The organism is Mesorhizobium sp. M4B.F.Ca.ET.143.01.1.1 (assembly GCF_004792275.1).
GTDB classification, from domain to species: Bacteria; Pseudomonadota; Alphaproteobacteria; order Rhizobiales; family Rhizobiaceae; genus Mesorhizobium; species Mesorhizobium abyssinicae.
Genome location: NZ_SRSR01000009.1, coordinates 134,356 through 191,469, shown reverse-complemented (window position 1 = coordinate 191,469; position 57,114 = coordinate 134,356). Strand labels below are relative to the sequence as shown.

The window sequence follows — 57,114 nt, the reverse complement described above, 5'->3', positions numbered from 1 at the left end:
TGCGCGGAAAGCGCTTCGGCGCGATCGGGGTGGCGCGGCACGATGATGGTGAGCAAGCCGTGGTGGCGCCGGTGCAGGGTCGCATGCACCTCAGCCGCCACCACCTCCTCGCCGTCATGGGTCGAGATCGCCGCCCAGGTCGGCCGTTCGCCGATCTGCCGCTTCAGCGAGGCGAGCGCGCGCTCGTCGACCGGCGGCGGCGCGGTATCGACCTTGAGGTTGCCAGACACCGTCACAGGCCGGGCGCCGAGCGTGCGGAAGCGCTCGCCATCCACATCCGACTGGGCAACTACGTGGGCAAGGTTCTCGAACAGCGCCTCGGCGATGTTGGCGCGTTTCTTCCACGACGAGAAGGAGCGGTCGGACAGCCTGCCGTTGACCAGCACCTGCGGCACGCGGCGGGCGCCGAGTTCCAGCATGGTCATCGGCCAGATCTCCGATTCGGCGATGATCGCCAGGTCCGGCCGCCAATGGTCGAGGAAGCGGCTGACGGCGGGCTTCAGGTCAAGCGGCACGTATTGATGGATGATGCGGTCACCCAACCGCTCGTCGGCAACCTGGGCGGAGGTGACCGTGCCGGTGGTGAGCACGATGTTGACGCCATAGTCGAGGATGCTCTTGACCAGCGGCACGACGGCGATGGTCTCGCCGACGCTGGCCGCATGGATCCAGATCACCGGTCCTTCCGGACGCGGCCGGCCGGCGACACCGTAGCGCTCGCGCCGGCGCACGCGATCTTCCTTGCCCCTGGAGGTGCGCCAGGCGACATAGGGGCCGATCAGCGGATAGGCGGCGGCGCCCGCGTAGCGGTAGGCCGACAGCATGGCGCGCGCCCAGCGCTCGCTCATTTCGAACCGTCCACGAGGCGATAGGCCTCGGCAGTTGCGGCGTTGATCGCGTCGGTGACTTCCTGGCGCTTGCGTTCCATCTCGGCGTCGTCTGCATCGGCCGGCACGAATACCGGCGGCCCGACGATAACCGCTGAGCGGCCGAAAGGCAGGTTTATGGTGGTTTTATCCCAGCTTTTTTCAAGCACCTTGCGGCGGCTGGTGGCGATCGCCGAAGGCAGGATCGGCCGGCCGGACAGCCGCGCCAGAAGCACGACGCCCATCCCGGCGTCGCGCGGCGTGCCGTGCGGAATGTCGGCGATCATGGCCACGTTCTTATCGGCGGCGAGCGATTTCTTCAGGGCAATCAAAGCCTTGGCGCCACCCTTGTCGAGATGCCTCGTACTGTCGCGGCCACCGGAGCCGCGCACCGCCTCGATGCCGAACTTCTCAAGCATCAACGCGTTGAGCTCGGCATCCGCGCTGCGCGAGACCATGGCGACCAGCTTCCGGCCTTTCGGGTAATAGGCGGGCGTCAGCAGGTGCTGGCCGTGCCAGAGCGCGATGATACCGGGCTCCAGATGCGCGTAGGCGCCGCCGGCGACCTGAGTCGACCCCTTGACCAGCGGGCTCGTCAGGCGAACCAGACGGACAAAATTGGCGAACAGGCCGGCGATGAAGCTTTTGACGAACCGCGACTGCGCCAGCGGCTCGCGAATCCTGCGCCAGAGCGTCTTGCCGCCACGCCTGACCGTATGGGCGGGCTGCCCCTTCACCGCTTCATGCTCCAACGGTGTCAACCGGCGGCCTTCACGTCTGGGTCGAGCAGCCGGTGCAGGTGAACGACGAAATAGCGCATATGGGCATTGTCGACGCTGGCCTGCGCCTTGGCTTTCCATGCCGAGTGCGCGGACTGGTAGTCGGGATAGATGCCGACGATGTCGAGTCCGTCGAGGTCGCGGAATTCGGTTCCGCCGAGCTTCTTCAACTCGCCACCAAATACCAGGTGCAAAAGCTGTTTCTTTCCGTCTTCCACGGCCATGTCGGTCCTTCACATATCGTGAGTTTGCAAAGGTCTAGACCAAAGCCGCCGACTTTGGAACCTTTGATGATGGTTCAACTTTCCAGCCCGGCGATGACGCCGGCAAGCACGTCGAGCAGCTCGCCGCTGCCGGCGGCCAGCGCGCCGTGGTGGATCACCGCGCCGGCATAGCGCGGCGGCCGGCCTTGTCTGTCGAGCAAGGCGCCGCCCGCCTCGCGCAGGATGAGGTCGGCGGCGGCGATGTCCCAGTCATGCGCGTTGGGCTTGACGAAGGTGGCGTCGAGCTTGCCGGCGGCGATCATCGCCAGCCGGTAGGCAAGCGATGGAATATAGGGCATGCGGTGCAACCGGCCCTGCCACGCCTCCGGCAGCAGGTCGACCAGCGGCTTCGGGCCGCCGATATCCACATTGTCCGGCAGCGCGCGCACGCGAATCCGCTCGCCGTTGAGGAAGGCGCCTTCGCCGGGCAGCGCCCAGTAGGTCTCATGCTTGGCCGGGCATTCGAGGACGCCGGCAAGCGTCACCCCGTTTTCCACCACCGCGACGCTCACGCACCAGGAGTGCAGGCCATCGAGAAAACCACGCGTGCCGTCGATCGGGTCGACGACGAAGGTGCGGTGCGCGGCAAGCCTGGCATGGTCGTCGGCGGTTTCCTCCGATAGCCAGCCGTAACCCGGCCGCGCCTTGAGCAAGGTCTGGCGAAGATAGGCGTCGGCCGCGTGGTCGGCCTCGCTGACCGGCGAAGTGCCACCCTTCATCCAGACTTGCGGGTTGTTGCCGAAATAGCGCATGGCGATCGCGCCCGCCTCGCGGGCGGCGTCGCGCAGCAGAGCGAGGTCCTCGCGGGCCCCGGTCAGGACGGTCGGATCAGGCGCCGGCAAGGGTCATGCCTTCGATGAGCAGCGTCGGCGCCGCGGTGCCGAAATTGCGGTCGAGGTCGCTCGCCGGCACCATATTGAGGAACATGGTCTTCAGATTGGAGGCAATTGTCACTTCGGCGACCGGATAGGTGAGCTCGCCATTCTCGATCCAGAATCCGGAGGCGCCGCGGCTGTATTCGCCGGTCACCATGTCGACGCCCTGGCCAAAGACTTCAGTGACATAGAAGCCGCGCTTCAGCGACTTGATGAGGTCTTCCGGCGTCCGCTCGCCCGGCTCGATGGCGAGATTGGTCGAGGACGGCGAGACCGAGGAGCCGCTGCGCGAGCCGCGTCCGTTGGTGACAAGGCCGAGCTCACGCGCGGCCGAGGTCGACAGGAACCAGTGGTTGAGCACGCCCTTGTCCACCATCAGCAGTTTCTCGCCCTCGACGCCTTCGCCGTCAAAGGGGCGCGAGGCCTGGCCGCGGCGCCTCAGCGGCTCGTCGGTGACGGTGATCGCCGCGGCGACGACCTGCTTGCCCATCATCTCGCGCAGGAAACTGGTCTTGCGCGCCACCGCGGCGCCATTGATGGCGCCGGCGAGATGGCCAGCGATGCCGCGCGCGACGCGCGGATCGAACACGACGTCGACCGGTCCGGTCGCCGCCTTGCGAGCGCCGAGGCGGCGCACGGCGCGCTCGCCGGCCTTGCGGCCGATCTCTTCGGGCGCATCGAGATCGGCGAAATGCTGGCGCGACGAGAACTCATAGTCGCGCTCCATGCCGGTGCCCTCGCCGGCAATGACACTGGTCGAGCGCGAGAAGCGCGAGGCGACATACTGGCCGACGAAACCGTGCGAGGTGGCAAGCACCAGGCCGCCCAGCCCGGCGCTGGCGCCGCTGCCGGCCGAATTGGTGACGCCCTTGACGGCGAGTGCGGCCGCTTCCGCCGCAAGTGCCGCCTCCTTCAACGCATCGGCCGAAACCTCGGTGGCGTCGAAGAGGTCGAGGTCGCGGGGCTTGCCGGCCAGAAGGGCAGGATCGGCAAGGCCCTGATAGGGATCCTCGGGCGATACCCTGGCCATGGCGACGGCGCGTTCAGCCAGCGCCCTGGGGTCCGAGGCCGAGGTCGCCGAAACGCTCGCCACCCGCTGGCCGACGAAGACGCGCAGCGAGACATCCTCGCTTTCCGACGATTCGGTGCCCTCGACCTTGCCCAGCCGCACCGAAACGCCCGCCGAGCGACCACGCACCGCGACAGCGTCGGCGGCATCGGCGCCGGCGCGCCTTGCAGCCTCGACCAGGGCCGCGACGCGGTCGGTCAGTTTTGCTGCGTCGAGCTTGTCGGTCATGCACTTGATCCTGTTTCTTCGCCGTGGTTGGGAAGCTGCCGCACCATCTATTGTTCCCCTGCCGCTTGTGCAATGGCGGAAGGACAATCAGAGTGCCGCGACCAAATCGCGCCCGGACCGGCCGAAACCACCGCCCAATGCATCGCCAAACTGCCAGGAGCCTTCGCCATGACCCCTTTCCATCTCGCCTTTCCGGTGCGTGATCTCGATGAAACCCGCGCTTTCTATGGCGAGGTGCTGGGCTGTGCCATCGGTCGCTCCTCGGCGAGTTGGGTGGATTTCGATCTCTTCGGCCACCAAATGTCGGCGCATTTGCGGCCGCAGGCCTCAGTGGCGGCGCACGACGGCAAGGTCGACGGTGTCGCGGTGCCGATTCCGCATTTCGGCGCGGTGCTGCTGATGGACGAATGGGAGCGGCTGGCAGCCAGGCTGGAAGCGCGATCTGACATAGACTGGCTGGAGCGCCCGATGGTGCGCTTCAAGGGCGAGCCCGGCGAGCAAGCGACGCTGTTCATCCGCGACCCCTCCGGCAATGCCCTGGAATTCAAGGGCTTCCGTTCGCTGGAGCAGATCTTCGCGCATTGAGCCGATCGGGCCACGCCACAAGCTGAGCCGCGCTGCTACTTCGCGCCCGTCTCGTACTGGCCGGCGATGAAGATTTCGAGGAAGCGCCGCCCGTCGCGGCGCGAAGCCTCCTGGCCGGCGTCGTAATTGGCCATCGCCGTTTGCCTTTGCCTGAAGATGTCGTAGGCGCGGCGGGCGAGCGGCATGGCGGCTTCATAGCCGTTGGTCTTGGTGACAATCATGCGAACCGCCGTGGCCAGGACATATTCGGTCACCTGCGGATCGTCCCGCGCGACGTCCGCCGCGGCGGTGGCGGCTTGCAGCAGATCGCGCACCGCGGGCCCGTCGGGGGCACCGTCGCCGCGCGCCAGCACCGCGATCGCGACATAGAAGCGCGACAGCGCCGCGTTGACCGCATCGCCCGACAGGGCCGCATCCGCCTCGCTCTTCCTGAAGGTCTCCTCGGCGCGCTGGTAATCGCCGCTGCTGAAGGCAAGTCCGGCCTGCTGCGAAAGCAGCGCAAAGCGCTGTTCCGGCGTCGCCGCGAAATCGCCGGCTATGTCGATGGCGGCCGCGGCCGCCTGCCGGTCGCCGGTCGCCACGGCTGCAGCGGCGAGGCGGCTGAAGACGCTCCAGGTCAAACGACGCCAGCCAGCGTCGGTCAGCGCGAGATCGCGCAGCTTCGGCTTCGACTGGCCATCCCATGGCGAGGCGACCAGCAGATCGGCGGCGCGGCGCAGCGCCGCCACAGCCAGGGCATTGCGCCCCTCGAAAGCATAGGCGGTGCCGGAGATCGACTGGCAGTGGGCGTTCTGGAAATCGACATCATCCTCGGCAAGACCGGTACCGCCCGGCAGCATGGCCCGCGATGCAAGGGTCAGAGCGAGTTCGGTATTGCCGACAGCCAGCGCCTGGTCGGCCTTCCCGGCAAGATCGAGCGCCAGTTCGGCAGCCGACGGCAGAGCCCGCCCGGCATCGGCGCCGGTGGCGCTCTTCGCCCACGACCGGGCTTGGTCCTCCAGTTGCTTGCGCTGCGCCTCGCCGAAGCGCTCGCCCATCCACAGCGCGGTGATGGTCACGGTCTCGATCGCTTCCTTGTAGCGGCCGAGATCGGCCAGCGCATAGGCGCGCGACACCAGCAGCGAATTCTTCATGTCTGCGTCGGGCTGCTGCGCGCCGAGCAGCAGCGACAGGCCTTCGTCCGCCAGTTGCAGCGCAAACGCCGGGTTGCCGTCGAAGCGGGTGGTGTCGGCATACATGGCGTAGATGATCGCAAAGTCGGGCGTGAGCTCGCCCCTGCGGCGGGCGTCGCGCAGCGCCTCGCTGAACATGCCGCGCACTTCGGGGTAGCTGTCGTTCTTGCGGTAGGCCTCGGCGGCCTTCTCGGCCACGGCGAACGGATCGATGCGGTCGGCCAGGGCGACACCTGCCTGGAGAGACAGCAGCGACGCAGCGATGAAGCGCAGAACCGTCTTCAATAGCCGCCCTCCCCGACAAGGACGAAGGGCGCCCAGGCGGACGGGTGCGCAAGCGAGGGATCATCCTTGTCCTGCATGATGTCGAGCATGGCGAGGCGGAGCGCCTCGGCTCGGCGGAGCCTTGAGCCGCTGCCCAGCGCCGCAAGCGTCTGCGTGGTCAGACGTGCGGCGGCATCGTCGCGGACCGGCCAGTGGGAGACAAGGATCGCCCGCGCGCCGGCGTAGAGGAAGGCGCGCGCCAGGCCGGACAGGCCCTCGGCGTCAGGCCGGCCGTCACCGCCGGCGGTGTTGCAGGCCGAGAGGATGACCCATTGCGCCGACAGTTTGAGCTCCGCCACTTCGGAGGCGGTCAGCAGGCCGTCATCGCGCGCGGTGGCGACTTGCGGCGGGGTCAGCACCAGGGCTGGCTCGGCCAGACCGCGCAGGTCGCCGGAGAGCAGGCCATGAGTGGCGAAAGCCAGGACGTCCGTCGTCGACAGGTCCGTCTGCTTGACGATGGTTTCGCTCGCCCTCGCGCCGACAAAGAGGTCCGTTTCCGGCGCGCCGAGAATGGCGGCGAGCTTGCGCAACTCCGGGCCGGTCTCAGGCAGCGGCGGCAGGTCGCGCACTGCGTCGACATTGGCGAGGCTGCCGCGAAAGAAACTTGCGGGAGGGGCGGAAGCGACCTCGACCGTCTCGCCGCCCAGCACAGGCGCGCCGAAGCCGCGAAAGGCAATGCGCTTTTTGCCGCCGCGCGGCGGCGGGTATTTGCGGATGACGGCCAGGCTGTCGACGGACGGCAAGGTGGTGAAGGCATAGTGCCTCGCCAGCCAGTCGGTCCGGCGCAGCGCCTCCGGGTCGGTGTCTTCACCGGTGGGAGCCGAGGCGACGAGTACCGACAAGGGAAGGCCGGCCAGCGGACCGTCACTGACGACGAAGACGTGGCGCGCGGCCTTCAGCGCCGGCTCGACCGGTCGGATCAGCTCGCCATAGAGGATGCTGGCCGTCGTGCGATCGAAGGGCGCGACACGCGGCTTGTCCATGCCGGGGACCAGTGTCCTGGCGCCGCGCGCGGCCGCCGCCGGATCGAGCTCGGCCCGCAACCTGGCGATGTCGCCGCCAAGGATCTCCGCACCATAGCCGGTTTCGGTCCAGGCGGTGTCATGCTTGCCGATCGCCCAGACGAAGATGTGATCGTGCCCGGCAAGCATCAGCAGCAGGCCCTCGTCCTCATCGAGCAGGGCCTGCACGTCGGCCACCGACAGCGGTTTGGGATGGGCAAGGTCGGCATAGCGCGGGAAGGACCGCGCCAGCGTGGCGTCGACGCCAACCAGTTCGGCGCGCAGAGAATCGATCTCGCCGCGCAGGCGCACCAGCGCGTCGGCGCCGCTCGCACCGGCAGAAGTCGCCTGCCCCAGCGCCTTTTCCTTCCCGCTGATCATGGCCACGATATCCTGGCGCTGGCGCACAATGCCCGCCAGCTCCGGCGAGCCGGCAGCGGCGCGCAGGCCAAGCTGCTGCAAGGCATTGCCCGCGGAGGACAGCAGCGCCCATTGCGCGGCCTCGAACGCATCCTCAAGGTGGCGGTCGGCCGCCGGCGCGACTGCCGGGGCGCCGACGGACGCCAGCCCGGCCACCAGAAGACAGATGCGCGCCAGGCGCCAAGGCGCCCGCGGCGATTTCAATTCAGCCAGCCCCAACGACAACCCCTGCCCGCCGATCGCCACGCCGGAATACGCGGCGATCGCGCCATCATTGTGATGGGGAGGATTGGATGCAAGAGGGCGGAGCGTTGGCCTCTATCAGGCGCTGAAGCGATCGGCGGCAAAAGGACCCAGCCGAGAGGCATCCACCGTGCCGCCGATCAGTGCCGCAACCAAACGTGCCGTGATCGGCGCCAAGGTCAGGCCGAGATGACCGTGGCCGAAGGCGTGGATCACCCTGGAACTGCCGCGCGAACGGCCGATGACCGGCCGGGAATCGGGCAGTGACGGACGAAAACCCATCCATTCGGACGAGTTTTGGCCAAGGTTGGGGAAGAACTGCCTGACGCCGCGATCGAGCAGCGCCAGCCGGCGCGGATTTGGCGGCGCGGCAAGCCCGCCGAGCTCGACCGTGCCGGCGACCCGCAGCCGGCCAGCCATCGGCGTCATGTAGAAACCGAGATCGACAGGACAGACCGGGCGATTGAGCAGGGGAACATCTGTCGGGAATTCGAGATGGTAGCCACGCTCGGTGTCGAGAGGGATTTTGTCGCCGGCCTGCGCTGCCAGGGCCCGTGACCGCGCGCCGGCGGCGATCACCACCGCGCCCGCCTTGATATCCATATCGGGACCGCTCAGCCTGACACTGCTCCCCTCGATTTGCAGCCCGGTCACCTCAGCCTTGACCAGCAACGTCCCGCACACGGTTGCGGCATCGAGCAGCCGCTGCATCAGCGTCCCGGGATCGGTGACGTTCATCGAGTCCGGGAAATAGAGGCCGCGCGCTCCCGTCGCCGGAAGGCCGGGCTCCAGCGCGGCCACCTCTTCCGCATCCAGCACCTGCTGGTGAACGCCAAACCCGGCGCGCAGCGCCCTGCCCCCGGCACCAGCGGCGAAATCGCTTTCGCGTCGATAGAGATAGAGGCAGCCTTTGCGGCGTAAGAGGTCCTGCAGGCCCGCCTCCTGCACCATCTCCTCCCAGGCCGGCAAGGCTTCCGCCAGCAGCCCGGCGAGCGCCACTGCATTGGCGCGGGTGGCCGCCGGAAGCGATTGCCTGACAAAGCGCACCAGCCATGGCGCCAACTGGAAAAGTGCTGCCCAGCGCATCGAAAACGGACTGTCCGGATCGAGCAGCAGTTTCGGCAAGGCGCGCAGGACGGCCGGATTGCCCACCGGCATGCAGGCGTATTCGGCGAGCGTCCCGGCATTGCCGAACGAGGCGCCCGAGCCCGGCTCGTTGGGATCGATCAGCAGGACCTCACGGCCTTCGCCAGCAAGCCGCAACGCTGTCGCCAGCCCGACGACACCGGCGCCAATGATGGCGATCTCGACTGTCCTGGACGCTGCCACCGGTGACCTACACAAAACCCGGCAGTTGCAGATGACCGGCCGCGAGCAACTCGGCCATCGTGCTGAGCGCCGTGCGCAGATCCTCCTGCGAACGTGCCGCGCCGACATTGATGCGCACGCCGTGCTGGACCGGTTCGCGGCCGACCGCGAAGGCATCGCCGGGCAGCACGGCAACGCCGCGTTCCAGGCAAGTGCGGGCAAAGCCCGCGCCGCGCCAGGGTTCAGACAGGCGCAGCCAGGCATGGGTCGACGTCGGATGCGCCTGGATATCGAAGCGGCCGAGGATTTCGCTGAGGATGGCCTGGCGCTGGCGCAGCTCCTGTTTCTGGATCTCGATGATGCGGGCGGCCGAGCCTTCCTCGATCAGCCTTGCGCCGATCAGCGCCGTCAGCGGGCTGATGCTCCAGCAGTTGATGCGCAGCGCCGCCGCGACCTGGCCAGCGATGGGGCGCGGGGCGATGACGAAGCCCAGGCGCAGGCCTGGCGCCAGGCATTTCGACAGCGCGCCGAGATGGATCGTCAGCTCCGGCTCGAGACTGGCGAAGGATGGCGGCGGATCGTCGGCAAGCGGCCGATAGACGTCGTCCTCGATGATCAGCACGTTGTGGCGCCTGGCGACCGCGGCGAGATCGCGCCGGCGTTCCTCGCTCAGCGTGATCGTCGTCGGATTGTGCAGCGTCGGCACCAGGAAGACGGCGCGCGGGCGCAGTTGCGCGCAGGCGGCGTCGAAAGCGTCGGGACGCATGCCGCCGCGGTCCATGGCGATGCCCCTGAGGTCCAGCCCGTGCACGCGGCACAGCGCATTGATGCCCTGGTAGGTCACCTCGTCGGCCAACACCACCTCGCCTTGCCGGGTGACGGCGCCGAGCAGGCAGTCCAGGCCATGCTGGGCCCCGGCAGCCAGCACGACGCGGCCGGGGTCGCCATCGCCGGCAACGGATTTGAACCAGTCGGCCACCGCCACTCGCGCCCAGAGCGGTCCTTCCGGCGGATGGTAATCCTGCAGCGCGGTGTAGTGTCGGTCCTTGGACAGGCGCGGCAAGAGTGCTGCTACCGCATCGAGATAGGCCGATGTGGCGGGCCGGTTTACGGAAAGGTCGATGATGCCGCTCTGGTCGCTCGGCGCCGACACGAAGCCCGGTTTTTCGCCGGCGTCACGGGCGGCGACCGTCGTGCCGCGCCCGGGCCGCGCTTCGAGCAGGCCCTGCTCCTGAAGGGTCGACAAGGCCCGCGTGACGGTCGTGACATTGATGCCCAGCGCCCGCGCGATCTCGCGCTGCGGCGGCAACCGGTCACCGACAGCGAGCGTGCCGGCGGCGATGCGTTCGGCGATCGCATCGGCAAGACGGCGGTAGACCGGACTTTCGTCGTCGGCGAGGCGAAGATCTTGGAGCATACGGGATTCGACTACGGCTGATGTCTCACTGTGGCGCATCTAGCATAAGACAATACTCCGTACAATAGAGCTTGTCTGACGCACAATCGCAAGACGCCCTGCCAGAAATCTCACACAATTCGTTAAAAATCGGCTTGACGGACAAAGTTGTCTGCATCTATGGTCGATTTCAGGTTAATTGTGTGACCATACAAGTCGCACGACCTGCCGGGCAGCAGGCCGGTTTCCGGGAGGACGAGGCATGGATCGCAAGCCGCATCTCAGCCGCATCAAGGATTGCGGACTATGAGCGCCCGCCAGGCCGCATTGCCGGCCGCGGCGGCCACGATCGCGCCCGCCACGCAAGCAGATCCCGTCGGCAAGGGTTTCGTCGAATTCGCCGATGTCGAAAAATCCTACGACGGACGGACCTTCGCGGTGACGCGGATGAACCTCACCGTTGCGCGCGGCGAATTCCTGACGCTGCTTGGTCCTTCCGGCTCCGGCAAGACAACGACACTCAACATGCTTGCCGGCTTCGAGCGGCCGACGCATGGCACGATCACGCTTGAAGGCCAGCCGGTCGACCGCTTGCCGCCCTATCAGCGCAACATCGGCATGGTGTTCCAGAACTACGCGCTGTTCCCGCATATGACGGTCGAGGAGAACGTCGGCTTCCCGCTCTCGGTCCGGCAGGTCGACAAGGCCGATATCGCGTCCAGGGTAGCGAGCGCACTCGACATGGTGCGGCTCAGGCAATTTGGCGACCGCAGGCCGACCCAGCTTTCCGGCGGCCAGCAGCAGCGCGTGGCGCTTGCCCGCGCCCTGGTGTTCAAGCCGAGCCTGGTGCTCATGGACGAGCCGCTCGGCGCGCTCGACAAGAAGCTGCGCGAACACATGCAGCTCGAGATCAAACAAATCCACACCATGCTCGGCGTCACCATTGTCTACGTCACGCATGACCAGAGCGAGGCACTGACGATGTCGGACCGCGTCGCTGTCTTCAACAATGGCGGCATCGTCCAGCTCGGTTCGCCCGACGATCTCTACAACGCGCCGCAGAGCTCTTTCGTGGCGAGCTTCATCGGCGAGAACAACACGCTCGAAGGCGTGGTCGATCGCGTCTCCGGCGCAGAATGCCGCGTCAGGCTGAATGGCGGCGGCGAGCTTACCGCACTCGCCATCGGCGTCGCGCAGGGCGCTCCCTGCCACGTCGCCATCCGCCCGGAGCGGCTGACCCTGACGCCGACGGCGGCCGGCGGCAATGCCCTGCCCGCCACTGTGGACGGGCGTATCTATCTCGGCGACCACCTGCGCCTTTTGGCCAGGCTCGCCAGCGACCAGGTGCTGACCGTCAAGGTCGGCCCCGAATCGACGATGGCAAACGGCGAGACCGTGACGGTCTCCTGCGCGTCCAATGATTGCCGCGCCTTTCCGGCCGATGCCGGATCGGGCGGTGCCATTCCAAAACAGGGGAAAACGAAATGACACTCATGAGGAAGACTCTTCTCGCGCTCGCGGCCGCCACGGCCTCGATGACCATCGCCGGCGCCGCCTTCACCGACGAGCTGTCGATCATGGCGAGCGGCGGCGCCTGGCAGGACGCGCAACGCAAGGCCTGGTTCGAACCTTTCAGCAAGGAGACAGGCGCCAAGATCCTCGAGCAGGAGTATCTCGGCGATCTCGGCAAGGTCAAAGCGATGGTCGAGACCGGCAACGTGCCGATCGACCTGGTGACGGTCGAGACGGCGACCGTGCTGCAGGGTTGCGACGCCGGTATCCTCGAACGCCTCGACTATTCCAAGATCGGGCCGCGCGACAAGTTCATCGAAGGCTCGGCGCTCGATTGCGGTGTCGGTCTCGACGCTTACGGCGACATCCTCGCCTACGATCCGACCGTGCTGAAAGAAGCGCCAACCTCGGTTCTCGACCTGTTCGACACGACCAAATTCCCCGGCAAGCGCGCCATGCGCAAGTTCCCGGCGCAGAACCTCGAATGGGCGCTGATGGCAGACGGCGTGGCGCCGGCAGACGTCTACAAGGTGCTGGCCACGCCGGAGGGCGTCGACCGTGCCTTCAAGAAGCTCGACACGATCAAGAAGGACATCGTCTGGTGGGATGCCGGCGCGCAGCCGGCGCAGCTTCTGGCTTCCCAGGAAGTGGTGATGACCACCGCCTGGAACGGCCGCATCCAGAACGCCATCGACAACGACAAGAAGCCATTCAAGATCGTCTGGAACAACCAGATCCTCGAATACGACATGATCTCCATTCCAAAGGGCGCCAGGAATCCGGAGCTGGCCTACAAATACCTCGCCTATATCAGCCAGCCGGAAAACAACGCCAAGCTCGCCAGCTACATCACCTATGGGCCGGTGCGCACCGACGCGGCGTCCTTCGTCGCTCCCGACGCGCTGCCGAAACTGCCGAACGCTCCGGATCACTTGAGCGGCGCCTATCTGGTTGCCGACACCGAGTTCTGGGGCGACTATGGCGAGGACCTCGTCAAGCGCTTCAACGCCTGGCTTGCGCAGTAGGCGAGAGATGTCGGCGCTCCAGCCCAGCGAACTCGACCGGCCCGCGCTGGCCCGCGGCCGGTCAGCCGCCGACGCCGACCTGAAATCGGTGTCGGCGGCGCTCCGGCGCGCCGAATTCGGCGACCGGCTGCGCACGCTGCTGCTGGCGGCGCCTTTGCTCATCCTCCTGGGGCTGAGCTTCGGCATCCCAATCGTGCTCCTGCTGTCGCGCGCCGTCTATGATCCGACAATCGCAGATGCTTTGCCCAAGACGACCGTGGCCCTGGGCGGCTGGAACGGCCAGGGCCTGCCGGGTGACGATGCCTTCGCGGCGCTCGCGGCGGACCTCAAGGACAATCAGGCCAAGGGCACGGCCTATGAGCTGGCAAAAAGCCTCAACGCCCGCCTGCCCGGCGCGCGCAGCCAGGTGCTGAAGACGGCGCGCAAGCTCGAAAGCGCCGACGGCCAGGCCGCGCTCGACGCCGTGAAATCGCTGCCGTTCTGGTCAGCGCCGTCGACCTGGCCGACGATCCGGAACGGCACTCACAGCCTCACCTCGTTCTATCTGCTCAGCGCCCTCGACCTGCGCTGGAATGCCGATGGCAGCATCGAGCGGGTGCCGCCGGAGCAGGCGATTTTCGTGCAGGTGTTCCTGCGCACCTTCTTCGTCGCCGCCGCGGTGACGCTGGCCACGCTGCTGCTGGGGTTTCCGCTGGCCTATCTCATCGCCAGCGTACCGAAGGGGCTGGCGGCCATCCTGATCGTTGCGGTGCTTTTGCCGTTCTGGACTTCGATCCTGGTGCGCACAGCCGCGTGGACGGTCCTTTTGCAGAAATTCGGGCTGGTCAATGACTTCCTGCTCTTTATCGGCGTCGCAAGCGAACGGCTCGACCTGATGTACAGCCGTATCGGCCTGATCATAGCCATGACCCATATCCAGCTGCCGTTCACGCTACTGCCGATCTACAGCGTCATGCGCACGATCCCGCCCTCGCAGATGAAGGCCGCCTATTCGCTCGGCGCCAAGCCCTTCACTGCCTTCCGCCGCGTCTACATTCCGCAGGTGTTTCCGGGCGTCATGGCCGGCTGCCTGCTCACCTTCATCTTGTGCCTGGGCTACTACATCACGCCGGCGCTGATCGGCGGCGCCAGCGACCAGCTGATCAGCAATTTCATCGCCAACTACGTCAATGTCGAATTGAACTGGGAGATGGCGGCGGCGCTGAGCTTCATCCTGCTCGTCTTCACGCTGGCGCTGTTCGGCATCTTCGCCCGCATCCTCGGCCTCGACCGCCTAAGGCTGGTGTAGCCCATGCTGTTGTCTCCCTACCCCACAACCGGCGAACGCATCCGCATCACCCTGCTGTGGATCTGGTGCGGGCTCGTCATCCTGTTCCTGCTGGTGCCGATCCTCATTCCGGTGCCGCTCTCCTTCAACAGCGGCGCCTTCTTCATCTTCCCGCTGGAAGGCATCTCGACGCGCTGGTACGAGGTGGTGCTCGGCACCCAGCGCTGGCAGTCGGCGATCGGCAACAGCCTGATCGTCGCCTTCGGCACGACGCTGATCGCAACCACGCTCGGCACGCTGACGGCAATCGCGCTCTCGGACGAGAAATTCCCGGGGCGCCGCATCGTCATGCCGCTGCTTCTGTCGCCACTGATCGTGCCGGTGGTGATCACCGCCGTCGGCTCGTACCTGTTCTATGCGCGCATCGGCCTTGCCAGCACCTATGCCGGCATTATTCTCGCGCATACCGCGCTCGCCAGTCCCTTTGTCGTAGTGACGGTGGGCGCGAGCCTTACTGGCTTCGACCGCAATCTGATGCGCGCCGCCGCGATCTCGGGCGCTAAGCCGCTGACTTCGTTCTTCCGGGTGATGTTGCCGCTGATCCTGCCCGGCGTGCTCTCTGGCGCGGCCTTCGCCTTCGTCACTTCCTTCGACGAGGTCGTGGTCGTGCAGTTCCTGGCCAGCGCCGGCCAGCGCACCATGCCGCTCGAAATGTTCATCGGCCTTCGCGAAAAGCTCAGCCCGGCGATCACCGCCGCCGCGACGCTGATGATGGCGCTGTCGATCGTGCTTCTGGTGGTGGCCAATCTTTTGGCGCGGCGCGGTCAGAAACGGCCGGGCACCGCACCCTAGATCGGTGCCCCGGCCACCGGCGTCCAGATCACATCGTCGATCCTGGTCGCGCCGGTCGCCAGCATAGCCAGCCGGTCGAAGCCGAGCGCCGAGCCACTCGCCTGCGGCATGCTGGCAAGCGCCGCCAGGAAATCCTCGTCGATCGGGTAACGCTCCTGGTAGATGCGCTCCTTCTCGTCCATCTCGGCGGCGAAGCGGCGGCGCTGTTCCGCCGGATCGGTGAGTTCACCAAAAGCGTTGGCGAGCTCGACGCCGCAGCAATAGAGCTCGAAGCGCTCGGCGACGCGGGGATCCTCGGCGCTCGGCCTGGCAAGCGCGGCTTCCGAGGCCGGGTAGCCATAGAGGATGGTGGCGCGCCCCTGCCCGAGCGCCGGCTCGACCTTCTCGACCATCACCCGGCTGAACAGGTCGGCCCAGCTGTCGTCGGGGGCGGTGCGTATGCCTGCCCTGATCAGGGCTGCGTGAAGGGCGGCGCGATCGGTGCCGCCATCGGTTGCCACCGTCGCGAGAAGATCGATGCCGGCATGGCGCGAAAAGGCCTCGGTGACGCTCAGCCGCTCCGGCTCGGCGAAAGGGTCGGCCTCGCGGCCGCGAAAGCGGAAGGTCCTGGCACCCGCCTTCTCCGCCGCCAGCGCCAGGAATTCGGCGCAGTCGCGCATCAGGCTCTCATAGGTCTCGCCGACCCGGTACCATTCGAGCATGGTGAATTCCGGATGATGCAACGGGCCGCGCTCGCGGTTGCGCCAGACCGGGCCAAGGCTGAAGATGCGCCGTTCGCCGGCGGCCAGCAGCTTTTTGCAGGCGAATTCCGGCGAGGTGTGGAGATAGAGCGGCTGGCGCGCGCCGTCCGTCCCGATCGCCTCGGTGGCGAATGCCGCAAGATGCGCCTCGTTGCCAGGCGAAACCTGCAGCGCCGAGGTCGTCACCTCGATGAAATCGCGCTCGCCGAACCAGCCGCGCAGCGCCGCAGTGATGGCGTTGCGGGCGATCAGCCGCGGCCGGCGATCGGCATGGACATCGGGCGTCCACCAGGGGGAAGCGCCGGTCATGGGCGGGAAAATCGCCGGGAAGGCTGGCGGTTCGGCGCGAGATGCGCTAGGGCGCGCGGGATGGCCGCCGTTGCCGATTTGTGGCAAGCAGCATTCTCAGGCCAAGAAACTCGATTGGGATTGAACACTGTGGTCAAGGTCATCGCCAGCTCCTTACGCAAAGGCAACGTCGTCGATAAGGACGGCAAGCTCTATGTCATCCTCTTTGCCGAAAACATCCACCCTGGCAAGGGCACGCCGGTGACGCAGCTCGACATGCGCCGCATCGGCGACGGGGTGAAGGTTTCGGAACGCTACCGCACCACCGAGCAGGTGGAGCGCGCGTATGTGGAGGAGCGCGAGCACACCTTCCTCTACTCGGACGCCGAAGGCTTCCATTTCATGAACCCGGAGACCTACGATCAGGTGGCGGTGACGGAAAGCGTGGTCGGCGACGCCGCGCCCTACCTGCAGGAAGGCATGCCCGTGCAGGTGTCACAGTTCAACGGTATCGCAATCGCGCTGGTGCTGCCGCAACGCGCCACCTTCGAGGTGGTGGACACCGAGCCGGTCACCAAGGGCCAGACGGCGTCCTCGTCCTACAAGCCGGCGGTGCTTTCCAACGGCGTGCGCACGGCAGTGCCGCCGCACATTTCCGCCGGCACGCGCGTGGTGGTGATGACGGCCGACGGCTCCTACGTCGAGCGCGCCAAGGACTGAGTTCAGGACGAGTCCAGACCTACCAGAGCTCGCCGGCGACCAGGCGGGCCGCTTCCTCGTGACCGCGCGACAGGGCCGGATCGGCGCCGAAGATCCGCGCATTCGACGACCATGACTGCAGCCGGCCCGGCGCCTTGCCCCGGCTGATCGCCGCGATCAGGTCACGGCGCGAGCACGCGCCCGGGATGACGAGGCCGGCATCGGCCTTCTCCACCAGATGAGCGAAGCCGCAGGTCTCGGTGAGGATGATCGGCAGCCCGTTGGCCAGCGCCTCGACGATGACCGTTCCGGTGGTCTCGATGCGCGCTGGGTGAACAAGCAGGTCCGCCGCCGCCATGATGGCGGGGATATCATCGCGAAAACCGAGGAATCTTATGTTGCCGCGCAGCTGCCGCGGCACGCCGCGCAGCACATGGCCCGCCATCGGAGTGCCGGCGGCGATCCCTGCGACCAGCCAGACGCAGTCGGGGAATGCCTCAAGAGCGCGCGCCACGCGGTCGAACCCCTTCACCCATGCCGCCCAGCCGATCGACAGCCAGGTCTCTGCCCCCGCCCCGATGCCTAGTTCCGCCCGCATGCGCTCGCGCGTTCCGTCGCTCCGCAAATGCGGCATCCGCCGCGCCGGGTCGAGGTTCGGCGAGATCCGCCGGAAGCGGCCGTCCGGCGTCTTCCAGATGCTTTGGTATTCGCTCTGCTGGCGCTCGCTGAGCATGATCAGGCTGGTGCGGGCGCCGGGCGCGAAACAACCCTGCTCGAGCTGCATCTGGGTGCGGTAGCGCGGCGAGAAGGTGCGCCAGGCACCTTGTTTGACCTTGGCGTAGGAGCGATCGCCGGAATAGTAGATGTCGAGCATCGGCAGCTTGTTGAAGCCGACGATGCGGTCGAAGTCGCGCCGCTGCGCGGCGAGTGCCGCGCCCAGCGCCACGTCGCGGCCGGGATTGGTGGGGTTGGTGGTCTTGACGATCCGGACCTGGCAGCCCGGATCGATCGCGCCACGTATTTCCGTGGTCAGGATGGTGACGTCGTGGCCGGCGGCGGCGACGTGCCTGGCAATCGACAGGCAATCGCGCTGCAGCCCGCCGAAAGACGACAGATTGCTGATCGCCATGCCGAAACGCATGAAGATACTTCCCCAAAGCCTTCCTGCTTTTATCTTTTCTTTCAGAGGCCTGGCAAGCTCGAGGCGCGCTTCGAGCGCCTCTATCACGAAGTTCTGAACGCGTCTTCGGCTTCGCCGGCTATTTGTTCGCCGCCGTGGAGGGGTGCACCGGGCGGCGTACCGCCCGCACCTTGCCGCTGTTGCCGCCGCCGCAGAAGAAGCAGCCGCCGCCATCCGACTCAAGCCCGGACACGCCGGTTCCAGCCGGCATCTCCAGCATCTCGAGCACCTCTCCAGTGCCGGGATCGATACGCCGCAGATCGCTCTCATCGCCTTCCCAGGTGCCGTGCCACAGCTCGCCGTCGACCCAGGTGACGCCGGTGACGACGCGCTTGGACTCGATGGTGCGGATCACCTTGCCCGTTTCGGGATCGATCTGATGGATCTTGCGGGCACGGTATTCACCGACCCAGAGCGAGCCTTCCGCCCAGGTCAGGCCGGAGTCGCCGCCATTGCCGGGGGCCGCAATGGTGGCGACCACCTCGCCGGTCTGCGGCTCGATCTTCTGGATGCGGTCCTCGGCGATCTGGTAGAGGTGCTTGCCGTCAAAGGCGGTTCCGGCATGCGCGGCGACATCGATCGAGCGCAGCGTCGCCCCGGTCTCGGGATCGAGCGCGTTGAGCTTGTCGCCGGAGGCGAACCAGACCTTTTCGCCGTCGAAGGTCACGCCGGCGACGGTCTTGACGCCGGGAAAGGGCCCGTATTCACGCAGGATTTCGGCGGCGGCTCGTTTCATCTTGATCTCCATCGATTTGAACAATCTCGCCACTAACCTAGTCGCTGGGCAACGGACCTGGGAGTAACAACACAGTCGGGAATGCCGGCATCGGCGGCGTCATCCAGCGCCGGGCCCTGCCGCGGCCGACCGGCTGCACCTTGTGTTGCCCCGAAAGCTCTTCCAGCGCCCGCTGCACGGTGCGCGCGCTGGCGCCGAGCGCGATCGCCAGCGCTGAGCTCGACCATGACTCGCCGTCGGCCAGGAAGGCGAGCACCGCGCCGTGCTCTTCCTCGACAGGGGGCGCCAGCACCACGACCTCGCGGGCGCGCCGCGGGGCCAGCTCGAAGCCCTGGGCCGTGGCGTTGATCTCGGCGAATGCGCCGAGCTCGGCGCGCAGCCGGCCCATCTCGACCCGCAGCCGGGCGCGATGCGATTCATCGGCATGCCTGGCGCGAAAAGCGCGTCTGAGCAACGCCTCCCGCGATGCGTCCGCCGGCCAGGCTTCGGCAAGCGTGCGCGCCAGCGCAAACAGCACCGGCCGCGTCGCCAGTTGAACCACCGCGCCCGCCTCGCGCACGACATTGCGGCAGGCATCGACGACCAGCGCCTGCGAGGCCAGCAGCGCCTCGACCTCTTCGAGCAGGAGCAGTCTCTCGGAACCTTGCGCGATGAGCCGCGCGGCGGGCATCTTCAGCACCAGCGAAGCGTTTTCCACCTCGGTCGTGAGCGCCGGTATGTTCGCCTCATAGGCGGCGAGCGCTGCCCGGCCGAGCGCGGCCCGCGCCGCCTTTGTCCTCAGGCGCCGGACCGCGATGCCGGCGGCCGCAAGCTCGTGCGCGACGCGCGCGACCGGCGGCAGCGGCGTGGGGTCGAAGCCGGCAAGCAGACGTTCTGCTTCGTCGAGGCGGCCGATCAGGATGAGGCGGCGCGCTTCCAGGCTTCCCGCATAGGCGGCGTTGACACGGTCGCCATGCCCTTGAAGCGTCGCTCGCGCCGTCCGCAGCGCCTTTTGCGGCCAGCCGAGATCGCGTGATACCAGCGCGATCTCGGCCTCGGCGACGACGCAGCGCGCGCGCGCCACCGCCTCTTTCGGGCTGAACGCGCGGGCAGCGCTTTTGAGCAGCGCCTTTGCCCGCTCGAGATCGCCGAGCTGGGCCATGGCGATGCCGCGCAAGGCCAGCGCCGGCGCGTCGTCGCGCAGCGCGACCCGCTTCAAGGCGCCGAGCGGATCACCCGCCGCGAGCGCGCGGCCGGCTGCGGTGATCAGCGAGTCCATGCAGGGCCCGCCGGCGCAAATCCCGTCACACTTGTAACTCTCATCATCGCGCCATCCGGCCCTATGTCTGTCCTCGCACCCCAACCAAACCGAAAGAATGGGACAAGAGCAATGACCCAACACATGAAGACACCGCCGATCGTTTCGCAGGAGGCCTGGGAAGGCGCGTATGAAGAGATGCTCGTGAAGGAGAAGGCGATGACGCGGGCCCGCGATGCGCTCGCCGCCGAGCGCCGCCGCATGCCATGGATGGCGGTCGAGAAGGACTATATGTTCGACGGCCCGAACGGCAAGGCAAGCCTGCTCGACCTATTCGAAGGCCGCCGCCAACTGGTCGTCTACCGCGCCTTCTTCGAGCCCGGCGTCTATGGCTGGCCGGAACATGCCTGCCGCGGCTGCTCGCTGGGCGCCGACATGGTCGGCAACGTTGCCCATCTCAACGCCCGCGACACGACGCTTGCCTATGCCTCGCGCGCGCCGCAGGCCGACATCGCGCGGCTGAAGAAGCGGATGGGCTGGGAGATGCCCTGGTACACGATCACCGACAGCTGGGACAAGGATTTCGGCGTCGACGAATGGCACGGCCACAACGTGTTCATCCACGACGGCAGCCGCATCTTCCGCACCTATTTCATCAACAATCGCGGCGACGAGGCATTTGGCACCGTCTGGAGCTATCTCGACGTCACCCCGCTCGGCCGCCAGGAGATATGGGAGGATTCGCCCGAGGGCTATCCGCAGACCCAGACCTACAAATGGTGGAACTGGCACGACAACTACGAAGAGGGCGCCGCCCCCGACCAGAGATGGGTCGAGGTGTCGGATGTCGGCGAAGCGGCCTTCCGCAACAAGGACGCCTGAGCGCGAAGCGACTCTGGCGGTGCCAGCCGCACCGCCAGAGTCGATCCCCGATCGGGCCTTGACGGCCCTTACCCCTTGGAAAGTGGATACAATGAGCAGCGAAAACGACGTCGCCCTTGCGGCGGCTGATTCCCCTCGCCCCAACGACTTGAGCGGCTTCGGCCTCGCCGACTGGCTCTGCCTGGCGGCAGCACCGACCTTCGCGGTCATGGCGCTGCTGACCGCCGCCTATGGCGGCCACGACATGATGTGCATGCCCGGCCCCGGCGCCTCCATGCTCAGCGGCATGGTGCCGATGTATCTGCTGATGGCCGGCTTCCACCTGACACCCTGGCTGCGGCTGGTGGCGAGGCGCAGCTGAATTCTGCCGCCTTCGCCCTTTGCACGGGAGGTTTCGTGCTTACGCGCTGCGAAATCAGCCAAATTGCGTGCCGGTGCGGCTTTGGAAATGCCAGGCACTGCAGCAGGGTTGCTCCGCCAGCCCACGGGCATTACGCCAAAGAAGCCGAGACACCCAAACAGTTCGGCCAGCATCACGGCGAGGACATGCCCCCTCCCCGGCGCGTTCGTCTGCGGACGCCAATCGTCACTTCGAGTTCATCGCCTTCTCGCGCGTGACCCGCCACAAGGACGAGATCACCACCGGTTTGCGCCGTAGGTTACGGTGCCGGGCGCTTCCACCACAAATTTGGTGACGTGCAGGCCAAGAGGATCATATCTCGGTAATCGGCAACTCAACCGTGACCGCAGGCTGGCGCAGGAACCGCCGGTAGTCGCGTATCAGGATGCCCGGAACCGAAAGGGTCCGCCGCACGGAACCATCCGACTTGCGAAGCTGATACTCTGATTTCACCTGCCCGTCGCGGCTGAAGCCCGACGGACTGCTTGGGTCGACCTTGACGATGCTGCGAACTTTGTCCTGGTAGTCGACGATTCCTTGAAGGATGTCCTTGATCGACGTCGCGATCTCCGTGCGATCCTCGGGGCGGTCGATCACGGCATCGAGCAGTTCGCCGAGCTTGCGCAACGGCACCAAGCGGTCTTTGTTCGGATCGCCGTTTCGAAAGGCGATTTCGACGTCGACCAGGCTGAGAAGGGACACGAACTCTTCCTTGATCAGAAAAATTCCGACGTTCACGGGCCGCGCAGTCGGGTTTTGAGCCGTCTTCTCCATGACGCTCTCGGTCTCCTCGTCCGTCTGCGTGGATGCCGTTCCGGTGACCATGCGTTGCTGACGGACGCGGTTCGCCTCGGAAACTTGAGTGTCGATGGCCGATGCGGTCGATTCTGCGAATTCCTCTCTGACCTCGTTGGTTGCCCCCCTCGCATGAACCTGGGCGTCCGCGCTACCCTCCCCGAATCCGACGGACGCTTCCCCGTGGAAGCTCCCGTCGAAACCATAATTGTAGTTATTCCTGCCGAACCTCGCGTCGGCGGTATCCTTGATTTGCTTGTTGAAATTGCTCTTCGCTTCCTGGTCCTGGCTGTCCATCACAGTGGAGGTCAGTTCGGTGCTCTTCGACGTCTTCTTCTTGACGATCAGCTTGTAGGTCATCGATCCGCCTGGCGACAGGCTGACGGAACCGACCATGTCATCGCGCGCCAGATCTCCGCGGAAGCTCGCAAGCTGATAGTGTTCCACCAGGAAGAGCTGTGGTCGCAGGTCCGTCGGCGCGGTCACGCCGCCCAGCGTGAAGGGCACGCCCAACTCCCTGAGCTTCAACTGGAGCGGGTTCAACGACAGCTGGAAGAAACCGGCCTGGGCACCTATGTAGTTCGCGATAATCCCCGGCTTGATCATTGGAGGCTGCGAGGCAATCACGGCGGGAGGCCAAGGAACATTCGGACCTGGCAGGTCGATGGTTTCCCTGAACTTGGCCGAAGCACGGAAGATCGCCGGCGTCGAGAAGCCGTACTGGATCGTGTCCATGCCCGGTTCAAATCCAAGCAGTGAAAAGGCCTTTAGCAGTCCCTCCTCGGTCTTGAGGTCGAGGGGTGGAATTCGCATCGGCTCCGGGGGCGCCGCTGCGCCCGAATACCCGGTGAAAACGCCGCGTTTCAGGCCTAGCGATATGAACACCGGCTCCGGCCGGAAAGGCACGGAATCCTCGGGGTTGACTTGCACGCTGACGCCCAGGCCTTGTGCCGGTTCGGCAACGTTCGGATTGCTCGCCATTTGCTCGTTCGGCATGATGTGTCACCCTTTCCTTGCAGAAAGCCCAAGCCGGCGAACCGACGTCACCTCGAAAATCTCTCGGGCTGAGCCTGACGTCGCGCTTCGTGGTCTCTCTGCTTCTGCAGATGAATGTCGGCGATGTCAGACGCCCGATGGGCACGCTCCGTCGAACGCGGCCCAGCCGGGCATGGACTGGTTTGCCCGGCCTACCATCGCAGCTACCGTATCCGCCGCCGCTTCAGGGGAAGGCGCATAGATGCGGAGCGTGAATGTCTGGCGGCCCAGGAACGTCACACAGAACGCAAACGGACCAATCGTCCGGTCGCCCGTGCTGTCGATCGTAACCTGTCCACCCGACAGGTCGTACTCGCCGAAAGCCGAACCAACTATATCCAGGAATTCAGCGGCACTGCTCATCGTCCTGCCTCCGGAATCGTTCCGCTCTACTCATCCGAAATGGGTCATCCGAAATGGGTCGTGACATCTACAGTCGCGTTCTGTCCCACGTCGACAGTACGTTCCGCCGTCGCCTCCGGATCGTCAGCACGCTGGGCGTTCCAGCGAATCCTGCCTTGCCCGCGGCCATCTTCCTGAACCGCAATCTGCATGGTGACGCCTTCATTCATGCGCTGACTGAAGGTCATTTGGGCGCCACCAAGGTTCAAGTCGATAACGCTGACGAACAGGTCGGCCAAGTCGGAATTGTGCAAATTCAATGTAATTGCCATTCATTATTCTCCATGTTCTGACCGCACAGAGGTGTAATCGGCGACCGATTCCTTGGCGAAATCGATTGTCTGCATCGAATGTTGAACAAGAAGCCCGCAACAGTGAAACTTACTAATCCCACGAGTTTGATACTGGCGCATCGGACGTTCGTCCTATATCGTTGCATCCATCGGCGGCTTGGGATGCCAGACTTCGAGGGGCTTTGGCACGTGCAGTCTTCAATGAACCGCACGCAAAACCACACACGCATGGATCACCTCCCCGGATTGACGCTACGGGAGAGAGTGCAGTGCCTAGGCACGCCCCGGTGCTTCAGAGGCCGGGCAGAGTGTCATGCATAGCGTCGTCGGCCTTTCCACGAGCAGAGGCATTGAGGCCGAGCAAGAGGAAGCAAGAGAGCGCCTGCGTCTGCGGTTCGGGCTGACCAGAGCCGAGACCGACGTTGCCCTGGAGATTCTCAAGGGTGACGGGCGGACCGCCGCTGCGGCGCGGCTTTGCATCGCGCCCACCACCGTCAGGGCACATCTCAGCCACATCTTCGAGAAGACAGGCGTCCATCGGCAAGCAGAGCTGGTCCGATTGCTGATGCAGGGAGGTCACGGGTAACAGGTCTCGCCAAGAGCGTGTCCTCGACCTGTTCCACCAACCGCATTGCCTTCCGCTTCCGCACGCACAATAGTCGGACCGATGCTGCAGGCAATCGCGAGTCACTGGTCCGAGCTTATCCTGATCCTCTCGTTGGCGATGGCGGCCGTCGGCATCGTCCACGCCATCATGACCAAGGAAGACGTGCGCGCCGCCACCGGCTGGGTCGGCGTGATGCTGCTGTCGCCCTTCCTCGGCGCGATCATCTACGCCATCGCCGGCATCAACCGCATCCGTCGCGCGACGATCAGCGCCATGCGGCCGCTTTCCGGCGAGGCGGCTCTGGCCAAGCAGGAGCGCGACATCGCCGCCGAGGATTTGATCACGGCCGAGTACGGCCAGCGCTTCGTCGGGCTGAAGACGTTGGGCGACAGGGTGGCACGCCGTGCTCTGACTTCAGGAAACGCGATCGCCGTCCTGGAAACGGGCGACGAGGCCTATGCCGCTATGTGCCACGCCATCGACGGCGCGGAGCGCAGCGTGCTGCTCGAGACCTATATCTTCGACAATGACGCCGTCGGACAGCTGTTCGTCGAAGCGCTCGGCCGCGCCGTCCGGCGCGGCGTCGCCGTGCGCGTGCTGATCGACGCCGTCGGCGTGCGCTACTCCGTGCCCAGCATCCTCAAACAGCTCAAGGAGGCGGAGGTCAGCACCGACCTCTTCAACGGCAACATCGTCATGGGCCTGAGACTGCCCTATGCCAATCTGAGAACGCACAGGAAGATCCTCATCGTCGACGGCACGGTGGCGTTCACGGGAGGCATGAACATCCGCAAGGGATTCTCCGCCGAATTCGCCGGTTCCGACAGTTCCAGGGACACGCATTTCAAGGTCAACGGGCCGGTGGTGGCCGACCTGTTCGCGGTCGCGGCGGAGGACTGGCGCTTCGCCGGCAACGAGGCCCTGAAGGGCGAGACCTGGCAGGTGGCGGCACCCTTGTCGGCGCCCGGCCAGCCAATGCTGGTGCGGGCGGTGGCGAGCGGACCGGATGCCTCGAACGAAACCAACCACAAGCTGCTGATGGGCGCGTTCTCCGTCGCGCGCAAATCGATCCGCATCATGTCGCCCTATTTCCTTCCGGATCGCGAACTGATCAGCGCGCTGACCACGGCGGCGCGGCGCGGCGTCGAGATCGACATCGTCGTGCCGGCGGTCAACAACCTCTTCCTCGTCGACCGCGCGATGACGGCGCAGTTCGACCAGGTCCTGAAGCATTATTGCCGCGTCTGGCGCCACGAAGGCGCCTTCGACCATTCGAAACTGATGGCGATCGACGGCGTCTGGGCCTATATCGGCTCCTCCAATCTCGATGCCCGGTCGCTGAGGCTGAATTTCGAGATCGACATGGAGGTTCTTGATGCGGACTTTGCCGCCGAGATCGAGGCACGCATCGGATCGGCCATCGCCTCCGCGCAGCCGGTGACGCTTGAGACGTTGAAGGCCCGCCCCTTCTTCATCCGCGTCTTCGACCGGTTGCTGTGGCTGGGATCGCCCTATCTATAGCGCAAGGAACAGAGCAGCAGGGCCATGGAGATAAACGGACGCAACCTGCCGGAGACCGTGCTCCTGTCGATCCGCCACAGAAAGGCGCGGAAGGCAAAGGCGACGCCGCGCAAGCGGGTCGACGGCCCCGAGATGGTGGTCGCTTCCTACAACGTCCATAAATGCATCGGCACCGACCGCAAATTCGATCCCGAACGGACCGCGCGCGTCATCCGCGAAATCAGCCCGGACGTCATCGCCCTGCAGGAGGCCGACAACCGTTTCGGTGACCGCGCCGGGCTGCTCGACCTCGCGCGGCTCGAACATGAAACCGGGCTGGTGCCGGTGCCGGTGTCCGGCAACGGCAAGGGGCACGGCTGGCGCGGCAATGTGCTTTTGTTCAAACGCGGCACGGTGCGCGACGTCCACCAGATCAAGCTGCCGGGGCTGGAGCCGCGCGGCGCGCTGGTCGCCGAAATCGATCTCGACGAGAAGCGATCGCTGCGCGTGATCGCCGCCCATCTCGGCCTGCTGCGCCGCTCGCGCTCCGAACAGGCGCGCGTCGTGCTCGACATCATGAGCAGCGCCGACGAGAGGCCGACCCTTTTGCTTGGCGATCTCAACGAATGGCGGCTCGGCAACCGCTCGGCGCTCAACACGCTGCACACCACATTCGGGCACACGCCGCCGGCGGTGCCGACCTTTCCCTCAGGGCTGCCAGTGCTTGCGCTGGACAGGATCATGGGCAACCGCAACGACATGGTCTCGGCGGTGGAAGCGCACGACACGCCGCTGTCGCGGGTCGCTTCAGACCACCTGCCGCTCACGGCTTTCGTGCATCTGTAAGATCCGGCCTCACCCCTCCCGCAGCCAGACCAGCATCTCGCCGGGATCGCGGTTGTCCCAGGCGTAGTAGGGAACCGCCTTCAGCCTCGCCTCCTCCGAAGCCGGCGGCTCGGCGCGGTAGAGGCCGTTGCGCCAATCCTCCGACGCCTCCCTTCTGCCGGTGGCCGACAGCGTGACGATGCCGCCGAGCAGGTTCGGCTCGTGATGCGCCTCGATTTCCGCCGTTCGCGGCAGGCTGATGCGGTGCAACTGGCCGGGATGGTCGGTCGCCTCGACACAATAGATCAGCGGACCGCGCGAAAGCGCGACGCGGCCGACGTCCTGGCGCACCTCCGGATTGGCGAAGAGGCGGGAGATCGACATGTCGAGGTCGAGCTCGACATGGTCGCCCTTCCGCCATTCGCGCTGGATCGCCGCGTAGCCGTCGCTCAAGACGGCATCGAGAGCCACCGCCTTGCCGTTGACCTTGAGTGCCGCCTTGCGGCACCAGGCCGGCACGCGCAGGTGCAAGGTGAAGGCGACGGGCGCCTGCGGCTCGACGCGGATCGAGACGGCGCCGTCCCAGGGATAATTGCTGGTCTGGACGAGGCTCACCGGCTTGCCCGATATCTCGAAGCGGGCGGTCGAGTCGCCATAGAGATGGACCGCCAGCGCGTCGTCGGCGAGGCCGTAGAAATAGCTGCCGATCGAGGCCACCATGCGGCCGATATTGGGCGGGCAGCACGGGCAGCGGTGCCATTTCCAGCGATTGTGGCGGCCGCGGCTCTCCAGCGGATTCTCGTAGAAGAACAGCGAGCCGTCGAGCGACAGGCCGGAGATCGAGCCGTTGTAGAGCGCCCGCTCCATCATGTCGGCGTAGCGCGCGTTGGGTCCCATGCCGAGCATGCGGCTCGACCAGAACACCAGGCCGACGGCGGCGCAGGTCTCGGCATAGGCGGTCTCGTTGGGCAGGTCGTAGTCGCTGGTGAAGCCCTCATTGTGCGCCGACGGGCCGAGGCCGCCGGTGACGTAGAGGCTCTTGGTGGTCAGGTCGTCCCACAGCCGGTCGAGCGCCGCGCGCAGCGTATCGTCGCCATATTCGGTGGCGACGTCGGCCATGCCGGAGAACAGGTACATCGCCCTGACCGCGTGGCCGACGACCTTGTCCTGCTCGCGCACGGGCTTGTGCGACTGGTTGTATTCGTAGGTCTTGAAATGATAGGCCTTCGGATCGGCGCCGCGGGCGCGCGCCTCCTCGTCGAAATAGTGCGGCTGCTGCCCTCGCTGGTCGATGAAGTATTTTGCCAGGTCCATGTATTTCTGCTCGCCGGTCGCCCGCGACAGCTTGACCAGCGCCAGTTCGATCTCCTCATGGCCGCAATAGCCCTTCTTCTTGCCGGGCTCGGGACCGAAAGTATCGGCGATGTGGTCGACATAGCGGCACATGATGTCGAGCAGCTTGCGCTTGCCGGTGGCCTGGAAGTAGGCGACCGCGCCCTCGATCAGATGGCCGGCGCAGTAGAGCTCGTGGCAGTCGCGCAGGTTCGTCCAACGCAGGCCGGGCTGGATGCGCTGGTACCAGCTCGACAGGTAGCCGTCGGGCTGCTGCAGCCTGCCGTAGAGATCGATGACGGCGTCGATCTTCTTCTCCAGCGCATCGTTGCGACGCCGGTAGAGCGAATAGGCGGCGGTCTCGATGGTCTTGCCCCAGTCGGAGTCCCAGAACATCTGCGTCGTCACCGTCGAGCCGGTGAAGCCGGGATTGGCGGCCTCGTCGGGCGACGGCGAATGGAACGGGATGACGACGCCCGGCGACGGCCGGTCGGGGTCGATCTGCTCCAGCATGCGGGCCTCGACGCAGCGCTCGTAGAGGATCTCGGCGGTGCGCGCGGCGACCGCATCGACCCGATCGCCCCAGAAGCCGCGCACGTCGACCTGCGGCACCGGCAGCGGACGGAAGGCGAGGCTCAGCCTGCCGGTGTTCTGGGCGTTGGTCATCGGCTTGCTCCATTCAATTTCGCTGTCGTCATTTCACGGCGCCGGCCATCAGGCCGCGGATGTAGAAGCGCTGCAGCGCCAGGAAGAGGATCAGGCACGGCACCATCATCACGGTGACGCCGGCCTGCACGGCACCCCAGTCGATGGCGCCGAAGCGGCCGGACTGCAGCGCCGTCATCATGATCGGCAGGGTGAACTTGGACTGGTCGGTCATCAGCACGAGCGCGGCCAGGAACTCGTTCCAGGCGCCGAGGAAGGCGAACAGCGCGATGGTGACGATGCCCGGCCAGACCAGCGGCAGCATGACCTGCAGCAGCATGGTGACGTTGTTGGCGCCGTCCATGCGGGCGGCCTCCTCGATCTCGCGCGGCACCGCGTCGAAGGCGTTGCGCATCATGAAGATCGAGAACGGCAGCTGCAGCGTGACATAGACGAAGACCAGCCCGGTCAGCGTGTTGTGCAGGCCGACCTTGGTCAGCACCAGGAAGATCGGCGTCAGGATCGACTGGAACGGGATCATGATCGTCGACAGGATGATGACGAACAGCAGGTCCTTGAAGGGAAAGCGGAAGCGCGAGAAGCCGTAGCCGGCAAGCACGCTGACGATGACGGAAAACACCACCGTCATCACCGAGACGTAGATGCTGTTTTGCGCCGGCAGCCAGAGCCCGTCGCCGAAAGTGTTGAGCGTGCCGTAATTCTCGACCGAGAAGCCGGTGGTCGGCCATGGCGGCAGCGGCGGCTGGCGCGCCTCCTGCGACGGCTTGAAGGCCGACAGCACCGTCCAGACGATCGGCGCCAGGAACAGCAGCGAGGCGATGATGCCGGTCAAGTGCTCGGCGATGCCGAGCCGGATGCGGCTGTTGCGGCTGCGCGCCTGCGCCATCAGTCGACCCCCTCCGGTTTGCGCAGCAGCCAGAGCTGGACGAGGCTGAGCACGACGAGGATCAGAAGCAGAATCATCGAAAGTGCGGCGCCGTAGCCGAGCTTGAACGACACGAAGGACTGGTTGAAGATCCAGTAGACGGCGGTCAGCGTCTGGTTGCGCGGGCCGCCGCGCAGGATGATGTAGAACTGGTCGAAGGCGAGGATGGAGCCGGCGACCGACAGGATCAGCGCCAGCGCCAGCGTGCGGCGCATCAGCGGCAGGGTGATGGCGCGGAAGCGCGCGAACGGCCCTGCCCCGTCGATCATCGCCGCCTCCTGCAGTTCCGACGGGATCGACTGCAGGCCGGTCATCAGGATGATCATGTTGAAGCCCGCGACCTTCCACACGACCATGGCGATGATCGACCAGAATGCCGGCTGGAAGGTGGCCAGAAGGTTGAACTTCTTCTCGGTCAGGCCGAGCGCGTAGGCGGCCGGGCTGAACAGGCCGGAATCGACGTTCAAGAGCCACGACCACAGCAGGCTCGCCGAAGCGAAGCCGATGACGGCCGGCATGAAGAAGGCGGTGCGGTAGACATTGGTCATCGCCCGCGGCCGCTCGATGAAGATCGCCAGCGGAAAGGCGACGGCGAAGATCGCGATCGTGACCACCAGCGTGTACCAGCCGGTGAAGCGCAGCGCGTTCCAGAAGCGCGTGTCGCGCAGGATCGCCCAGTAGTTGCCGAGGCCGATGTAGGAATGCTCGCCCATCAGCGGCCAGTTGTGCAGCGACATCCACGCCGTCATGCCGAGCGGCACGATGAAGAACACCGTGACCAGCGCCACCGCCGGCGCGACATAGAGCAGCCCGATCCACTGCCGACGCCCGGCGCCGACCAGCTTTCGCGGGCGCGCGGGGGCTGCGGTTTCTGCGGTTATGGTGGTCATGGGTAAGCACTCACTTCCCCTTCTCCCCCTGTGGGAGAAGGTGGATCGGCGCGCAGCGCCGAGACGGATGAGGGGTGCGCGAAGGATCGCCGTCCTTGCCAAGCTGGAGCACCCCTCATCCGTCGCCTTCGGCGACACCTTCTCCCACAAGGGGAGAAGGTGGAGCCTAACTGCCTGCGTCCCGCGGCATTCCGGTTAGATGAGTGCTTTCTCAACGCGATAGTCCTGCTTGGCGCTGCGTCCCCCTCCCCTCGAGGGGAGGGTCCGGCCGAAGGCCGGGGGTGGGGTCCGCCGCGACGCGCGCCGACGGGGAGATGGCGTCGAGCACTGCCGGGGCGACCCCACCCGGACCCTGCGGGTCCGACCTCCCCTCAAGGGGAGGTTGAGGGCGGCGCTACTTCTGCGGCGCCTGGTCGATGATCGACTGCATGGTCTCCTGCGCATTCGAAATCGCGCCGTCGACATCGTCGCCGAAGAAGACCTCGTTGACCATCTGCGTCCACGGACCGTTGGCGGAGTTGATCAGGTCGTTGAAAACCACCGTATAGGGCGTCTTGCCCTTGGCCATCGCCTCGGCGGCGATCTGGTAGCGCGGGTCGAGGTCCTTCAGCGCCTCCTTGGCGATGTCGCCGCGCACCGGCAGGCTGCCGTATTTGGCGAGCAGCGTCTGGCCTTCGAGCGAATAGGCGAAGTCCAGAAATTCCTTCACCACGGCGAGCTTCTTGGTGCCCTTGGTGACGACGAAATTGTCGCCGCCGGCGAAGGACGACCAGCCGCCATCCTTGCCCGGCAGGAAGGTGACGCCGTAATCGACATTCGGGTACTGCGTGTTGAGCGCGCCGATGGCGAAGGCGCCGGACGGCGAGATGCCGATGTTGCCGGCGGCGAAGGCGGCGAAGAAATTGGCGCCCGTGTCGGTCTGCGCGCCGGCTGGCACCAGATCCTTCTTGACCATCGAACGGTAGAGGTCGATGGCGCCGCGCAGCTGCGGGCTGTCCAGCGTCGCCTTGGAGCCGTCCTCGGAGAGGATGTCGCCGCCCGAAGCCCAGATCAGCGGCGTGAAGGTGAAGATGTTGCAGCCGCCGCAATTGCCGGAGAAATAGAAGCCCTTGATGTCGCCGCCGAGCGCGTTGACCTTCTCGGCGTCGGCCTCGATCTCGGCCCAGTTGGTCGGGCCCTTTTCCGGATCGAGCCCGGCCTGTTTGAACAGCTTCTTGTTCCAGATCAGCACCGAGCTATCGGCAGAGAACGGCAGGCCGTAGATGCGGCCCTTGTAGGTGCCGGTCTTCACATGCGCCGGCGACAGGCTGGCGAAATAGGGCAGCGACTTCGCCCAGTCGGTGATGTCCTCGAGCTGGCCGGCGGCCGAGAAGGACGGCGTGTAGATGAGATCGAGCGAGAGCGCGTCGGGCGCGGTGCCGCCGGCGGCGGCCGCCCCGTATTTCGGGATGATCTCGGCATTGGGGATGATGTCGAGCTTGATCTGGTTCTCGTGGCCCTTGTTGAAGGCATCGACGATGCGCGGCATGAAGTTCGAGCCGTCGGCGCGCACCCAGATGTTGGCGGTGTCGGCGGCGAAAGCAGGCAGAGCAAAAATGCTCGCGGCGAGCGCGAGCCCGGCAATCATGGTCTTCATGGTTCTCCTCCTCATTGGTTCTCCTCCCTATTGCGGCGCTCTCCCAGATCGCGCCGCGCGTTCTCCTAGCCGCCCACTGGGCGGCCGCATGACTGACGCACCACCAGCCGGCACGGCAGTTTTCGAATGCCCGGCGCGGCCGCCTGGCCGCCGACGAGCGAAAGCAGAGCGAGCCCGGCCTCGCGGCCGAGCGTGGCCAGGTTCATGTCGACCGAGGTCAGCGGCGGGCGCGTCGCCTCGGCCACGATCTCCCAATTGTCGAAGCCGATGACGCCGACATCCTCGGGCACGCCGATGCCGCGCTCGCGCAGCGCATCGATGACGCCGCGCGCGATCTGGTCGTTGCCGCAGAAGACGGCGTCGGGCATCTCGCCCCTGCCCGCCTTGCCGTCGAAGAGCTTTGCGACGGCCTCATGCCCCCAGCCTTCCGACCAGGCGCCGAGCAGCGGTTCGGCCACCGGCAGGCCGTGCTCGGCCAGCACCTCGCGATAGGCACGCGCGCGCTCATGCACGACGGCAAAACTCGCCGGCCCGCTGACATGGGCGATGCGCCGGCGTCCGAGCCCACAAAAATGCTCGACCGCCAGCCGCGCGCCGCCGGCATCGTCGGAGACGAAGGCGACCGAGCCCGGATCGGGCTGGGTGAAGGCATAGATCACCGGAATGCGCAGATTGGAGAGGTCGATCGGCAGATGGCGGTCGATGCGTTTTCCGGTGGCGATGATGCCGTCGACGCGCTTGTCGAGCATGGCCTCGACATGGAGCTGGCCAAGGCGCGAATCGTCTTCGACATTGCACAGGAAGACCGAGACGCCGGCATCGACCAGCGCATCGGAGACGCCGGCCATCAGCGGCAGCGAGAAGCGGCCGTAAGTATCGTTGGTGAGCAGCCCGACGGTGAAGGAGCGTTTTCGCAGCAGGCTCTGCGCCAGGCTGTTCGGCCGGAAGCCAAGCCGCTGCGCCGTCTCGCGGATACGCTCGCGCGTCTCCGCCGTCATCCGCCCCTGCCCGTTCAGCGCCTTCGAGGCCGTCGCCACGCTGACGCCGGCGGCCAATGCCACCTCACGTAGGGTGACCGGGGCTGGCGCTGGCAAGGCGTCGGAGGACATGTGTCGAGGCGCATCCCTGAGTTGGGAAAAGGTTTTCTCTTATCGCCCTGCGCGGTGATGACGGGTGAGGTCAGCGAGCGCGGAGCGATTTGGGAAAAGGTTTTCTCACAGGGAGGTTAGGGGAAGGTGGGGAGGTTGGCAAGGGGGATTTTGTGTCCTTTGGACCGCGCTAGCAGGTTGCAGCGGCAACACAATCTGAAGGAATGCTGTGGCACAAGCGGTCAACCCCGTCATGGGCGCTTTCGATTGGCGCCGTGGAGGCCGGTCATGGTCTGGCGCGGGGAAAGCGCTGCGCTCGGCTGCACACGTTCCACCCCACCCCGCTGAGCGCCAGTACCTGGCTCTACGTTCCCTTCACGATTCTCGGCTTGGTCGGTCGGCGGGATTGAGTCGCGCTCTCGATGGTCAAGGCCAGCCGCTTCTCGTCCTCGATGGCGCGGTCGACTGCCTCGATTTCCTCCTGGAGCGCCTTCAGCTGGGCACCGTAGCTGGAGCCATCGCTTTCTCCGATCTGAAAGCCACTTGCCCGCATTGCGTCGCGGGTATGGTGCACGTTACGGACGCCTTCGCGCCGAGTTGCGACGAGGATCTCCCTGAACTCTCCAAGACGTTCAACGTGACTGCGAGTCATTGCGTTCTCCTATTTCGTCGTCATCGTCGCCGACGGCGATGCAAAACGGCCAAACTTACGGCGCAGAAGGTCTAGGAGACTAAAGGAGATACTCTCGACAAAGCATGAGTGCGGAAGCTCAAATTTGAACGTTTGCAACAAGGTGGAGCGGGCAGGCGGAAACTGGCTTGGGACCCGATCCATCGAGTGCTCGTCTTTTCGGCCGAGCGGGTCTGCTGTTCGACTGGCCCATCCTGGATCGTGAGGGTCGGTTTCTGAGCGCACAGCGACGCTGGTCTCAATGTCCGACGTTCGGCGCCAGGCCGCCGAGCCCAGCGCACCGGCGGCTGCTTTGCTCCATAAGCGGTCATACCGGATTGCGCGCGGTGACGATCCATGCCGCACCATTGATAATCACCGACCGCTCGCCGGGGCGGTCCGCGAAGACGGCACGAACCGCAGCCGAGGCGCGGGCGCGTATGTCGTCGGGCTGATCAGCGAGCGCGCGCGACAGCGGGCCGACCTCGAGCGTCATCTTCACCGCGTCGTCAATCGCGGCGTCCCGCGTCGGGCCCTTACCAAACGGAACGGAACTATCGAAGGGCTCGATAGCGATATCGGTGAAGCCGGCCGCCATCAGGACGCGAGCCACCCGTCCGCGGTCGCCGAACGAGAACGGGCCAGGCGCTTCGGGATCGGGCGGCGCGGTCGACGGGACGATGCCCTTGATCGCGCCTATCGGCAGGCGCATCCAATCGTTATCGGCCATGCCGCGCCAACAAACGAAAGCGACCCGCCCGCCCGGCCGGAGCGCCCCGCGCATATGCGCGAACGCCGCTGTCGGATCGTCGAAGAACATCACCCCGAAACGCGAGAACAGGATGTCGAACGCGCCCTCGGGCAACTCGGCCCTGCTGGCGTCGGCCATTGCGAACACGACCGGCATATCCTGTGCCGTAAGCGCGCGCGCTCTGCCGATCAACGATTCGGATATGTCCACGCCCAATACATGGCCCCTCGGGCCGACGAGGGTGGCCAGTGCCTGACTCGACGCGCCCGCGCCGCAGCCGACGTCCAGCACGCGCTCGCCCGTCACGGGCGCGGCGGCTTCGACCGCGGCTTGGCCGAATACCGCCAGCATGGCGTCGAGCCGGGCCTGGTGGGCGACCCAGCGCTCCCCGCTTTGGTCATTCCAATCGGCGACCCGATCCGCATTGTGCTGTGCCATGACATATCCTTGTTGTGATGCGCTCTTAACTAGGCTCTCCCTCCGATGCGAAACGAAAGCCGGTTGATCCTTGCATCAAACCGGTAGCCCGAACCGCTTTCGCAGGCTCTTGTCGAATGCGGAAGCGGGGACGAAACGGCGCAGGAAACTGATCTGACGCGCCGTTTTCCCAGCCGTATAGCGCCTCTTCGGGGCCGGATCGGTCGCAGCCGCCAATATGGTATGGGCTACCACTCCGGGCGCATCGCCATTGTCCATCTCCTTCCGTACCGCTCCATTCATGGTTGCGCGCGCCGTGTTGTAGATATCCAGGAACCGGTCCGGCTTCGCGAGATTCTCTTCGAAGGACGTGCGGGTGTAGGCGGGCTCGACCAACGAGACACGAATTCCGAACGGGCGCAGTTCATGGTCCAGCGATTCGGAATAGCCTTCAACGGCATGTTTGGTTGACGAATAAAGCGCAAAAAATGGACCCGGGATGAACCCCTGCACCGAGCTCAAATTGACAATTCTGCCCTTTCCTTGACGTCGCATCGTCGGCAACACCGCATTGGTCAAGCGAAAGACGCCGAACACGTTCACGTCGAACAGTGCCTGCGCCTGAACCGTCGAAGACTCCTCCGCGGCGCCGAGCAGGCCCAGGCCGGCATTGTTAACGAGCACGTCGATGCGGCCGGCCTCGGCAAGGACCCGCTCGACCAGTTTCGCCACCGACTCATCGTCGGTAACGTCACAGGTCAGCATAGTAATCCCGTCGGATTTCTTCGCCGTCGCGCGGCGGCTGGTTCCGAACACTCGAAAGCCTGCATTCCGCAGGGCATTGGCGGTGGCGAGACCGATGCCGGAGGATGCGCCGGTCACCAGGGCGACGCCAGGACTGGTCGTATTCATGAGGATCACTTCCTTCTTGCTTTGGATTGGCGCGCCGCCGCTGGGTTGGCCAATTGGGACCGGAGAAACTCTGCTCTCAAACCAGCATCGACTGTTGGGCGAAGATGCCCGCCATTGCGCCTTGCCACGATGCCGTGGTGACCGAGGGGATCATGGGGTTAGTGAGGTCGCCCGCGGCGTAGATGCCGGGCATGCTGGTTTCGCGGCGCTCATCAACCTTGAGGACGATGCCAAGGGGCGTAGCGGCCGTGGCGAGGCCCAGTGATTCATGCAGGCCGGCGGACGGCTTGTTGCGCGGATGCGCGAACAGAATGTCGACAGCGACATCACGGCTGGAATCGAGCTTGAGGGTGGGATTACGGCCGCCGTGACGGGCGATTTCAGTGATCCGGCCATCGAAGACAGGCGTGTTGCGACGTTCCAGATCGGCCCGGATATCGGCCGGGATGTCGTGGCCATCGGCGAAGACCGTCAACCTGTCGGTCCAATCGTGGAACAGCCTGACCTGATTGTGCGACTGCGGGCCTGACCAGACGAGGCCCCAATGCTGGCCGGCGACTTCAAAGCCGTCGCAATAGGGACAGGGCACGATGGACGTGCCCCAGCTTTCGGCAAACCCCGGCACATCGGGCATCTGGTCCGTGATGCCATAGCTCAGGATCAGCCGACGTGCCCCAAGGCTTTCGCCATCGCCCAGGAGGACGGAAAAATCGTCGATGCCGCCGGAGACTTTGTCGGCCCGAGCGTTGACCAGACTGATCGCAGGATAACGCGCCAACTGCCGGCGCGCCTCGGCCAGGATGTCCAGCGGCGGCTTGTGATCGTGGCCGAGCATACCATGCGAGTGGCCGGCGAAGCGGTTGCGCGGCAGGCCAGTGTCGAGAACGGTGACCTTGCGGCGGGCACGGCCGAGTTGCAGGGCGGCGGCAAGGCCAGCAAAGCTGCCGCCGATGATGATGACGTCATCCATGGTGATGGGCTCCGTGTTGTGGATGGAGGGAGTCGGCTGGGTTCGGTCGAAGCCTATCCATTGACTTGCATATTTTAGGAACTGCGTGGTATCGTAATTCGATAATTAGGATACTGTCAAGGACTTGAATTGTGCTAACCGAGAAAAACACCAGGGCCCGGCGCGGCCGGCCCGCCAATGAGGCGCTTGGCCAAACCATTGTCGACACCGCGGGCGAACTGTTTGCAGAATTGGGTTTTCAAGCGACGACGTTGGACAAGGTGGCCAAGCGAGCGAAGATATCGAAGCTCAGCATTTACAGGCACTTCGAGAACAAAGAGGCGCTGTTTGGCGCGGCCTTTGCGGCCCGCTGTCAGCAGTTAATCCCACAGGCGCTTTTTGAAGGCGTCGATGGCTCGGCCGAGGATCAGCTTATGGCGGTGGGATCATCGCTGCTTCGCACGCTGCTGCGCCCAGACGTCCGCAACGTCGAAGCCATGGTCATGGCCGACACGCCGAACCAAAAGTCGTTGAGCAAAGTCCATTACGAAGCCGGCCCCGCCCATATCGTCGCCCAAATCGAGACCCTGTTGCGTCAGTTGCACGCGAAGGCGGTGCTGAACGTGCCCGATCCTCTCCGGTCCGCCCGCTTGTTTGCCGCACTTTTCAAAGGCTCCGATCTTCTGATTATCGCACGCTTCGATGAGGCCAGAGCAGAGGATGAGGACGAAATCGAATCCTATTGCCGGTCGGCTGTCGCCATGTTCATCGCGGCTCACGGTCGCAACGAACACGCGGGCGGATAGCCGGGACAGGCCGCGATGGACTACTCGCCTGATATTTTGAACGCGTGCGCTGACTCAGCGCGAGATCGGTGTCCGGAATGCGCCAGCACCGGAGAATGCATGGCTGGCATGTGATCATGCCCCCAGCTTGTCGAGCAAGGTCTTGGCCTCTTTCAGATCGAGCGTGTCGAAGCCCTCGGTGAACCAGCCGTAGGTCGGCGCGAGCAGGTCGTGCGCCTCGGCGCGCTTGCCCTGTTCGGCCAAAAGGCGCGCAAGCGATGTGGCGGCGCGGAGCTCCCAGGATTTGGCACCTTGCTCGCGAGACCGTTCGACGGCCTGGCGGAACGAGATTTCGGCCTCGCGGCAATCGCCTGGTTCCGCGGCAGCGCATAGGGCACCCCGGAGCCGCAGCAATTCGGCATGGCACCACTGCTCGCGGGTCCGGTTCACCTGGTCGAGGGCCCGATCGATCAGGCGCACGCCGTCGGACGCGCGATTGACGCTGCCTAGCACCTCGCCGAGCAGTCCCATCGTGTACGCCTGCGTCACCTGCGTTCCGACGGCCTGCATCCGGGCCAGGCTATCCTCGATCTGGGCGATCGCCCGCTCCCTATGGCCCTGCTTCGCCCAGAGCCATCCCTTCTGCTGGGCGGCCATGGCAGTCCAAAAGGGATACGCCTGCTCGGTCGCGAAGGTGAGCGCACGCTCGTTTTGCTCCTCGGCTTCGGCCACCTCGCGCCGGAATATTCGTAACCACGCTGCCCATGTCAGCACGTAGGCGCGGCTGAAGGGGTGCGCCAATCGCTCGGCCAAGGCAAGAGCGTCTTCCATCCGGGCCAGCGCCTGGTCGGGGTAGCCGAGTTGCCAAAGCACCGCCGACCCACGACACAGGCAAATCGGTCCGGGATCCTGGCCGTAGAGGGCGAGATGGGCTCGATGTCGCTGTGGGCGATACGATTCGGACGCCAGCTCCAGATGTTTGCGTGCCTCCCTGAAGGCGCCGCGCCAGGAAAAGCCGACCCCCCGGGCATAATGGGCTTCGACCACCCACACGGGATCGTTACTCTGCCGGGCAAGGTCGAGCAGCCGTCCGCTCAGCTCGTGCGCCGACGTCAGTTCGGCGCGCGTGGCCGAGTAGATGGCCAGGCCGAGCAGAACCGGGAAGAGATCCGCATCTTCCGGCATCAGCTCGCAAAGGCGACGCGCGCGAGAATATACCTGCTCGACCTCGGGATTTGCGTAGCCACTCTTGGCGGCGAGCACGCGGCCCAGCACCGTTAGCGCTGCGAGCTCACGCCGCTGGCGCTCCGGGCCCGCAGAGAGCGTTTCGATCAGGTTCAGCGCTTTCTGCAGATGGCTCTGGGCCTCATCGTTAGCCGAACGGTGGTTGGCGCTCTCTCCCGCGCGCTGCCAGTAGCCGATGGCCTGAAGCGAGAGGCCTGCAGCCGTATAGTGCTGAGCCACGATCTCCGGCTCGTGTTCGACGACCTCGCCGAAGTGCTGCTCGAGCGCGTGGGCGATCCGGGTGTGCAGTTGCTGGCGGCGACTGCGCAGCAAGGTGGCATAGGCGGCATCTCCCACCAATGCGTGCTTGAAGATGCACGTCGCGTGCGGCGGCCGGCCGCGCGCGATCACGAGCTCGGCGCTTATGAGCTGGTCGAGGGCGCCCTGCAGTTCCCGTTCCTCGCGCTGCGCGACGGCCGCCAGCAGCTCATAAGAGAATTCGCGGCCGATGGCGGCGCCAATCTGCGCGACCTCCCGCGCCGGCGTCACCAGCCGATCGAGCCGCGCCACCAGAGAATCCTGCAGGGTTGCAGGGATCGCCAACGGTGGCAGCGGACCCGAGAGCGCGTAGCGGTCGCCTTCATCGGTCAACACGTCAGACTCGATGACCGCCTTGGTCACCTCCTCGAGGAACAAGGGCACGCCGTCTGTCTTGGCCACCATCTGCTCGAGCAGCCCGCCCGGCAGCGCCTTGCCACCGGTCAACCGCTCCACCAGCGCGGCACCCTGCCGGTGGCTTAGGCGGTTCAGCGCGAGCGAGGTGACCCGCGGGTGGCCGATCCACCGCGGCTCGAACTCAGGGCGGAAACTGAAGATCGCCAAGACTGCAAGGCGGGGGATCTGCGGGACCAATCGGTCGAGAAGCTCCAGCGACGTTGGATCAATCCAGTGGATATCCTCGAAAACCAACAGCACGGGCTGGCGGGCCGCCAGGCCAACAAGCTGCCGGATCAGCGCCTTGAGGGTGAGCTCCTTCTGGCGCTGAGGGCTGAGGTTGAGGGGTGCGTAGCGGCTGCCCACCGGGAGCGAAAGAAACGCCGACAACAAAGGGGCGTCGTCCCGGACCTTGTCTGTAGACCGCGCCAGGAGGCGCTCCAGCTTGTCGAGTTTCACGCTCGGCGGATCGTCTGGGTGGAAGCCAGCCGCGCGGGTGAGCTGGACGATCGACGGGCGAAGGGCGCTGTTTGCGTGGAACGGCGAGCACTGGCAGCGGATGCGGATGTGCGGCCGGTCGCGCAGACGCTCGCGGAGCGCCTGAATCAGGTGCGACTTGCCGATGCCGGGCTCACCGGAGAGCAGGACCACCTGCCCCTCGCCGGACGCGGCCTTGCTCCAGAGCTCCGCGAGCAGAGCAAGCTCGTGCTCGCGCCCGACCGTGGGGGCGAGACCGCTCGTCGCGCGTGCTTCGAACCGGGTCTCGGCGGCACTCTCGCGAAGCACTCGCCACGCGCGGATCGGAGCGTCGAACCCCTTCAGCTCGTGGAAGCCCAGGTCGGCGAACTCGAACAGCCCGCCGAGCAGTCGGCGCGTCGCGAGCGGGATCACGATCTCGCCGGGCGCCGCCAAGGCCTGCAGCCGCGCCGCGAGGTTCGGCGACTCGCCGACCACCGCTTCCTCCTGCGCCGCTCCTTCGCCGATGAGATCGCCCACCACCACCAGCCCCGTAGCGATGCCGACGCGTACCGCAAGCGCTCCTTGTGCCGGGGTCGCGAGCCTTGCGATCGAATCAACGACCGCCAGCCCGGCCCGCACGGCTCGCTCTGCGTCGTCCTCATGCGCCTTTGGATAGCCAAAATACACCAGCACGCCGTCGCCCATGTATTTGGCCACAAACCCGCCAAAGCGACGCACGGCCTCCGCAACGCACTTCTGATAGGCCGCAATCACCTCCCGCAAATCCTCAGGGTCCATTTGCGCGGAGAGTGCCGTCGAGCCGACAAGGTCCGAGAACATCACGGTGACCTGGCGGCGCTCGGCGGTGTCCTTCGCGGCTTTATCGATTGCCAGAGGCGCATCGGACAAAAGCGGCGGCGGTGCGCCTGCTTGAGCGCGCAAGGCTGCGATGGCATCGAGCAGCTTACGACGGTGTCCGACAAATCCGACGCCAAGATCCTTCAAATCCTCGGCCGTCAATATCGGCAGGATCGTCTCGTCGATCTTATTCTCGCGGAAGGCGTCCTCATACTGTTCGAGGTCAAGCCTCCGCAGCCAACCTCCGACGTCCATGGCGGCGCCCCTAACTTGCCCACCCACCGCATGATCCACCAGGGGAGACAGCCTGTCTAGGAGCAGGTTTTGAACGACCGGTTGGCTCAAATCCGGGCATCATGCCGCCTGAGCCAGGCCACAGCGATGAGCAGCCCCAGCCCGCCATTCCAACCCACCCCGCTTTCTGCTTGAATACCCCTCACCCAGCCGCGGAGTACCCCCATTTCCACCGATCCCTTCGCTCCCCTCCGCCAGCGCTTCCTCGCCCGCTGTGCCGATCAGCTCACCGAGCTGAAGGTCGCACGTGAGACTCCCCTGCCCGGCAACGATCCGCTGATCCGGCTCGCGCACTCGCTGGCGGGCGCGGCCGGCACGTTCGGCTTTCCGGAGATCAGCGCCAAGGCATCGGCGCTGGAGACGCTGCTCACCGAGCAGGCGGATGGCGGGGCGGTTGGCGCGGCGCTCGATGCGCTGATCGCGGAGGTCGAGCGCACATTGCAATGACGCGGCCGGTTGTGCGCCGCCCAGCCGCGCCTATTTCTTGGCGCCGCCGAGGCCGGTCCGGGTCATCTCGCCCCAGCCCTGGTTGCCGCGCAGGAACTGCCACCAGCCTTTGACGCGCCAGAAATTGTTGAGCTGGCGGTAGCCGAAATTCTCGATCACGGCGACCGCCGTCAGCACCGCCAAATCCCTGGCGCGGGGAAAGCGCTGCAGTTCGGCCTCTTCCAGCACCAGCGAGCAGACGCTGACGCAGACGCCGTAGGTGAAGACCAGCGAGGTGAAGGCGAGCAGATATTCGCCCGACAGGATGCCGAGCAGCCAGAAGGCCGGGATCAGGACATAGCCCAGCACCTCGGCCACCGGGCCTAGCACGTCGACGATCAGTATGTGGCCGAAGCCGAGGAAGCCGACGCGGCCATAGCGCGGGTTGAACAGCATCGAACGGTAGCGGAAGAAGCATTCGAGCGCGCCGCGCTGCCAGCGCGTGCGCTGCCTGGCCAGCACGCTCAGCGTCTCCGGCGCCTCGGTCCAGCACACCGGCTCGGGGACGAACTGGATGCGGTATTTGCGCTTGGTATCGCGCATGTGGCGGTGCAGCTTGATGACGAGGTCGAGGTCCTCGCCCATCGAGCCCTTGGTGAAGCCGCCGACCGCCACCACTTCGGCGCGGCGGAACATGCCGAAGGCGCCGGAGACCAGCATCAGCGTGTTGATGCGGCTCCAGGCCAGCCTGGCCATCAGGAAGGCGCGCAGATATTCGACCACCTGCAACAGCGGCAGCAGGCGCCACGGCAGGTGCACCTCGCGCACCCTGCCCGCCTCGATCGTCGAGCCATTGGCGATGCGAATGGTGCCACCGACCGCGATGGTGCGCTCGGGGTCGTCGATGAAGGGCTGCGCGGCGCGCATCAGCGCGTCGGGCTCGAGGATGGAATCGCCGTCGATGACGCAGAAGACCGGCGCGCGGCAGACATTGATGCCAGCGTTCTGGGCGTCGGCCTTGCCGCCATTCTCCTTGTCGACCACGAACAGCCGCTCGGTCATCGGCGAGGAATAGAGGCCGCGGATCGGCTGGTGCGCCAGTTCCTCCTCGTAGGGCCGGTGGAACTTCACCAGCCTGAAGGCGTCGATCAGGCGCTGCAGCGTGTCGTCCTTCGAGCCGTCGTTGATGACGATCACCTCGAAATTCGGATATTCGAGCGCCAGCATGGAATGGACGCTCTCGACCACGTTCAGTGCCTCGTTGTAGGCGGGCACCAAAAGCGCGATCGGCGGCGCGACGTCGCCGTAGCGGTGCCAGAGCAGCGCCGAGCGCGCCACCGGCGGGCGCATGGACAGCGCGTAGGCGGCGACGATGAGCTGCAACAGGTAGATCGCCGTTTGCGCCAGCCCGGCCCCGATGATGAACCAGGACAGGATTGAGGCTGTCAGAACGATCTGGTGGCTCCAGTCGGCGATCATGTGGCAGGGCCCTCGGCAAGGATGAGCGAGGCGGTGCGCTGGCTGCGCGAGACGTCGCTGGCGGCCATCGCGCGCAGCATCTTTTCGCCGGGCTGGCCGAAGGAGCGCAGCGCGTTGGCGGCGGCATAGCGCACGGTCCACACCTCGTCGTCCATCAGCCCGGCGAGCGTCGCAGCGAGTTCGCTGAGGCCGAGGCGGCCGGCGGCGTCGGCGGCGTCGGCGCGCACGTCGAGGTCGTCGCTCGCCATCGCGCTCGCCAGGATGGACGGCGCGTCGGCATGGCCGGTCAGGCCGAGCGCGCGGAGCGCGGCGGCGGCGACCTCGGGTGAGGCATCGCCGGCGAGGCTGGCGAAGAAATCGGCGAAGCCGAAGCCGCCGGCGCGGGCCAGCGCTTCGATCGCGGCCGCCCTGACGACTGGCACGCCGTCCGCGCGCGATGCATGCACCGCAAGCTCGTTGAAGCGCGTCCGCGGAAAGCGCCTGAACAGCTCGATGACGCGCCGCGAGCGCTGCCCCGCCACGCCGATATTGTCCAGTACGAAGTCGAGCAGCGGCAGGCTGCCGAGATCGCTGAGCGCGATGGCCGCGGCGATCCTGACTTCGCGCGAGCGGTCCTCGGCCAGCGCCGAAAGCAGGCGTGCCGACGCATCCTCCGAATCCAGCGCCGCGAGCATCTCGGCGGCGTGGATGCGTTCGGCGACGTTGCCTCGTTCAAGCTGCCTGCCGACACGGGCCGGCATGCCGCATTCCTTGAAGGCGGCAAGGACGTCGTCGTGCTCCGCGCCGCGCAGCAGCGACAGGAATTCGAAGCCGGCATTGATCGCCACCCCGGCCGGCACCGCGAGGATGGCCGCCTTCAGGGCCTCGCGGTCGCGGTTTTCGGTGAAGGCGATCAGCGCCGTCAGAAGCTGGCGCCGCTGATCGGCGTTGGCCGTGCCGCGGCGCTCCTGCAGCACCCGGCGCAGGATCAGGATCAGCATGATCGCGATGGAAAGCGCGCCAAGCAGGATGGAGAGGTCCCAGACGTACCACATGGTCAGAACCGCGCGGTCAGGCCGAGCCCGACGATGGTTCGGTCGAATGTCGGGCGTTGCTCATGCGCGATGCTGGCGCGCAGCGTCAGCGGATCGGTGACGTCGAAGGAAACGCCGCCAAAGACGGTGCGCGTCGGCACCAGCGTGCCGTCGGAGATTTCCGGCGCGTCGGCGTAGCCGCCGAAGACGTTGAAGCGCTGCGTCACCGCGAGGTCGGCGCGCAGCACATAGCCGTCGGCGCGGGTGCCGATATCGTCCTCGGCATGCACCCAGCGGGCGGACAGCCCGAGCCGGCCGTCGAAAATGTAGCCCTGCACCCAGGGCGAGACGGTGGTGACGCCGGTATCGGCGAAATCGTCGTAGCGGGCGTCGATGTTGAGCGAGACCGGTCCGAACGCTTTCGCCGGCGCCACGACCTGCCAGGACGCGCCAGCGCCGATCGAATAGCGCGCCAGGAAATCGGCATCCGGCGTTGCGGCTGCCAGCGCATAGGCGGAGAAGGCGGGCGAAAATGCCTGGTCGATGCGGCCCTCGACCTGGACGTCGGTGTGTCCGTAGCGGGTCGCCACCCGCGTGCGGCCTGAAAGGGTCGTCGCCGGCGACAGCCGATAGGCAAGGCCGGCCGCGCTGTCGGTCCAGTCGCCGAGGCCGCCCGTGAGGTCGCTGACCTCCGTGCCGATGTCGAGCCGCCATTTGCGCGGCGGCGGCACCGCCAGCCGCTGCTCGATCTCGGCGGAGCCGGGCTCGATGGCGAGCGCCTGGTTGTAGGCTGCCCGCGCGGCCGCGTCGTCGCCCTCGGCGCGGCGGACGTCGCCGATCCCCACCAGCGCCTCCGCATTGCGCGGATCGATCGCAAGCACGCGATCGAATGATTGCCCGGCCCGCGTGTAGTCCGCTTCGAGAAGAGAAATCCTGGCGTCGAGGTTCAGCGCCTCGACATTGTCCGGCGCTGAGGCCAGCACGTCATCGACTATCGCGCGGGCGCGCGGCACGTCGCCTTGCCAGATCGCCAGGCGGACCTTGCCGAGTCGGGCGTCGAGCAAGCCGGGCTTGATCGCCAGGGCCCGGTCGAAGAACTGCCCGGCCTCGTCGAAGCGCTGGCCGGCGCCAGCGACCAGGCCAAGGGCGACCAGGACGTCGGTGTTCCTCGGCGCCAGCTTTAGCGCCCGGCGATAGGCCCGCTCGGCCTCGGCCAGCTTGCCCGCGGCCTTGAGCCGCCTGCCCTGCTCCATCAGCCCGGCGACGGGATCGGGCCGCCACAGCGGCGCCGTCTTCGCGGACGCTGCCGTCGCCGGAGCCGGCTTGGGCTTGCCGCCGGCCGCCTGCTTTGCCTTGCGGATGGTCTCGACCAGCGTGGCGGCATCGGCATTGCCGGGCTCGGCGCCCGCCGCCTTCTCGGCCAGCGGCAGCGCGGCATCCAGATTGCCGGAGCGGAACTCGACCTCGGCCAGGCCGAAGCTGGCATCCATATAGGTCGGGGCGAGCGACAGCGCCCTGGAGAAGGCGTCGCGCGCGGCCGGCAGATCGTTGCGGCCGAGCTCGACAAAGCCGAGCTGCACCAGGGCATCGGCATTGTCGGGCTTCAGCGCCAACGCGCGCTTGAGCAGATCCGCCGCCTCGTCGAAATGCTGGGCCTGCCTCGCCTTGACGCCGGACGCGTAAAGCTCGTCGACCGTCTGGGCCCATGAAACACCGGGAGGCGCGGCCATTGCCAGGAACATGCATGCGGCAAGGGCTGCGCGCCGGCTTTGCCGCATCAGCGTTTCTTCCGCGCGATCAGGCGCGCCAGCCGGGCCAGCAGCTCCTCGGGGATGAACGGCTTCACAAGATAGTCGTCGGCGCCCTTTTCGAGCGCCGAGACGATGTCCTTTTCGGCCTTGCGGGCGGTCAGCATGACGACGGGGGTTTCGGACAGGTTGGGGTCGCCCTTGATGCGCGCAAGCACCTCGATGCCGTCCGCCTTGGGCATCATGGCGTCGAGCACGATGATGTCGGGCCCGTCGCGCTCCGCCTTCGAAAGCGCTTCGGCCCCGTCCACCGCCTTGATGACCTCGTATCCCTTCGCCCGCAGCCTGAATTCCATCAGCTCGAGCAACAAGGGATCGTCATCGCAGATCAGAACTCTTGCCTTCGCTCCATCCACCTGTGCTGCTCCGGTTCCATCGCCCCCCGGAGTGATCAATCAACGAACCGCCATCCGCCAATGTGGTCCACGCCCATAGTTCCGCGCGGGCCGCAGGCCCGCAACACCCGTGCGATCATAGTTATAGCCGATTCGCGACGGCCGCATTTCGCTACAATCAGTAGATGAATAAGTCGGCATGGTATATGAGCCGTAAACGGCGCCGCACAGCTTCCCGCCGATGCGGCCGCCGGGAAGCCCGAACAGCCCGTCAGCGCGCGCGCAGCGCCAGCAGCTTCCCGACCTCAGCGGCGAGCGCCAGCGGGTCGAAGGGTTTGGCGATGACCCCGACCGCCCCCATGGCCAGATAATGTTCAACCTGATGCGTCTGGGTGCGCGCCGTGATGAACGCCACGGGAATCGATGCCGTAAGCGGCGAGGCGGCCAGCCGCTTCAGCGTCTCCGGCCCATCCATGTCCGGCATCATCACGTCGAGCAGGATGAGGTTGGGCTGCCAGTCGGCGGCGACCGCCAGCGCTTGGGCGCCCGAAGAGCAGGACCGCACCTCGAACCGAGGCTCGAGCTCCAGCGACATCTGCGCGATTTCGCGGATGTCGTCCTCGTCGTCCACATAGAGGATCCTTGCCGACATCAATGTCACTCCCCTGCTTGCGCGGTGGATTTCGCCGCGTTGCGAGACGCAACCAACATGCGCCGGACCAGCTTGGCGACATCGATCTCCGACGCCCTGGTCTTGGTCATCATCGCCTGCACCCGGTCGCCGAGTTTCTCGTCCATCTCCGCCGCCGAGAACACGATGACTCGGGTTTCCTGCGGCAGATCGATGAGCAGGTCCAGCCCCGACCCGTCGGGAAGCGCGATGTCCAGGATGACCAGGTCGAAGCGATGCTTGGCGACCGCCCGCCGCGCCTCCTGCAGCGTTTTCGCCGAGGCGATCAAGACGTCCGGACCCAGCCCCGCCGACATCACGGCAAGCACGCCCTCGTCGTCCTCGACGTGGAGGATCCTCGGCCTGCGCTCGACCTTGCCGGCGACGATCTTGGAGAGAGCGGCGTGAAGCCGCTTCGAGTCCACCGGCTTCTCCAGCCAGTCGACGATGCCGACGGCGGTGCCGTTGAGTGAGCGCTTGGCCTCATCGGCGACGGCGGAGATGACGATGACCGAGATGTCGGAATTCACCGGTGACGCCCTGATGTCGTGGAAGAGCTTGATGCCGGATTCACCCGCCAGCCTGATGTCGAGCGTCAGCGCCACATAATCACGGGAGCGCAGCAGCGCCATGGCGGTGTCGATGTCGGGGGCGACGTCGCTGGAAAAGCCCTCCGCATCGAGCAGTGCTGCGATCACCGCCGCGACATCGGTCTCGTCCTCGCAGATGAGGACACGCAGGCGGCCATCGCGCGGCCGCGACCGGCGCTCCGTCGAAACCGGCTTGTCAGGCTGCCTCTGCGCCTCGGCGAGGTCGACATGGAACGAGGTTCCCTTGCCTTCCTCGGTCTCGAAGGAAACGGCGCCGCCGAGCTTTTCGACGATGGTCTTGACGATGCTCAGGCCGAGGCCGGTGCCGCCCTGCTTGCGGGTGCTGGAGGCATCCGCCTGCTCGAACTTGCCGAAGATGCGGCTGCGGAATGCCTCGGGAATGCCGGCGCCCTGATCGATCACCGAGATGCGCAGCATGTCGCGATCGCGGCGCTCGAGTTTCACCGTCACGGTGCCGTCGGCGTTGGAGAACTTGATCGCATTCGACAGCAGATTGGCCATCACCTGATGCAGGCGATCCTCGTCGATGTTGGCCTCGGCGCGCGGGGCATCGTCGACCAGGACGATGCGGATCCCGCCGTCGGCCCGGTAGTTGGAGCTGGCGGCAATGGCCTGCTCCAGCAGGGGGCGGACGGGCATCTGCTTGATCTTGAAGGCGATCACGCCCGATTCGATCTTCTCCATGTCGAGGATGTCGTTGATGAGAAGAACCAGCCGCTCGCTGTTGTTGTGGGCGATGTTGATGAGGTTGGCGACCTTTGGCGGCAGCTCGCCCGCCACGCCGGCCGCGATCAGGCCGAGCGAACCGCGGATCGACGTCAGCGGGGTGCGCAATTCGTGGCTGACCGTCGAGATGAAATCGTTCTTGAGCTGGGTATTGCGTTTCTGCTCGGTGATGTCGCGATTGTAGGTGATGACGCCGGTGATCTTGCCGGCCTCGTCGCGGAACGGCGCCTTCAGCGTGTAGAGCCAGCCCTGCTTGCCGTCCGGGAAAATCGCCGGCTGGTCGATGCGCAGCGTCTGGCCGGCCTCCAGCGCGCCCATCTCGTCCTGCCGGAAGCGCTCCGCCACATCCTTCGGGTAGAAATCGAAATCCGTCTTGCCGATCAGGTTCTCGACCGAGGTGGCGTTCACCATTTCGGCGGTCGCCGGATTGGCGGCGATGAAGCGGCCGTCGACGTCCTTTATGTTCAGGCAATCCGGCAGCTCGCGAACCATGGCCCGGTAGATCATGTTGGACATGACAAGATCGCGCCGCCGCTGCTGGCGGTCGAGCAGCACGCTGACGATGATGGTGCTGAGGAAGCGAAACACAAGCGACGGGAACGTGCTCTGCTGCACCATGCCGGCGACGACTTGCGGGGGAATGACCAGGAGCGTGATCAGTCCGGCGAGAGCGACCGACACGCCGAGGCCGAATATGTCGAAGATGGTGCGCGACCGGGCCGCGACGATGTGATGCCAGGCAATGCCGACGACAGCCGTGATGAGGATGCCCACGATCCCGATGCTCGCGCCCTGGCCGCCGAGATGGATGCGATAGGCAATGGAGCCGGCCGTGGCGATGACCATGGCCGGCCATCCGCCGAAGAAGGCGGCGGCGGCGATGAAGGCGGCGCGCAGATCGACGATGAAGCCGGAGACGGAGAGCGCCGTCGCCATGGAAATGACCGCGCCCGTGCACATCACCACGCCGAGAACCAGCGACTGCCTGCGCTGCGAGAGACGCCCGGTAAAATCCGCCACAAGATCCCAGGCGACCACCAGGATGGAGACCAAGGCAAGATTGGCGAGGAGTGAGCGCCAGATATCGGTCATGACTTTCCGGCTCCTTTTTTCCGATAGATACCGGCAAAACCTATCCGAGGTCTAAAGAGCCGTGGACCGGTCTGAGCGACAATGGGACAGGCCGAAACGCCGAATCGGCGACCAGTGCGAAGCGTCAGGCCGACGCGATCATCGCCCAGCGAACGGCATATGTCGACGACCTCCGGCCGCGAAGGGGCTTCAGGCGAGGTGGCGGAAGTTCGACGGCGGCTGCGCCACCCAGGCCTCGATCTCGCGCGTGACGAAGGCGGCGGCCTGGTGGTGGATGAAGTGGCCGGCACCGGGCAGCGCCAGCACGGAAGAGACGTTGTCGACCTCGCGGAACGTGCCGTCGAAGGCGCTGGCCGGAACATAGGGATCGTCGGTGCCGAACAGGGCAAGGGTCGGCGCCCTGATCAACGGCAGCGGGCCGATGTCGGGCACCCTGCCCAGCGGAATATTGGCCCTGTAGTAGTTCAGCACCGCCTCCGGATCGGATTGCCGAAGCGACGCCACGAGCGCCTGTCTATCGTCCACGTCGGCAACCCAGCTGGCAAGCTCGTCCGGCGTGGGCAGGGCTGCCACACCGGCTTCCTGGAAGCGGCGCACGTAACCGAAATATCCGGAATTGGCTGGATCGGCTATGGCCCGAAGATAGTTGCGCGGATGGGGACTGGAGAGAGTTATGAGGTGGCGTACCGCCGACGGCACGCGCATGGCCAGCCACCAGGCGATGGTTCCTCCCCAGTCGTGGCCGACGATTGAAGCCTGGGAGAGTCGTTCCGCCATGAGGATGGACAGCACGTCTTGAACGAGGTTCGGCAGCAACGCGTAGTTTGCATGTCCCCTCGGCCTGTCGCTTAGCCCGAATCCGCGCAGATCCGGCGCCAGGACCCTGTAGTTGCCGCATAGAGATTCGATCTGACGGCGCCAGCCAAGACCATGGTCGGGAAACCCGTGCAGAAAAACGATCGGCGGGCCGGAGCCCGCCGCGATGTAGTGCAACCTAACGTTCCCGTTCGATGCGAACCTGGACTCGAAAGTCGTAACCGAAGCCACCCTGACCGGCCGCTGCGATCACATCTTGACTTCGAGGCGCAGGAACGGCCCCTGGAATACCTGGTTCTCGTGGTCGGCATTCACAAGAAGGTTGTGCCATGCCTCGATCTTGTAGCCTGCGGTCAAGGTCGTGTTCGGCATCGGCGTCCAGCTCAAGCCGGCCGACGCATCGAGGTTAGAGACCGTTTCGCTCGAGCTCTCACTGAACAAAGTTGCGGAAGCATGCATGTCAGGGTTTGTTTGCGTGACACTGCCACCAACACGGTTGGTGCGGCGGCCCCACATCACGGAGCCCGAAACGGCGCCCGTCAGGCCCCAGTTTTCGCCGACCGGGTAATAAGCCTCGGCACCAACCCTTGGACCGATGCCCCAGTATTCGGACGAGCCAACCTTGTCGGCGGAAATGCCCTTGTCGGCAGGATTGTCAGGCGTGAACGTCTCGGAGAAGTCGAACACCTTTTCGTCCGCATGTGCGATCCGCAGGCCGCCAAAGAAGCGGATGTCAGCCTGCTGTGCCTTGACGTGCTTGCCGACGTCGAAATCGAACGCCTGAAAGGCGTAGCCGTCGCCGTAACGAGCGCTAATGGTACCGTCTGGATCGGTGACAGGCCCCTCGCCAAGAAGGACCGACCGGTGCTTGCCGACATGAAAGGTGCCGGAAAGACGCCAATCCAGCCCCGGGGAAATCTGCTTGGTCAACGCTACTGACCCGGAGATGTCGCCGTTGCTGTTGCCCAGCTTGTCGCTGCTGAGCTTGTCGTCCTTGTGGACATTGTTCCAGAAATAGGCGCCTTCGAACGACATCTTGATGCGCGCATCGATGACCGCCGGGTCCGATGGTTGCGCCTCTCCGGCATGAGCCGTGGCCACGCCGATGGTTGTCACGGAGGCAGCCGATGCCGCCACCGTTGCTAAAAGTTTGCCCTGTACTTGAGCCCGCATGCTTATCCCCACCCCAGATTCTCGCGGCTGCCAATATTGCAGAGACTCGGATAACGGCCTATTGCCGAGAGGATGCCCCGACACTTTGCCGCGTCAGTGTAACATCTTTGCAACAGCAATAAAAAACACAATGACTAGAGATAGTTAGCGCCAGACGATGACAAACGGGGGCTTCGTGGACAATCCAGCGCAAATTGAAGGCTTTCTGAACAATCTCGCCTACGCGCTCTTTGCCCGGAGCGGCCAGATCACCCCCGAGCCTCGTGAAATCGGCAATCTCGCGGTCTTCGACCACCCAGACGCGGTCGACAGGATCGCCAAGGCCCCGAACCTGTTTCGCAAGAACTTCTCGCTGATTTCCGCACTCGGCTTCAGCCGCTTCAACACCAATGACGAGGAGTGGGCGACAAGGCGCTCAATCACGCAAGACAGTTACCTCGCTGCAGCGAAGCCCGCCCAGGTGCAAAGCGTGTCCGATATCTTCGCCTCGTGCTTCAGCGTCTGCGAAACGTCCCTGGCCGGCATCCAGGAGGCGCTGTTCGCTGGCGCCCTGACCATCTTCTATCAGGCGTTCAGACTTGTGGCTGAGCCCCGGTCGACGGCGGCATTGCTTGACCGGACCCGCGAGGTGCTGCGCCGCCTGCAATATTACTCCTGGGTCACGCCGACCGATGCTGAGCGCACCAGCGTCATCAGCGACGCCCGCGCGGTCATAGCCGAGTTCGGAGCGCAGCTGATGGCGGACCCACGATCGGCCGCCCAAATGCGCCGCTTCTCCGAGAAATCAGGCGGAATCGACAGCTTCTCGCCCATCGAAGAGTTCGTCATGAACCTTTTCGCGGGCGTCGAAACCACCGTGACGACGGTGCTGTGGGTGATCGACAGGCTCGGCGCCAACCAGAAAGTACAGGAGCGTATCCATGACGAGATCGCCGGCGCCAAGGCCGACACGCCGTTCACCGACTGCTTCATCAACGAGACGATGCGGTATTTTCCGCCCATTCCGTTCCTGACGCGCGAGGTGAGCGCCGACACGGTAATCGACGGCGTGGCGCTGAGGGCCGGGCAACTCATCATGCTTTCCATCGTTGGCGCGCACCAGCATCCCGAGTTCTGGGAGAATCCGCGGACATTCGATGCCAGCCGCAAGGAATTCATCGACAATAGTTTCGACCGTCGCGCCTTCATCCCGTTCCTGACCGGGCCGCGCATGTGCGGCGGCGCACGCCTTGGCCGGCTCGAGGTCGAGCAAGCGGTTCGCGCGGTGGTGCGGCAGTTCGCATTCGCCCGCACCGACGACATTATCCGCTTCGACTATGCGCTGGCATTGCGCCCGGCGACAGGCATGGCGGTCGTGGTGTCAAGGCGCTGACAATGGCCGGTCCGTTGCGCCAGGCATGTCGCGCCACAGGTCCCGGATCAGGCTTCCGAATTGCCTTGCGATGATAGTTTTCATATCCGCATCGTGCTGATAGCGCGCGCTTGCCTCGATGGCGGCCTTGTCCAGATCATGGGCCGGAAACCAGTTTCGCATCGTCGCTCGCACATTCTCGTACGGGCTGGCGACAAAATCCTCATAGGCGACATCGACTACCCTCATGGGATCAATGGTCGAGAGGTAGTTCCGCCACATGACCTCAGAGTCGGCGATATGGCGCACCGTATCGATGACCGCCTTCTGGCTTATCGTCTTCAACTTCGGGATTCCCGGCAGCGTATCCCCGCCATCGAACGGTTGCCCGGTATAGAGCATCGCAAGCAGGCTGACGGTCTGGTCAACCTTGTTGCGTCGGGACAGGAACACATAAAATGACCTTGTATCGTCCTGGCCGATCGCGTTGCGCGCGAAGTTCAGATTGCCTGCGAACAGCTTTGCCGCGAACACGCCATTGACCGAGCGTCTTGCCAGAAGTTGCCGTCCGTATGACGCTGCCGCGCGATCGAGTGCCGGGACGTCGATGGCATCGTGGCCGGTCCAGCGGCGCAGGAGCGGCAGCGCAAACTGCCACTGGAAGTACTCGGTGGGCAGACCGAGCCCGAAATGCTTCAGCACCCGACAGTAGGAATGGCCGGCAGTTCGGGGCGTCGTGCAAATCAGGATCTTGATCGGTTTGCCATCCGACCCAGCCTGATCGAAAGCAGCCGATTGCAGCTTTCCGTATGCTTCCTCGAAGTGCATTGCCGATCCCCCAAAGGCAGCGCCAGTTCAAACGGCGGACAGGAAACCCAGGATCAAGAAAGCCTGATCAATCGTCATCAGCGAGGGCGGGCTGCCCGCATCAATGTTGTCGACGATACAGATGTCTGGCCGGACGCGACGCGTCCGCTCCAAGGCGCTCCTGTCGATGAATTCGCTCTTTCGCCCATACATCAGCAACATGCGCGCATCCAGCTTGGCCACCATGGGAAACAGATCGTATGCACGTCCGGTCATTGTCGCGAAATTCTCGGTCGCGGCCGGATCATAGGCCAGCCGAACGCCGTCGGTGCCGCCGGCGATTCGGTTCTCGATGTAGCGGCTTAGAACCACTTCCTCGACGGTGCCCATCTCGGCGCTTGCGGCACGCAGATAGTCCCTCGCCACGGCGCGCGTCTCGAAGGTCAGCGTGCTTTCCCGGATGACCGCGTCTCTCAGGGCGTCGACCTTCGGGCCGCCGATCATGGGAACATCATTGAGGACTATCCGATCGACACGGCCGCGGTTTGCATGGAGGAACAGTGCCAGGATCAGCCCGCCCCATGATGTGCCGATGAAGTGGTTCTCCTTGCCGGCAAACCGACCGAGCGCGCGCAAGCACCGGGAATAGAGATCGATGTCGTAACCCGCACCAAGAAACGCGCTGCGCCCACGCCCAAGCAGATCGGGGCAGATCACCAGATAGCCGTTGCGGCAAAGAAAGGTCGCGAGATAATCGAAATCGGCGCCGTTCCCGGTAAAACCGTGGAGGCAATAGACTGTCCCACGAGACTGGCCGGCCGGCTGCCAAATGCGCACGAGCATCGACGCATAACGGTCGCCGAGGCGGATCAGAATCTCCTGGGTGAGCCCCTCGCCTGGCGCGGCCTGGTCCATCATGCATCCCGCTTGCGCACGGCGCGCTTCATGGCGCCACGGGCATCGATGAAGTCGCGCTTCCAGTAGACCGACTTGTCGAGGTTGAGCAGTTTCGCCTCCTTGATCAGCGGCAGGATGTGCGAGGACGAGCGCGTCGCCATAACGGTTGCGGCAATTGCGCTGCCACCAGGATCGGGATTGAGCGGGCCATTGTTCGCGACCCATGTTTCGGCGATCTCACGGCTGGTCACGACCCAGCCGACGTAGGCGACGATCGCATCGTCAATGGCACCGATAAGATGCGATTGCTGCTCGATCTGATAGCGCAACGACTTCACCATCTGGCCAAATTCGTAGCCGTCGAAGGGCGGATGGTGCGCAATGAAGTTGCAGACCAGACCAAGCGAGAACGGGTTGAAAGGAACGCGGGTGAAAAGAAGCTTGCTCATACGGACTCATGGTGTTTCAAGCGGGCGCGAGATTATGATGAGGAACCGGGGCGAGCTAGAGGGAAAAGAGCGGGGCGAATAGTCGTGGCGTCGCGATCTTGACTGCTAGAGGGGCTACTGCCGACGGGAGAGCGCGCATGAGAAAGGTCATCATCACGGAGTTCATCAGCGTCGACGGCATCGCCGAGGTCGAGAAGCTGCCGAACGTCACCTGGAACGACGAGATGAACGCGTTCAAGGAGGCCGAACTCGCCGACAGCGGCGCTATGCTTCTCGGCCGCACGACCTACGAGATCTTTGCCGGTTCATGGCCCTCCGAAACCGGAGACTTCGCCGATCGGTTCAATGCGCTGCCGAAATTTGTCGCCTCGACCAGCCTGCAGGCGCTCGACTGGCAACCGGCGCAATTGCTCGCAGGCCACCTGCCCGAAGCGGTCGCCAGCCTGAAGCAGACAAACGGCGGCAACATCTATGTGCATGGCAGCTTGAGCATTGCCCGGCAGTTGCTCAGTCACGGGCTCGTCGATCGCCTGAGGCTGCTCGTCTATCCGGGCGCCGTCGGCCAGGGCAAGCCGTTGTTCCCGACCGAGGAGCCGCTCGCGCTAGAGCTGATCTCGGCCGTCCCGTTCAGCAATGGCGTGGTGGCGCTGGAGTATGCGCCGGTCGCGAAGGGTTAGTAGCCTGCTCCAAAGGCTGGGCATCGCCGGGCCAGGAAGCAGCGCGGCGCCGCGGACGTGAAGGCTCCGCTCTGTCTATTGCTTTAGGAAAGCTGCCGTCATCGAACGATCGGGGGCAAGGAGCCCCCGATTGCTGTTCGGACGAGATTTACGCCAGCTCGTCAGATGAGGAAGACGCTGGCGTCCGGATGCGTCTGGTTGTTCATCGCATCGAAGGCGTTGGCGATATCGTTGATCCCCGGTTGACCGGTCAGGCCGAAATTGGAGGTCGGGGCGTTGGTGTCGTTAAGGACGTCCCGCACCGCGGCGATCACCTCGCCCGGTTGCAGCGTGTGGTCGTCGTTCGTGTCAATCTGATTGAGAATTGCGATGATGGCCGGGTTCGAACTGGTCGCCGCGGAGAAACTGAAATTGAGTTCCGGTTTACCGCCGGGGCCGTCGGGCACGGCAGTGACGGCAGCGGAGAGATACGCCGCCGCCGAGGAGCGTTCGAGGTGGTTCACCCCACCGCCCTTGGCTCCCAACGCATCCGCGATCGAGGGCGTTCCTGGAATCTTCGACAGGTTCTGGAACTCGAAGATGGTCTCGAAGGAAGTGTTGGAGTTCCAGCCCGAGTGGAACTCGCCTAGCTCCTGGGTCAAGATATCGAGGTGGTTCTTCCAGAAGCCCGGCGTCAGGCCCTGGCCGGCCGGCGGCAGGAAGTTTGTGAAGTCGTTGCCGGTGTCGGTGCCACCGCTGCCGGGATTGTCGACCGTCTGCACGAGGATCCCGGTCTGCTGCGAGCCGTCCGGCACGACCTCGTAGATGTTCTTGCCGACATCGGCCAGCGTCAGTCCGCCGATCGACCAGGCGCCGCCGGCCCCCGTCGTCGTCGAGCGGTCGCCGGCGCTGAGATCGCCGCTGTTGTCGTCGTCGATGAAGATGGTCACCGGATCGTGCGACCAGGCGGTGTCGTCCGCCGTCTTGCCGTTTCCGGTCAGGTCCTCGTACTTGGTGCCCGAGACTGAGAAGTCGAGGAAGTTGGTGAAGTCGTTGCCGGTGTCGGTGCCACCGCTGCCGGGATTGTCGACGGTCTGCACGAGGATCCCGGTCTGCTGCGAGCCGTCCGGCACGACCTCGTAGATGTTCTTGCCGACATCGGCCAGCGTCAGTCCGCCGATCGACCAGGCGCCGCCGGCCCCCGTCGTCGTCGAGCGGTCGCCGGCGCTGAGATCGCCGCTGTTGTCGTCGTCGATGAAGATGGTCACCGGATCATGCGACCAGGCGGTGTCGTCGGCGCTCGTGCCGTCGCCGGTCAGGTCCTCGTACTTGGTGCCACTGATCGAGAAGTCGAGGAAGTTGGTGAAGTCGTTGCCGCTGTCGGTGCCGCCGCTGCCGGGGTTGCCGACGGTCTGCACCAGGGTGCCGGTC

The 57,114-nt window shown here is 65.4% G+C and carries 53 protein-coding genes (1 of these 53 only partly in view); 15 read left to right on the top strand and 38 right to left on the bottom strand.

The window, feature by feature from the left end:
* The 5 genes from waaA to EN786_RS22660 all read right to left on the bottom strand — a co-directional run.
* Positions 1–848 carry the 5' portion of a lipid IV(A) 3-deoxy-D-manno-octulosonic acid transferase gene (waaA, locus tag EN786_RS22680; protein ID WP_127285847.1) on the bottom strand. Its footprint begins 469 nt before the window's first position, so only the first 848 of its 1,317 coding nucleotides appear in the window; it begins with the start codon at positions 846–848; its stop codon lies beyond the left edge, outside the window.
* Positions 845–1,603, bottom strand: a complete 759-nt coding sequence (locus EN786_RS22675) for a lysophospholipid acyltransferase family protein (RefSeq protein ID WP_245478410.1) — start codon at positions 1,601–1,603, stop codon at positions 845–847. Before EN786_RS22675 ends, waaA begins: the two co-directional genes overlap by 4 nt.
* Before the next feature lie 20 nt (positions 1,604–1,623).
* The gene (locus tag EN786_RS22670) at positions 1,624–1,869 is read right to left on the bottom strand and encodes a DUF4170 domain-containing protein (protein WP_127285845.1); all 246 of its coding nucleotides are present in this window, start codon (positions 1,867–1,869) and stop codon (positions 1,624–1,626) included.
* Between the two features lie 74 nt (positions 1,870–1,943).
* Positions 1,944–2,750: a 3'(2'),5'-bisphosphate nucleotidase CysQ gene (locus tag EN786_RS22665; protein ID WP_128276091.1), complete on the bottom strand. Its 807-nt coding sequence runs from the start codon at positions 2,748–2,750 to the stop codon at positions 1,944–1,946.
* The gene (locus EN786_RS22660; protein ID WP_127311773.1) at positions 2,737–4,080 is read right to left on the bottom strand and encodes a TldD/PmbA family protein; all 1,344 of its coding nucleotides are present in this window, start codon (positions 4,078–4,080) and stop codon (positions 2,737–2,739) included. The genes EN786_RS22665 and EN786_RS22660 overlap by 14 nt, the downstream gene beginning before the upstream one ends.
* A 168-nt stretch (positions 4,081–4,248) precedes the next feature.
* On the opposite strand from EN786_RS22660, the gene EN786_RS22655 reads away from it, so the two are divergent.
* Positions 4,249–4,665 (top strand): VOC family protein, encoded by a 417-nt coding sequence (locus EN786_RS22655; protein WP_127285842.1) that lies wholly within the window; start codon positions 4,249–4,251, stop codon positions 4,663–4,665.
* A 35-nt stretch (positions 4,666–4,700) separates the two neighbouring features.
* Here EN786_RS22655 and EN786_RS22650 read toward each other — a convergent pair whose 3' ends face one another.
* The 4 genes from EN786_RS22650 to EN786_RS22635 form a co-directional block, all read right to left on the bottom strand.
* Positions 4,701–6,122 (bottom strand): hypothetical protein, encoded by a 1,422-nt coding sequence (locus EN786_RS22650; RefSeq protein ID WP_127285841.1) that lies wholly within the window; start codon positions 6,120–6,122, stop codon positions 4,701–4,703.
* A complete protein-coding gene (locus EN786_RS22645) occupies positions 6,119–7,786 on the bottom strand; it encodes a CHAT domain-containing protein (RefSeq protein ID WP_128346640.1) in 1,668 nt (555 codons plus the stop codon). Before EN786_RS22645 ends, EN786_RS22650 begins: the two co-directional genes overlap by 4 nt.
* Before the next feature lie 117 nt (positions 7,787–7,903).
* Positions 7,904–9,154, bottom strand: a complete 1,251-nt coding sequence (locus EN786_RS22640; protein ID WP_127286771.1) for an FAD-dependent oxidoreductase — start codon at positions 9,152–9,154, stop codon at positions 7,904–7,906.
* Positions 9,155–9,161: 7 nt separating this feature from the next.
* A complete protein-coding gene (locus tag EN786_RS22635) occupies positions 9,162–10,550 on the bottom strand; it encodes a PLP-dependent aminotransferase family protein (protein WP_127286770.1) in 1,389 nt (462 codons plus the stop codon).
* 285 nt (positions 10,551–10,835) lie between these two features.
* Here EN786_RS22635 and EN786_RS22630 point away from each other — a divergent pair, with 285 nt between their 5' ends.
* The 4 genes from EN786_RS22630 to EN786_RS22615 are packed head-to-tail and all read left to right on the top strand — an operon-like array spanning position 10,836 to position 15,185.
* Positions 10,836–12,017: an ABC transporter ATP-binding protein gene (locus EN786_RS22630; protein WP_127286769.1), complete on the top strand. Its 1,182-nt coding sequence runs from the start codon at positions 10,836–10,838 to the stop codon at positions 12,015–12,017.
* A gap of 5 nt (positions 12,018–12,022) precedes the next feature.
* Positions 12,023–13,066, top strand: coding sequence for an ABC transporter substrate-binding protein (locus EN786_RS22625; RefSeq protein ID WP_187331445.1), 1,044 nt, complete (start codon positions 12,023–12,025; stop codon positions 13,064–13,066).
* A 7-nt stretch (positions 13,067–13,073) separates the two neighbouring features.
* The gene (locus tag EN786_RS22620) at positions 13,074–14,354 is read left to right on the top strand and encodes an ABC transporter permease (RefSeq protein ID WP_127310326.1); all 1,281 of its coding nucleotides are present in this window, start codon (positions 13,074–13,076) and stop codon (positions 14,352–14,354) included.
* Between the two features lie 3 nt (positions 14,355–14,357).
* Positions 14,358–15,185, top strand: a complete 828-nt coding sequence (locus tag EN786_RS22615) for an ABC transporter permease (protein ID WP_127284937.1) — start codon at positions 14,358–14,360, stop codon at positions 15,183–15,185.
* Here EN786_RS22615 and epmA read toward each other — a convergent pair.
* Complete coding sequence (gene epmA / locus EN786_RS22610; protein WP_127284936.1) at positions 15,182–16,234, bottom strand: EF-P lysine aminoacylase EpmA; 1,053 nt, start codon at positions 16,232–16,234, stop codon at positions 15,182–15,184. The genes EN786_RS22615 and epmA overlap by 4 nt on opposite strands.
* Before the next feature lie 129 nt (positions 16,235–16,363).
* Here epmA and efp point away from each other — a divergent pair, with 129 nt between their 5' ends.
* Positions 16,364–16,933, top strand: coding sequence for an elongation factor P (efp, locus tag EN786_RS22605; protein ID WP_127284938.1), 570 nt, complete (start codon positions 16,364–16,366; stop codon positions 16,931–16,933).
* 19 nt (positions 16,934–16,952) lie between these two features.
* Here efp and EN786_RS22600 read toward each other — a convergent pair whose 3' ends face one another.
* The 3 genes from EN786_RS22600 to EN786_RS22590 form a co-directional block, all read right to left on the bottom strand.
* On the bottom strand, positions 16,953–18,053 hold the full coding sequence (locus tag EN786_RS22600) for a glycosyltransferase family 4 protein (RefSeq protein WP_187331446.1): 1,101 nt from the start codon (positions 18,051–18,053) through the stop codon (positions 16,953–16,955).
* Between the two features lie 118 nt (positions 18,054–18,171).
* Positions 18,172–18,828, bottom strand: a complete 657-nt coding sequence (locus EN786_RS22595; protein WP_127284934.1) for a glutamine cyclotransferase — start codon at positions 18,826–18,828, stop codon at positions 18,172–18,174.
* 37 nt (positions 18,829–18,865) lie between these two features.
* On the bottom strand, positions 18,866–20,086 hold the full coding sequence (locus EN786_RS22590; RefSeq protein ID WP_127284933.1) for a helix-turn-helix domain-containing protein: 1,221 nt from the start codon (positions 20,084–20,086) through the stop codon (positions 18,866–18,868).
* A gap of 111 nt (positions 20,087–20,197) precedes the next feature.
* Between EN786_RS22590 and EN786_RS22585 the strand changes: the two genes are divergently transcribed.
* Positions 20,198–20,947 (top strand): DUF899 family protein, encoded by a 750-nt coding sequence (locus tag EN786_RS22585; protein ID WP_127284932.1) that lies wholly within the window; start codon positions 20,198–20,200, stop codon positions 20,945–20,947.
* A gap of 91 nt (positions 20,948–21,038) precedes the next feature.
* Positions 21,039–21,308, top strand: a complete 270-nt coding sequence (locus EN786_RS22580; RefSeq protein WP_127284931.1) for a hypothetical protein — start codon at positions 21,039–21,041, stop codon at positions 21,306–21,308.
* A gap of 351 nt (positions 21,309–21,659) precedes the next feature.
* Here EN786_RS22580 and EN786_RS22575 read toward each other — a convergent pair whose 3' ends face one another.
* The 3 genes from EN786_RS22575 to EN786_RS22565 form a co-directional block, all read right to left on the bottom strand.
* Positions 21,660–23,138 (bottom strand): hypothetical protein, encoded by a 1,479-nt coding sequence (locus EN786_RS22575; RefSeq protein WP_127284930.1) that lies wholly within the window; start codon positions 23,136–23,138, stop codon positions 21,660–21,662.
* Between the two features lie 126 nt (positions 23,139–23,264).
* On the bottom strand, positions 23,265–23,540 hold the full coding sequence (locus tag EN786_RS22570; protein WP_127284929.1) for a hypothetical protein: 276 nt from the start codon (positions 23,538–23,540) through the stop codon (positions 23,265–23,267).
* A gap of 44 nt (positions 23,541–23,584) precedes the next feature.
* The gene (locus tag EN786_RS22565; protein ID WP_127284928.1) at positions 23,585–23,851 is read right to left on the bottom strand and encodes a hypothetical protein; all 267 of its coding nucleotides are present in this window, start codon (positions 23,849–23,851) and stop codon (positions 23,585–23,587) included.
* A gap of 334 nt (positions 23,852–24,185) precedes the next feature.
* On the opposite strand from EN786_RS22565, the gene EN786_RS22560 reads away from it, so the two are divergent.
* The 3 genes from EN786_RS22560 to EN786_RS22550 all read left to right on the top strand — a co-directional run bounded on the left by EN786_RS22560 (position 24,186) and on the right by EN786_RS22550 (position 26,825).
* Positions 24,186–24,458, top strand: coding sequence for a helix-turn-helix transcriptional regulator (locus tag EN786_RS22560; RefSeq protein WP_127284927.1), 273 nt, complete (start codon positions 24,186–24,188; stop codon positions 24,456–24,458).
* Positions 24,459–24,539: 81 nt separating this feature from the next.
* Positions 24,540–26,000 (top strand): phospholipase D-like domain-containing protein, encoded by a 1,461-nt coding sequence (locus EN786_RS22555; protein ID WP_127284926.1) that lies wholly within the window; start codon positions 24,540–24,542, stop codon positions 25,998–26,000.
* A gap of 24 nt (positions 26,001–26,024) precedes the next feature.
* Positions 26,025–26,825, top strand: coding sequence for an endonuclease/exonuclease/phosphatase family protein (locus EN786_RS22550; protein WP_127284925.1), 801 nt, complete (start codon positions 26,025–26,027; stop codon positions 26,823–26,825).
* A 9-nt stretch (positions 26,826–26,834) separates the two neighbouring features.
* On the opposite strand, the gene EN786_RS22545 is transcribed toward EN786_RS22550, so the two are convergent.
* The 9 genes from EN786_RS22545 to EN786_RS22505 form a co-directional block, all read right to left on the bottom strand.
* Positions 26,835–28,802, bottom strand: coding sequence for a glycoside hydrolase family 127 protein (locus tag EN786_RS22545; RefSeq protein WP_135908879.1), 1,968 nt, complete (start codon positions 28,800–28,802; stop codon positions 26,835–26,837).
* A 28-nt stretch (positions 28,803–28,830) separates the two neighbouring features.
* Complete coding sequence (locus tag EN786_RS22540) at positions 28,831–29,688, bottom strand: carbohydrate ABC transporter permease (RefSeq protein WP_127287052.1); 858 nt, start codon at positions 29,686–29,688, stop codon at positions 28,831–28,833.
* Entirely contained in the window at positions 29,688–30,617 is a 930-nt protein-coding gene (locus EN786_RS22535; RefSeq protein WP_127311953.1) for a sugar ABC transporter permease, read from the bottom strand. The genes EN786_RS22540 and EN786_RS22535 overlap by 1 nt, the downstream gene beginning before the upstream one ends.
* Before the next feature lie 394 nt (positions 30,618–31,011).
* Positions 31,012–32,253, bottom strand: a complete 1,242-nt coding sequence (locus EN786_RS22530) for a sugar ABC transporter substrate-binding protein (protein WP_127310637.1) — start codon at positions 32,251–32,253, stop codon at positions 31,012–31,014.
* Positions 32,254–32,318: 65 nt separating this feature from the next.
* Positions 32,319–33,362, bottom strand: a complete 1,044-nt coding sequence (locus EN786_RS22525; RefSeq protein WP_127285823.1) for a LacI family DNA-binding transcriptional regulator — start codon at positions 33,360–33,362, stop codon at positions 32,319–32,321.
* 343 nt (positions 33,363–33,705) lie between these two features.
* The gene (locus tag EN786_RS22520; RefSeq protein ID WP_127310638.1) at positions 33,706–33,993 is read right to left on the bottom strand and encodes a hypothetical protein; all 288 of its coding nucleotides are present in this window, start codon (positions 33,991–33,993) and stop codon (positions 33,706–33,708) included.
* Positions 33,994–34,339: 346 nt separating this feature from the next.
* Positions 34,340–35,200: a methyltransferase domain-containing protein gene (locus EN786_RS22515; RefSeq protein WP_127310639.1), complete on the bottom strand. Its 861-nt coding sequence runs from the start codon at positions 35,198–35,200 to the stop codon at positions 34,340–34,342.
* A gap of 75 nt (positions 35,201–35,275) precedes the next feature.
* Entirely contained in the window at positions 35,276–36,091 is an 816-nt protein-coding gene (locus EN786_RS22510) for an oxidoreductase (RefSeq protein WP_127310640.1), read from the bottom strand.
* Between the two features lie 76 nt (positions 36,092–36,167).
* The gene (locus EN786_RS22505) at positions 36,168–37,061 is read right to left on the bottom strand and encodes an NAD(P)/FAD-dependent oxidoreductase (RefSeq protein ID WP_127310641.1); all 894 of its coding nucleotides are present in this window, start codon (positions 37,059–37,061) and stop codon (positions 36,168–36,170) included.
* Positions 37,062–37,189: 128 nt separating this feature from the next.
* Between EN786_RS22505 and EN786_RS22500 the strand changes: the two genes are divergently transcribed.
* Positions 37,190–37,846 (top strand): TetR/AcrR family transcriptional regulator, encoded by a 657-nt coding sequence (locus EN786_RS22500; protein ID WP_189340561.1) that lies wholly within the window; start codon positions 37,190–37,192, stop codon positions 37,844–37,846.
* A gap of 114 nt (positions 37,847–37,960) precedes the next feature.
* On the opposite strand, the gene EN786_RS22495 is transcribed toward EN786_RS22500, so the two are convergent.
* Positions 37,961–41,335 carry an AAA family ATPase gene (locus tag EN786_RS22495; protein WP_127310643.1) on the bottom strand — a complete coding sequence of 1,125 codons (3,375 nt, stop codon included), beginning with the start codon at positions 41,333–41,335 and terminating at the stop codon, positions 37,961–37,963.
* A 174-nt stretch (positions 41,336–41,509) separates the two neighbouring features.
* Between EN786_RS22495 and EN786_RS22490 the strand changes: the two genes are divergently transcribed.
* Complete coding sequence (locus tag EN786_RS22490; RefSeq protein ID WP_127285825.1) at positions 41,510–41,821, top strand: Hpt domain-containing protein; 312 nt, start codon at positions 41,510–41,512, stop codon at positions 41,819–41,821.
* Positions 41,822–41,851: 30 nt separating this feature from the next.
* On the opposite strand, the gene EN786_RS22485 is transcribed toward EN786_RS22490, so the two are convergent.
* From EN786_RS22485 to EN786_RS22450, 8 genes are all read right to left on the bottom strand, one after another.
* A complete protein-coding gene (locus tag EN786_RS22485) occupies positions 41,852–43,279 on the bottom strand; it encodes a glycosyltransferase (RefSeq protein ID WP_189524298.1) in 1,428 nt (475 codons plus the stop codon).
* The gene (locus EN786_RS22480) at positions 43,276–44,313 is read right to left on the bottom strand and encodes a HEAT repeat domain-containing protein (protein WP_127311022.1); all 1,038 of its coding nucleotides are present in this window, start codon (positions 44,311–44,313) and stop codon (positions 43,276–43,278) included. The genes EN786_RS22485 and EN786_RS22480 overlap by 4 nt, the downstream gene beginning before the upstream one ends.
* A gap of 2 nt (positions 44,314–44,315) precedes the next feature.
* Positions 44,316–46,070 carry a YaiO family outer membrane beta-barrel protein gene (locus EN786_RS22475; RefSeq protein ID WP_127311023.1) on the bottom strand — a complete coding sequence of 585 codons (1,755 nt, stop codon included), beginning with the start codon at positions 46,068–46,070 and terminating at the stop codon, positions 44,316–44,318.
* On the bottom strand, positions 46,070–46,456 hold the full coding sequence (locus tag EN786_RS22470; protein ID WP_127285144.1) for a response regulator: 387 nt from the start codon (positions 46,454–46,456) through the stop codon (positions 46,070–46,072). The genes EN786_RS22475 and EN786_RS22470 overlap by 1 nt, the downstream gene beginning before the upstream one ends.
* A gap of 250 nt (positions 46,457–46,706) precedes the next feature.
* Entirely contained in the window at positions 46,707–47,087 is a 381-nt protein-coding gene (locus EN786_RS22465; RefSeq protein ID WP_127285145.1) for a response regulator, read from the bottom strand.
* Between the two features lie 5 nt (positions 47,088–47,092).
* Entirely contained in the window at positions 47,093–49,534 is a 2,442-nt protein-coding gene (locus EN786_RS22460; RefSeq protein WP_127285146.1) for an ATP-binding protein, read from the bottom strand.
* A gap of 189 nt (positions 49,535–49,723) precedes the next feature.
* A complete protein-coding gene (locus EN786_RS22455; protein WP_189340597.1) occupies positions 49,724–50,527 on the bottom strand; it encodes an alpha/beta hydrolase in 804 nt (267 codons plus the stop codon).
* Between the two features lie 72 nt (positions 50,528–50,599).
* Positions 50,600–51,523: an Lpg1974 family pore-forming outer membrane protein gene (locus tag EN786_RS22450; RefSeq protein WP_127285148.1), complete on the bottom strand. Its 924-nt coding sequence runs from the start codon at positions 51,521–51,523 to the stop codon at positions 50,600–50,602.
* Between the two features lie 175 nt (positions 51,524–51,698).
* Here EN786_RS22450 and EN786_RS22445 point away from each other — a divergent pair, with 175 nt between their 5' ends.
* Positions 51,699–52,895 carry a cytochrome P450 gene (locus tag EN786_RS22445; RefSeq protein ID WP_189340662.1) on the top strand — a complete coding sequence of 399 codons (1,197 nt, stop codon included), beginning with the start codon at positions 51,699–51,701 and terminating at the stop codon, positions 52,893–52,895.
* Here EN786_RS22445 and EN786_RS22440 read toward each other — a convergent pair.
* The 3 genes from EN786_RS22440 to EN786_RS37780 are packed head-to-tail and all read right to left on the bottom strand — an operon-like array spanning position 52,884 to position 55,027.
* Positions 52,884–53,702 (bottom strand): Stf0 family sulfotransferase, encoded by an 819-nt coding sequence (locus EN786_RS22440; protein WP_127285150.1) that lies wholly within the window; start codon positions 53,700–53,702, stop codon positions 52,884–52,886. The two genes, EN786_RS22445 and EN786_RS22440, sit on opposite strands and share 12 nt — an antisense overlap.
* A gap of 27 nt (positions 53,703–53,729) precedes the next feature.
* The gene (locus EN786_RS22435; protein ID WP_189524297.1) at positions 53,730–54,596 is read right to left on the bottom strand and encodes an alpha/beta hydrolase; all 867 of its coding nucleotides are present in this window, start codon (positions 54,594–54,596) and stop codon (positions 53,730–53,732) included.
* The gene (locus tag EN786_RS37780) at positions 54,596–55,027 is read right to left on the bottom strand and encodes a hypothetical protein (RefSeq protein ID WP_128274106.1); all 432 of its coding nucleotides are present in this window, start codon (positions 55,025–55,027) and stop codon (positions 54,596–54,598) included. Before EN786_RS37780 ends, EN786_RS22435 begins: the two co-directional genes overlap by 1 nt.
* A 137-nt stretch (positions 55,028–55,164) precedes the next feature.
* On the opposite strand from EN786_RS37780, the gene EN786_RS22430 reads away from it, so the two are divergent.
* Positions 55,165–55,704: a dihydrofolate reductase family protein gene (locus tag EN786_RS22430; RefSeq protein WP_127285152.1), complete on the top strand. Its 540-nt coding sequence runs from the start codon at positions 55,165–55,167 to the stop codon at positions 55,702–55,704.
* Between the two features lie 161 nt (positions 55,705–55,865).
* On the opposite strand, the gene EN786_RS22425 is transcribed toward EN786_RS22430, so the two are convergent.
* A partial coding sequence (locus tag EN786_RS22425) for a hypothetical protein (RefSeq protein ID WP_210238903.1) occupies positions 55,866–57,114 on the bottom strand: 1,249 nt, incomplete at its 5' end.

Coding starts and splice junctions, on each gene's coding strand:
- EN786_RS22670 (WP_127285845.1), bottom strand. CDS start 1,869: ATGGCCGTGGAAGACGGAAAGAAACAGCTTTTGCACCTGGTATTTGGT.
- EN786_RS22660 (WP_127311773.1), bottom strand. CDS start 4,080: ATGACCGACAAGCTCGACGCAGCAAAACTGACCGACCGCGTCGCGGCC.
- EN786_RS22655 (WP_127285842.1), top strand. CDS start 4,249: ATGACCCCTTTCCATCTCGCCTTTCCGGTGCGTGATCTCGATGAAACC.
- EN786_RS22635 (WP_127286770.1), bottom strand. CDS start 10,550: ATGCTCCAAGATCTTCGCCTCGCCGACGACGAAAGTCCGGTCTACCGC.
- EN786_RS22630 (WP_127286769.1), top strand. CDS start 10,836: ATGAGCGCCCGCCAGGCCGCATTGCCGGCCGCGGCGGCCACGATCGCG.
- EN786_RS22625 (WP_187331445.1), top strand. CDS start 12,023: ATGAGGAAGACTCTTCTCGCGCTCGCGGCCGCCACGGCCTCGATGACC.
- EN786_RS22620 (WP_127310326.1), top strand. CDS start 13,074: ATGTCGGCGCTCCAGCCCAGCGAACTCGACCGGCCCGCGCTGGCCCGC.
- EN786_RS22615 (WP_127284937.1), top strand. CDS start 14,358: ATGCTGTTGTCTCCCTACCCCACAACCGGCGAACGCATCCGCATCACC.
- epmA (WP_127284936.1), bottom strand. CDS start 16,234: ATGACCGGCGCTTCCCCCTGGTGGACGCCCGATGTCCATGCCGATCGC.
- EN786_RS22600 (WP_187331446.1), bottom strand. CDS start 18,053: ATGCGTTTCGGCATGGCGATCAGCAATCTGTCGTCTTTCGGCGGGCTG.
- EN786_RS22595 (WP_127284934.1), bottom strand. CDS start 18,828: ATGAAACGAGCCGCCGCCGAAATCCTGCGTGAATACGGGCCCTTTCCC.
- EN786_RS22590 (WP_127284933.1), bottom strand. CDS start 20,086: ATGGACTCGCTGATCACCGCAGCCGGCCGCGCGCTCGCGGCGGGTGAT.
- EN786_RS22585 (WP_127284932.1), top strand. CDS start 20,198: ATGACCCAACACATGAAGACACCGCCGATCGTTTCGCAGGAGGCCTGG.
- EN786_RS22580 (WP_127284931.1), top strand. CDS start 21,039: ATGAGCAGCGAAAACGACGTCGCCCTTGCGGCGGCTGATTCCCCTCGC.
- EN786_RS22575 (WP_127284930.1), bottom strand. CDS start 23,138: ATGCCGAACGAGCAAATGGCGAGCAATCCGAACGTTGCCGAACCGGCA.
- EN786_RS22570 (WP_127284929.1), bottom strand. CDS start 23,540: ATGAGCAGTGCCGCTGAATTCCTGGATATAGTTGGTTCGGCTTTCGGC.
- EN786_RS22565 (WP_127284928.1), bottom strand. CDS start 23,851: ATGGCAATTACATTGAATTTGCACAATTCCGACTTGGCCGACCTGTTC.
- EN786_RS22560 (WP_127284927.1), top strand. CDS start 24,186: ATGCATAGCGTCGTCGGCCTTTCCACGAGCAGAGGCATTGAGGCCGAG.
- EN786_RS22555 (WP_127284926.1), top strand. CDS start 24,540: ATGCTGCAGGCAATCGCGAGTCACTGGTCCGAGCTTATCCTGATCCTC.
- EN786_RS22550 (WP_127284925.1), top strand. CDS start 26,025: ATGGAGATAAACGGACGCAACCTGCCGGAGACCGTGCTCCTGTCGATC.
- EN786_RS22545 (WP_135908879.1), bottom strand. CDS start 28,802: ATGACCAACGCCCAGAACACCGGCAGGCTGAGCCTCGCCTTCCGTCCG.
- EN786_RS22540 (WP_127287052.1), bottom strand. CDS start 29,688: ATGGCGCAGGCGCGCAGCCGCAACAGCCGCATCCGGCTCGGCATCGCC.
- EN786_RS22535 (WP_127311953.1), bottom strand. CDS start 30,617: ATGACCACCATAACCGCAGAAACCGCAGCCCCCGCGCGCCCGCGAAAG.
- EN786_RS22530 (WP_127310637.1), bottom strand. CDS start 32,253: ATGAAGACCATGATTGCCGGGCTCGCGCTCGCCGCGAGCATTTTTGCT.
- EN786_RS22525 (WP_127285823.1), bottom strand. CDS start 33,362: ATGTCCTCCGACGCCTTGCCAGCGCCAGCCCCGGTCACCCTACGTGAG.
- EN786_RS22520 (WP_127310638.1), bottom strand. CDS start 33,993: ATGACTCGCAGTCACGTTGAACGTCTTGGAGAGTTCAGGGAGATCCTC.
- EN786_RS22515 (WP_127310639.1), bottom strand. CDS start 35,200: ATGGCACAGCACAATGCGGATCGGGTCGCCGATTGGAATGACCAAAGC.
- EN786_RS22510 (WP_127310640.1), bottom strand. CDS start 36,091: ATGAATACGACCAGTCCTGGCGTCGCCCTGGTGACCGGCGCATCCTCC.
- EN786_RS22505 (WP_127310641.1), bottom strand. CDS start 37,061: ATGGATGACGTCATCATCATCGGCGGCAGCTTTGCTGGCCTTGCCGCC.
- EN786_RS22495 (WP_127310643.1), bottom strand. CDS start 41,335: ATGGACGTCGGAGGTTGGCTGCGGAGGCTTGACCTCGAACAGTATGAG.
- EN786_RS22485 (WP_189524298.1), bottom strand. CDS start 43,279: ATGATCGCCGACTGGAGCCACCAGATCGTTCTGACAGCCTCAATCCTG.
- EN786_RS22480 (WP_127311022.1), bottom strand. CDS start 44,313: ATGTGGTACGTCTGGGACCTCTCCATCCTGCTTGGCGCGCTTTCCATC.
- EN786_RS22475 (WP_127311023.1), bottom strand. CDS start 46,070: ATGCGGCAAAGCCGGCGCGCAGCCCTTGCCGCATGCATGTTCCTGGCA.
- EN786_RS22465 (WP_127285145.1), bottom strand. CDS start 47,087: ATGTCGGCAAGGATCCTCTATGTGGACGACGAGGACGACATCCGCGAA.
- EN786_RS22460 (WP_127285146.1), bottom strand. CDS start 49,534: ATGACCGATATCTGGCGCTCACTCCTCGCCAATCTTGCCTTGGTCTCC.
- EN786_RS22450 (WP_127285148.1), bottom strand. CDS start 51,523: ATGCGGGCTCAAGTACAGGGCAAACTTTTAGCAACGGTGGCGGCATCG.
- EN786_RS22440 (WP_127285150.1), bottom strand. CDS start 53,702: ATGCACTTCGAGGAAGCATACGGAAAGCTGCAATCGGCTGCTTTCGAT.
- EN786_RS22435 (WP_189524297.1), bottom strand. CDS start 54,596: ATGGACCAGGCCGCGCCAGGCGAGGGGCTCACCCAGGAGATTCTGATC.
- EN786_RS37780 (WP_128274106.1), bottom strand. CDS start 55,027: ATGAGCAAGCTTCTTTTCACCCGCGTTCCTTTCAACCCGTTCTCGCTT.
- EN786_RS22430 (WP_127285152.1), top strand. CDS start 55,165: ATGAGAAAGGTCATCATCACGGAGTTCATCAGCGTCGACGGCATCGCC.